This is a genomic window from Pseudarthrobacter sp. MOO14 (genome assembly GCF_058267675.1).
Genome location: NZ_CM177849.1, coordinates 1,421,626 through 1,477,750, shown reverse-complemented (window position 1 = coordinate 1,477,750; position 56,125 = coordinate 1,421,626). Strand labels below are relative to the sequence as shown.

At 67.2% G+C, this 56,125-nt stretch carries 57 protein-coding genes (2 of these 57 running past the window's edge); 43 read left to right on the top strand and 14 right to left on the bottom strand.

Features of this window, described 5'->3' with window-relative positions:
• From AC4EEV_RS06975 to AC4EEV_RS06960, 4 genes are all read right to left on the bottom strand, one after another.
• Positions 1–303, bottom strand: partial view of a copper resistance CopC family protein gene (locus AC4EEV_RS06975; RefSeq protein WP_109045269.1) — the 5' portion only. 243 nt of this gene lie to the left of the window's left edge; only the first 303 of its 546 coding nucleotides appear in the window; the start codon lies at positions 301–303; its stop codon lies off the left edge, out of view.
• 11 nt (positions 304–314) lie between these two features.
• On the bottom strand, positions 315–1,058 hold the full coding sequence (locus AC4EEV_RS06970) for a YcnI family copper-binding membrane protein (protein ID WP_491330507.1): 744 nt from the start codon (positions 1,056–1,058) through the stop codon (positions 315–317).
• 147 nt (positions 1,059–1,205) lie between these two features.
• Entirely contained in the window at positions 1,206–1,793 is a 588-nt protein-coding gene (locus AC4EEV_RS06965) for a hypothetical protein (RefSeq protein ID WP_491330506.1), read from the bottom strand.
• A 110-nt stretch (positions 1,794–1,903) separates the two neighbouring features.
• Positions 1,904–2,650: an ABC transporter permease gene (locus AC4EEV_RS06960; RefSeq protein WP_491330505.1), complete on the bottom strand. Its 747-nt coding sequence runs from the start codon at positions 2,648–2,650 to the stop codon at positions 1,904–1,906.
• A gap of 146 nt (positions 2,651–2,796) precedes the next feature.
• Between AC4EEV_RS06960 and AC4EEV_RS06955 the strand changes: the two genes are divergently transcribed.
• The 6 genes from AC4EEV_RS06955 to AC4EEV_RS06930 all read left to right on the top strand — a co-directional run bounded on the left by AC4EEV_RS06955 (position 2,797) and on the right by AC4EEV_RS06930 (position 11,813).
• Positions 2,797–4,707 (top strand): hypothetical protein, encoded by a 1,911-nt coding sequence (locus tag AC4EEV_RS06955; RefSeq protein ID WP_491330504.1) that lies wholly within the window; start codon positions 2,797–2,799, stop codon positions 4,705–4,707.
• Positions 4,704–5,861, top strand: coding sequence for an ROK family protein (locus AC4EEV_RS06950; protein ID WP_491330503.1), 1,158 nt, complete (start codon positions 4,704–4,706; stop codon positions 5,859–5,861). The genes AC4EEV_RS06955 and AC4EEV_RS06950 overlap by 4 nt, the downstream gene beginning before the upstream one ends.
• Before the next feature lie 78 nt (positions 5,862–5,939).
• Positions 5,940–6,377 carry a hypothetical protein gene (locus AC4EEV_RS06945; protein WP_491330502.1) on the top strand — a complete coding sequence of 146 codons (438 nt, stop codon included), beginning with the start codon at positions 5,940–5,942 and terminating at the stop codon, positions 6,375–6,377.
• 68 nt (positions 6,378–6,445) lie between these two features.
• Positions 6,446–9,013, top strand: a complete 2,568-nt coding sequence (locus tag AC4EEV_RS06940) for a DUF4118 domain-containing protein (protein ID WP_491330501.1) — start codon at positions 6,446–6,448, stop codon at positions 9,011–9,013.
• Positions 9,010–9,693, top strand: coding sequence for a response regulator (locus tag AC4EEV_RS06935; protein WP_018761665.1), 684 nt, complete (start codon positions 9,010–9,012; stop codon positions 9,691–9,693). The genes AC4EEV_RS06940 and AC4EEV_RS06935 overlap by 4 nt, the downstream gene beginning before the upstream one ends.
• A 143-nt stretch (positions 9,694–9,836) precedes the next feature.
• Complete coding sequence (locus AC4EEV_RS06930; protein WP_285319434.1) at positions 9,837–11,813, top strand: APC family permease; 1,977 nt, start codon at positions 9,837–9,839, stop codon at positions 11,811–11,813.
• On the opposite strand, the gene AC4EEV_RS06925 is transcribed toward AC4EEV_RS06930, so the two are convergent.
• The gene (locus AC4EEV_RS06925; protein ID WP_491330500.1) at positions 11,782–12,258 is read right to left on the bottom strand and encodes a hypothetical protein; all 477 of its coding nucleotides are present in this window, start codon (positions 12,256–12,258) and stop codon (positions 11,782–11,784) included. The genes AC4EEV_RS06930 and AC4EEV_RS06925 overlap by 32 nt on opposite strands.
• Before the next feature lie 157 nt (positions 12,259–12,415).
• Between AC4EEV_RS06925 and AC4EEV_RS06920 the strand changes: the two genes are divergently transcribed.
• Positions 12,416–12,934: a GNAT family N-acetyltransferase gene (locus AC4EEV_RS06920; RefSeq protein WP_133830517.1), complete on the top strand. Its 519-nt coding sequence runs from the start codon at positions 12,416–12,418 to the stop codon at positions 12,932–12,934.
• 3 nt (positions 12,935–12,937) lie between these two features.
• Here AC4EEV_RS06920 and map read toward each other — a convergent pair whose 3' ends face one another.
• Positions 12,938–13,711: a type I methionyl aminopeptidase gene (gene map, locus AC4EEV_RS06915; protein WP_491330499.1), complete on the bottom strand. Its 774-nt coding sequence runs from the start codon at positions 13,709–13,711 to the stop codon at positions 12,938–12,940.
• Positions 13,712–13,857: 146 nt separating this feature from the next.
• On the opposite strand from map, the gene AC4EEV_RS06910 reads away from it, so the two are divergent.
• Genes AC4EEV_RS06910 through AC4EEV_RS06895 form a run of 4 tightly spaced genes read left to right on the top strand, consistent with a single transcriptional unit; the run spans position 13,858 to position 16,681 of the window.
• Positions 13,858–14,208, top strand: a complete 351-nt coding sequence (locus AC4EEV_RS06910) for an ArsR/SmtB family transcription factor (RefSeq protein ID WP_133830664.1) — start codon at positions 13,858–13,860, stop codon at positions 14,206–14,208.
• Positions 14,205–14,909 (top strand): aquaporin, encoded by a 705-nt coding sequence (locus tag AC4EEV_RS06905; protein ID WP_491330498.1) that lies wholly within the window; start codon positions 14,205–14,207, stop codon positions 14,907–14,909. The genes AC4EEV_RS06910 and AC4EEV_RS06905 overlap by 4 nt, the downstream gene beginning before the upstream one ends.
• The gene (locus AC4EEV_RS06900) at positions 14,906–15,316 is read left to right on the top strand and encodes an arsenate reductase ArsC (RefSeq protein WP_018761657.1); all 411 of its coding nucleotides are present in this window, start codon (positions 14,906–14,908) and stop codon (positions 15,314–15,316) included. The genes AC4EEV_RS06905 and AC4EEV_RS06900 overlap by 4 nt, the downstream gene beginning before the upstream one ends.
• Before the next feature lie 12 nt (positions 15,317–15,328).
• Positions 15,329–16,681 carry an FAD-dependent oxidoreductase gene (locus AC4EEV_RS06895; protein ID WP_491330497.1) on the top strand — a complete coding sequence of 451 codons (1,353 nt, stop codon included), beginning with the start codon at positions 15,329–15,331 and terminating at the stop codon, positions 16,679–16,681.
• Between the two features lie 13 nt (positions 16,682–16,694).
• Here the strand turns inward: AC4EEV_RS06895 and AC4EEV_RS06890 are convergent, their stop codons facing one another.
• From AC4EEV_RS06890 to AC4EEV_RS06880, 3 genes are read right to left on the bottom strand one after another with little or no spacing between them, the layout of a single operon-like run.
• Complete coding sequence (locus tag AC4EEV_RS06890) at positions 16,695–17,525, bottom strand: oxidoreductase (protein WP_491330496.1); 831 nt, start codon at positions 17,523–17,525, stop codon at positions 16,695–16,697.
• Between the two features lie 45 nt (positions 17,526–17,570).
• Positions 17,571–18,599, bottom strand: coding sequence for an aldo/keto reductase (locus AC4EEV_RS06885; RefSeq protein ID WP_285319425.1), 1,029 nt, complete (start codon positions 18,597–18,599; stop codon positions 17,571–17,573).
• Between the two features lie 32 nt (positions 18,600–18,631).
• Complete coding sequence (locus AC4EEV_RS06880) at positions 18,632–19,513, bottom strand: aldo/keto reductase (RefSeq protein ID WP_491330495.1); 882 nt, start codon at positions 19,511–19,513, stop codon at positions 18,632–18,634.
• A 92-nt stretch (positions 19,514–19,605) separates the two neighbouring features.
• On the opposite strand from AC4EEV_RS06880, the gene AC4EEV_RS06875 reads away from it, so the two are divergent.
• Entirely contained in the window at positions 19,606–20,487 is an 882-nt protein-coding gene (locus tag AC4EEV_RS06875; protein WP_491330494.1) for a helix-turn-helix transcriptional regulator, read from the top strand.
• A gap of 20 nt (positions 20,488–20,507) precedes the next feature.
• Here the strand turns inward: AC4EEV_RS06875 and AC4EEV_RS06870 are convergent, their stop codons facing one another.
• The 4 genes from AC4EEV_RS06870 to AC4EEV_RS06855 are packed head-to-tail and all read right to left on the bottom strand — an operon-like array spanning position 20,508 to position 23,692.
• On the bottom strand, positions 20,508–20,876 hold the full coding sequence (locus tag AC4EEV_RS06870) for a flagellar assembly protein FliW (protein WP_491330493.1): 369 nt from the start codon (positions 20,874–20,876) through the stop codon (positions 20,508–20,510).
• Positions 20,873–21,757, bottom strand: coding sequence for a flagellar hook-associated protein FlgL (flgL, locus tag AC4EEV_RS06865; protein ID WP_491330492.1), 885 nt, complete (start codon positions 21,755–21,757; stop codon positions 20,873–20,875). Before flgL ends, AC4EEV_RS06870 begins: the two co-directional genes overlap by 4 nt.
• 3 nt (positions 21,758–21,760) lie before the next feature.
• On the bottom strand, positions 21,761–23,179 hold the full coding sequence (gene flgK, locus AC4EEV_RS06860) for a flagellar hook-associated protein FlgK (protein WP_491330491.1): 1,419 nt from the start codon (positions 23,177–23,179) through the stop codon (positions 21,761–21,763).
• A 30-nt stretch (positions 23,180–23,209) separates the two neighbouring features.
• Positions 23,210–23,692: a flagellar protein FlgN gene (locus AC4EEV_RS06855; RefSeq protein ID WP_133830508.1), complete on the bottom strand. Its 483-nt coding sequence runs from the start codon at positions 23,690–23,692 to the stop codon at positions 23,210–23,212.
• A gap of 224 nt (positions 23,693–23,916) precedes the next feature.
• Between AC4EEV_RS06855 and AC4EEV_RS06850 the strand changes: the two genes are divergently transcribed.
• The 29 genes from AC4EEV_RS06850 (at position 23,917) to AC4EEV_RS06710 (ending at position 53,464) form a co-directional block, all read left to right on the top strand.
• On the top strand, positions 23,917–24,789 hold the full coding sequence (locus tag AC4EEV_RS06850) for a flagellin N-terminal helical domain-containing protein (RefSeq protein ID WP_491330490.1): 873 nt from the start codon (positions 23,917–23,919) through the stop codon (positions 24,787–24,789).
• Positions 24,790–24,921: 132 nt separating this feature from the next.
• On the top strand, positions 24,922–26,238 hold the full coding sequence (gene fliD / locus AC4EEV_RS06845; protein ID WP_491330489.1) for a flagellar filament capping protein FliD: 1,317 nt from the start codon (positions 24,922–24,924) through the stop codon (positions 26,236–26,238).
• On the top strand, positions 26,235–26,747 hold the full coding sequence (locus AC4EEV_RS06840) for a flagellar export chaperone FliS (protein WP_109045289.1): 513 nt from the start codon (positions 26,235–26,237) through the stop codon (positions 26,745–26,747). The genes fliD and AC4EEV_RS06840 overlap by 4 nt, the downstream gene beginning before the upstream one ends.
• Positions 26,740–27,144 carry a hypothetical protein gene (locus AC4EEV_RS06835; RefSeq protein WP_165838009.1) on the top strand — a complete coding sequence of 135 codons (405 nt, stop codon included), beginning with the start codon at positions 26,740–26,742 and terminating at the stop codon, positions 27,142–27,144. The genes AC4EEV_RS06840 and AC4EEV_RS06835 overlap by 8 nt, the downstream gene beginning before the upstream one ends.
• A gap of 158 nt (positions 27,145–27,302) precedes the next feature.
• Positions 27,303–27,644: a flagellar basal body rod protein FlgB gene (locus AC4EEV_RS06830; protein ID WP_491330488.1), complete on the top strand. Its 342-nt coding sequence runs from the start codon at positions 27,303–27,305 to the stop codon at positions 27,642–27,644.
• A 1-nt stretch (position 27,645) separates the two neighbouring features.
• On the top strand, positions 27,646–28,038 hold the full coding sequence (locus AC4EEV_RS06825; RefSeq protein WP_109045291.1) for a flagellar basal body rod protein FlgC: 393 nt from the start codon (positions 27,646–27,648) through the stop codon (positions 28,036–28,038).
• The gene (gene fliE / locus AC4EEV_RS06820) at positions 28,038–28,394 is read left to right on the top strand and encodes a flagellar hook-basal body complex protein FliE (protein ID WP_491330487.1); all 357 of its coding nucleotides are present in this window, start codon (positions 28,038–28,040) and stop codon (positions 28,392–28,394) included. Before AC4EEV_RS06825 ends, fliE begins: the two co-directional genes overlap by 1 nt.
• Positions 28,394–30,004 (top strand): flagellar basal-body MS-ring/collar protein FliF, encoded by a 1,611-nt coding sequence (gene fliF, locus AC4EEV_RS06815; protein ID WP_491330486.1) that lies wholly within the window; start codon positions 28,394–28,396, stop codon positions 30,002–30,004. The genes fliE and fliF overlap by 1 nt, the downstream gene beginning before the upstream one ends.
• Positions 30,001–31,053, top strand: a complete 1,053-nt coding sequence (gene fliG, locus AC4EEV_RS06810) for a flagellar motor switch protein FliG (protein WP_109045294.1) — start codon at positions 30,001–30,003, stop codon at positions 31,051–31,053. The genes fliF and fliG overlap by 4 nt, the downstream gene beginning before the upstream one ends.
• Positions 31,043–31,672: a FliH/SctL family protein gene (locus AC4EEV_RS06805; RefSeq protein WP_133247078.1), complete on the top strand. Its 630-nt coding sequence runs from the start codon at positions 31,043–31,045 to the stop codon at positions 31,670–31,672. The genes fliG and AC4EEV_RS06805 overlap by 11 nt, the downstream gene beginning before the upstream one ends.
• Positions 31,669–33,009: a FliI/YscN family ATPase gene (locus AC4EEV_RS06800; RefSeq protein WP_491330485.1), complete on the top strand. Its 1,341-nt coding sequence runs from the start codon at positions 31,669–31,671 to the stop codon at positions 33,007–33,009. Before AC4EEV_RS06805 ends, AC4EEV_RS06800 begins: the two co-directional genes overlap by 4 nt.
• Complete coding sequence (locus AC4EEV_RS06795; protein ID WP_491330484.1) at positions 33,006–33,440, top strand: flagellar FliJ family protein; 435 nt, start codon at positions 33,006–33,008, stop codon at positions 33,438–33,440. Before AC4EEV_RS06800 ends, AC4EEV_RS06795 begins: the two co-directional genes overlap by 4 nt.
• Entirely contained in the window at positions 33,437–34,189 is a 753-nt protein-coding gene (locus AC4EEV_RS06790; RefSeq protein WP_491330483.1) for a C40 family peptidase, read from the top strand. The genes AC4EEV_RS06795 and AC4EEV_RS06790 overlap by 4 nt, the downstream gene beginning before the upstream one ends.
• Positions 34,189–35,475, top strand: a complete 1,287-nt coding sequence (locus AC4EEV_RS06785; RefSeq protein WP_491330482.1) for a flagellar hook-length control protein FliK — start codon at positions 34,189–34,191, stop codon at positions 35,473–35,475. The genes AC4EEV_RS06790 and AC4EEV_RS06785 overlap by 1 nt, the downstream gene beginning before the upstream one ends.
• Before the next feature lie 27 nt (positions 35,476–35,502).
• Positions 35,503–35,925, top strand: coding sequence for a flagellar hook assembly protein FlgD (locus AC4EEV_RS06780; RefSeq protein WP_491330481.1), 423 nt, complete (start codon positions 35,503–35,505; stop codon positions 35,923–35,925).
• Positions 35,926–35,975: 50 nt separating this feature from the next.
• A complete protein-coding gene (locus tag AC4EEV_RS06775) occupies positions 35,976–37,148 on the top strand; it encodes a flagellar hook protein FlgE (protein WP_491330480.1) in 1,173 nt (390 codons plus the stop codon).
• A 391-nt stretch (positions 37,149–37,539) separates the two neighbouring features.
• Complete coding sequence (locus tag AC4EEV_RS06770) at positions 37,540–38,124, top strand: ScbR family autoregulator-binding transcription factor (protein WP_491330479.1); 585 nt, start codon at positions 37,540–37,542, stop codon at positions 38,122–38,124.
• A gap of 895 nt (positions 38,125–39,019) precedes the next feature.
• On the top strand, positions 39,020–40,135 hold the full coding sequence (locus AC4EEV_RS06765) for an IS110 family RNA-guided transposase (RefSeq protein WP_491330478.1): 1,116 nt from the start codon (positions 39,020–39,022) through the stop codon (positions 40,133–40,135).
• Between the two features lie 270 nt (positions 40,136–40,405).
• Positions 40,406–41,485, top strand: coding sequence for a hypothetical protein (locus tag AC4EEV_RS06760; protein WP_491330477.1), 1,080 nt, complete (start codon positions 40,406–40,408; stop codon positions 41,483–41,485).
• Positions 41,482–44,850, top strand: a complete 3,369-nt coding sequence (locus AC4EEV_RS06755; RefSeq protein ID WP_491330476.1) for an RHS repeat domain-containing protein — start codon at positions 41,482–41,484, stop codon at positions 44,848–44,850. Before AC4EEV_RS06760 ends, AC4EEV_RS06755 begins: the two co-directional genes overlap by 4 nt.
• The gene (locus AC4EEV_RS06750) at positions 44,847–45,026 is read left to right on the top strand and encodes a hypothetical protein (RefSeq protein ID WP_491330475.1); all 180 of its coding nucleotides are present in this window, start codon (positions 44,847–44,849) and stop codon (positions 45,024–45,026) included. Before AC4EEV_RS06755 ends, AC4EEV_RS06750 begins: the two co-directional genes overlap by 4 nt.
• A gap of 337 nt (positions 45,027–45,363) precedes the next feature.
• A complete protein-coding gene (locus tag AC4EEV_RS06745) occupies positions 45,364–45,549 on the top strand; it encodes a hypothetical protein (protein ID WP_491330474.1) in 186 nt (61 codons plus the stop codon).
• 969 nt (positions 45,550–46,518) lie between these two features.
• Positions 46,519–47,100, top strand: coding sequence for a recombinase family protein (locus tag AC4EEV_RS06740; RefSeq protein WP_491330473.1), 582 nt, complete (start codon positions 46,519–46,521; stop codon positions 47,098–47,100).
• A 140-nt stretch (positions 47,101–47,240) separates the two neighbouring features.
• The gene (locus AC4EEV_RS06735) at positions 47,241–48,566 is read left to right on the top strand and encodes a transposase (RefSeq protein WP_491330472.1); all 1,326 of its coding nucleotides are present in this window, start codon (positions 47,241–47,243) and stop codon (positions 48,564–48,566) included.
• Between the two features lie 18 nt (positions 48,567–48,584).
• Positions 48,585–49,481, top strand: a complete 897-nt coding sequence (locus tag AC4EEV_RS06730; protein WP_345453317.1) for an AAA family ATPase — start codon at positions 48,585–48,587, stop codon at positions 49,479–49,481.
• A 168-nt stretch (positions 49,482–49,649) separates the two neighbouring features.
• Entirely contained in the window at positions 49,650–50,246 is a 597-nt protein-coding gene (locus AC4EEV_RS06725; RefSeq protein ID WP_491330471.1) for a recombinase family protein, read from the top strand.
• A gap of 380 nt (positions 50,247–50,626) precedes the next feature.
• Positions 50,627–51,535: a DNA-processing protein DprA gene (gene dprA / locus AC4EEV_RS06720; protein ID WP_491330470.1), complete on the top strand. Its 909-nt coding sequence runs from the start codon at positions 50,627–50,629 to the stop codon at positions 51,533–51,535.
• A gap of 569 nt (positions 51,536–52,104) precedes the next feature.
• Positions 52,105–53,130 carry a DUF4192 domain-containing protein gene (locus AC4EEV_RS06715; RefSeq protein WP_491330469.1) on the top strand — a complete coding sequence of 342 codons (1,026 nt, stop codon included), beginning with the start codon at positions 52,105–52,107 and terminating at the stop codon, positions 53,128–53,130.
• Between the two features lie 181 nt (positions 53,131–53,311).
• Positions 53,312–53,464 carry a hypothetical protein gene (locus AC4EEV_RS06710; RefSeq protein WP_491330468.1) on the top strand — a complete coding sequence of 51 codons (153 nt, stop codon included), beginning with the start codon at positions 53,312–53,314 and terminating at the stop codon, positions 53,462–53,464.
• Between the two features lie 114 nt (positions 53,465–53,578).
• Here the strand turns inward: AC4EEV_RS06710 and AC4EEV_RS06705 are convergent, their stop codons facing one another.
• Positions 53,579–53,902 (bottom strand): hypothetical protein, encoded by a 324-nt coding sequence (locus AC4EEV_RS06705; protein ID WP_491330467.1) that lies wholly within the window; start codon positions 53,900–53,902, stop codon positions 53,579–53,581.
• A gap of 1,278 nt (positions 53,903–55,180) precedes the next feature.
• Between AC4EEV_RS06705 and AC4EEV_RS06700 the strand changes: the two genes are divergently transcribed.
• Together AC4EEV_RS06700 and AC4EEV_RS06695 are read left to right on the top strand one after the other, a co-directional pair.
• Positions 55,181–56,095, top strand: a complete 915-nt coding sequence (locus AC4EEV_RS06700) for a hypothetical protein (protein WP_491330466.1) — start codon at positions 55,181–55,183, stop codon at positions 56,093–56,095.
• Positions 56,092–56,125: the beginning of an ABC transporter ATP-binding protein gene (locus tag AC4EEV_RS06695; RefSeq protein ID WP_133830491.1), read on the top strand. Its footprint extends 629 nt past the window's final position; only the first 34 of its 663 coding nucleotides appear in the window; it begins with the start codon at positions 56,092–56,094; the stop codon falls past the right edge of the window. Before AC4EEV_RS06700 ends, AC4EEV_RS06695 begins: the two co-directional genes overlap by 4 nt.

Genomic DNA, 56,125 nt, shown 5'->3' with positions numbered 1-56,125 from the left:
GCCCGCCGGTGCACCGGCCTTCACGGCCTGGGTGACATGGTTGTCGACAATCGTGACGGCGCCGTCGGCCTGGTCCGTGCCGGTCTCATCCTGCACCTGGATCACCGAGCCGATGCCCATCGGCGTGCGGTCGAAGGTCAGTCCGATCTGGCCGGGGACTGCCGGAACAGACGATCCATTCGCAGGATCGCTGGATTCGAGCACATCGTGCGCCTGCGCGGGCGCGGCCAGGACAACCGAACATGCCGCCACGGCCAGGACCAGCAGGCAGCGCCGGAACCAGCGGAGCAGATTCGCAAACATCCGGGCCCCTGCTACTTGGCTGCCGGGCGGGACCGGCGGCCGGCCAGCACCAGTGCCAGGGCGGCGGCGCCCAGGACAAACCCTGCAGCGCCGAGGACAACGCCCCAGATTGAGGTCGCATCGGAGGTGCGCTCGATGGCCTCCGGGGCTTCGGGAGCAGTCGAGGCGGCAGCCGAGGCCGGGGTGGTGTGCGCCGCGGCGCCGTCCACGGCTGTGGTGGTGAAGGAGGGGGCCGGGTGCTTGGGCTCGGGCTGCCCGTCAGCACTGCGCTCGTTCCAGTTCACCACCGTCCCGTCGCTGTAACCCTGGGCGGCCTCCAGCACCACCGTGGTCCCCTCGGCCGGGAGGCGGCCTACCGAGAGCGAAAACGCCTGGTACTGGTTCTGCCCCAACTGGTGGGCTTCGTCCGCGGTCCAGACCACGGAAGTAGGTGCCTTGGTGACCGTGGCGCCGGCCACCGTCACCGGCGTGGGCAGGTCACCGGTGATGACCTGCGCGGTCCAGCCCTCCACCGGTTTGACCGAGACGGAGGTGAAGGGTGTGTCGGTGGGCAGCTTGACCTCAAGCTTGTTCGTCTTGGCGGTGGGGGACTCGTTGGGGACGTTGAAGGTCAGGCGCGAGTAGCCGTTGGCGCCGGTGTCGCCCGGATCCACGGAGACATGGGCTGACGCGGCGGCGGCGCCGGCGGCGAGCATTCCGGCTGCTGCGGTGATGGCGGCGAAGGCTCTGGCGGTGCGGCGGATTGAGGTATTCATGATGTCGCTTTCACAAGGTATGGGTGCGCCGGGGGCGGCCTGCGGCTGCGGCCGGGCGCGAGGACATGGCTGACCGGGGCGCGCGCAATGGCAGCGGTCCAAGGGCATCGCCTTGGGCCCGGGCAGCATGGTGGGGGCAGGTGCCGCTCAGGAGGCGGCAGCGCGCGGCGGACCGCGCAGTGCGGGAAGCCGGAGGACCTCGGCGCGCAGCACCACAACAACGCGGCGCGGAGCCGGAAGCTGCGGCCAGTCGGGAAGGAACGCCGCTGTCAGGATACGGATCAGCGGCCGCAGCCAGGCCGCGAGGGCCCAGACGGCCGCTTCGCCGCGGGCCAGCACCAGGGCGGTGGACACGGTGGCCGCGGCGTGGAGGACCAGCATCAGCGGGTCCGTAGCGTGGAGGTGTTCCGGGGCCGCTGCCACTGCTGCCGCGGCGAGCGGTTCGCCCGGGTGGACGTGGCCTTCCGGAGCAGGAGTGAAGCCGGACGAAGCGGACAGGGTGCTGAAGGCCTCGTGGAGGAGCAGTTGGCCGCCGATGAGCAGGCCGGCCATCATTGGGGAGTTGACCCGGATCCTGGCGAGCACCATGACGGGCAGCAGCACCAGGGCAAAGAGCCCGGCGACGATGGCCGGGTGCGGCATCACGCCACGGGCCACCACGTGGGCTCCGGCAGCGAGGGCGAACATTGCCGCCGTGAACGCGAAGGCGCGGGGGAAGCGGAACGGCGCGCTCATGCCAATCGCCACCCCTTCTTCCACTGATTACCCGGTACCACTTTAGGGAAAGCAGCACCCCGGCGCGTAATCGGCGCCCCGTGCTGCCGGGGCCGTGACGGCGCGCAGCCCTACAACGGGTCGGGCCGGACCGTGACGTTGCCCAGCGAACGGATCAACGCGACGGCGGTAATGGACCCTGCCGCCATGATGGACGCCAGCACCACCACCTGGAACCGGCCGGCTTCCAGGGGCGAAGCGCCGCCAAAGATGGCGCCCACGAATGCGCCGGGAAGCGTGACCAGTCCGGTGGTCCTGGTTTGGTCCGTGGCGGGGATCAGCGCCGAATGCACCGCCTGCCGGGCCTGGCTGAGGGTGGCCTGCCGGGGCGTCGCGCCCAGCGCCAGCCAGCCCTCCACCTGGTCCCACTGCTCCAGGACGGCCTCGACGAAGCGGCGGCCGGCCAGCGTGGCAATGGTCATGGAGTTGCCGATCACAATCCCGCCCACGGCCAGGGCGTAGCGCGGCGAAAATTCGATGGCACCGGTGCCGAAGACGATTGCGACCGTCACCAGGATGCCGGCCGCCATGGTTGCGGCCACCACGGCGAACCGCCGCCAGGACCAGCTGAGCCGCCGCGTAGCCGTCACGGACGCCACGGAGAACATGACCAGCAGGGCCAGGCCGACCCACGCCGGGCTGGTGATCACCCCTCCCAGGACAAGGCTGATGATTGCAAGCTGCAGCACGCCGCGGAGGATGGCCAGGGCGGGGGAGAGGTACGACGGCGTGCGCGAGCCCCAGAGGATGCCCACCGTGAGTGCCGCCAGGATGGCGATGGCCGCGAGGGTGGGGGCCAGTGCGGCAACGTCGGGCATCTGCCCAGCTTACTGACCCCGTGGCTTACCGGTGCCATGCCCGCCCGAGGGCTGGCCCGGCGTCGGAATTAATTAAATGCTTGACGCACGAATATAGCCCGTGAATACTTTGGTGTGCCCCGACCTCCCACCCAAAGGACTGATCGATGATGAACCTGTCCCGCCGCACATTGCTCACCACCGGCAGCGCCGCCACCCTCGCCTACGCCTTGGGCGTGGCAGGCTCCGCCCAGGCCGCCACCGCCGTCACCGCCCGCCCGGGCGTCCCCGTCACGGCCGCGCCGCCCTTGCGCCTGGCCAGCCGGAACAGCGTGTTCACCCGCAGCGGTGCCGGCCCCCGGTACTGGAACATTTACGGCTACTCGTTCCCGCACAACGCCCCCATCCCGGAAAACGAGTGGAAGGCCAACATCGACTGGCTGGCCGGAAACTTCGCCGGGTTCGGTTACGACATCGCCTGCACCGACGGCTGGATTGAAGGCTCCAGCCGCACCACCGGCAACGGCTACATCACCAGCTACAACGATTCCTGGCAGCACGACTGGGCTTATTGGGCAAACTACCTGGCCGCGCGGAAGATGAAGCTGGGTGTCTACTACAACCCGCTCTGGGTGCACCGGGCCGCCGTCGAAGACGCTTCCAAGACCGTCCTGGGCCGGCCCGACATCAAGATCGCGGACCTGGTGGTGCCCGGGGACTTCTTCGCCCGGGACATCGGCGGAAACCAGCTGTACTGGCTGGACGTGACCAAGTCCGGCGCCAAGGAATACGTCCAGGGCTACGTGCGCCACTTCAAGGACCTCGGCGTTCCCTACCTGCGGATCGACTTCCTCTCCTGGTACGAGGACGGAAGGGACGCGAACATCGGGCAGGTCAACGCCCCGCACGGCCGGGCCAACTACGAACTCGCCCTCTCCTGGATCAACGAGGCCGCCGGCGAGGACATGGAAGTTTCGCTCGTAATGCCGCACATGTTCCAGGACGGTTCTGCGGAACTGGCCAACGGCGACCTGGTGCGGATCAATGCCGACGCCGACAAGGGCGGCTGGGACCGGCTGAGCGGGATGCGCCAGAACTGGCAGGACGCGTGGCCCAACTGGGCCAACCCGTTCTGCGGGTTCACCGGCTGGTCACACCGCAACGGCAGGGGCCAGCTGATCCTCGACGGAGACTTCATGCGCGCCAGCACCTTTGCCAGCGACGAGGAACGCAAGACCATGATGAACCTGATGGTCGCGGCCGGATCACCCCTGGCCATCGCTGACACCTACCAGCAAATCGGCAACAACGCCTGGGTGTACACCAACAAGGAAGTCCTCCAGCTCAATGCCGATGGCCTGGTGGGCAAGCCCCTCTACCGGTCCGCCACTCCGTTCTCCAAGGACCCGGGCTCCCGTGACACCGAACGCTGGGCCGGGCAGCTTCCGGACGGTTCGTGGGGCGTTGCGCTCTTCAACCGCAGCGACACTGAAACGGTCACCAAGACCATCGACTTCGCAAAGGACCTCGGCCTGGCAACCGGGGGCAACGTCCGGGACCTCTGGGAGCACAGGAACCTGGGCATGGAATCCCGGGCCACGGCCGCGCTGGCCCCGCACGCCTCGGCCATCTTCCGCGTCACTCCGCCGAAGATGCACGGCACCACCCGGTACCCCGCGGCCTTCGCAGCCTGGGGAGGCGGGGCCGGCTTCAACAACAACCACCCCGGGTATGACGGCAACGGCTTCGTGGACGGACTCCAGGCGGGCTCCGGCAGCGCGGACCCGCTGGTCACGTTCGCGGTCCAGGTGCCGCACCGCGGCAGCTACGCCATCCGCTACCGGTATGCCAATGCCACCGGCGATACCAGCACCATGACGGTCACCGCCGAAAAGGCGGACCGTTCCACCGTGGACGGTCCGGTCCACGTCAGCTTCCCGGGCCTGGCCACCTGGGACACCTGGGGCGTGGCGGACGGCGCCATCACGCTCGATGCCGGCCTGAACCTGGTCACCATCGGCCGGGGCGCCACGGACAAGGGAGCCATCAACCTGAACTGGATAGAGTTGGACATGTGAGCACACCGACGCAGGCCTTCGGGGTTCCCGCCCTCAGGGATCCGCACCGGGCAGGGCTGTTTTCCCTGGTGCTGCGGCACGCGCCGATCTCGCGGGTGGAGCTTGCCCGGCAGGCATCCCTGGACCCGTCCACCATCGCCCGGACACTCCGGCCGCTGGTTGACCAGGGATACGTGGTGGAGGCGCCCACCACTCCCAACGGCCGCGGCCGGCCCGAGCGCCTGATCGAAGTCGTAGCCACAAAGCACACCGCGGTGGGCATCAAGATCGGTCCGAAGGTCATTTCCGGCGTCGTCACGGACCTGGGCGCAAACGTGCTGGCCCGCGGCGAGGAAGTGGGTGTTCCGCTGGCGCCGGCGGACACCTTCCGGGCCGTCGCCGCCTTGGTGGACCGGCTGCTCGACTCGGTGCCCGGGGCGCGGGAAAAGGCCTTGGGCGTGGGGGTGGCGGTCAGCGGACACGTGGATCCCGACGCCGGGACATGCCGCTTTTCCCCGATCCTTGGCTGGCGGGGGGTGGATGTGGCAACACCCCTGGCGGAACAGATCGCGCTGCCCGTCACCGTCCACAACGACGTCAACGCCCTGGCCGTCGCCGAGCACCTGTTCGGCGACGGCAGGAACGCCCGCAACTTCGCGGTGGTGACCTTGGGGCCCGGCATCGGACTGGGCCTTGTGTTCGACGGAAAGGTGTACGGCGGGGCCCAAGGAGCCGCCGGGGAACTGGGCCACATCCCGCTGGTTCCGGACGGCCCGCTGTGCAGCTGCGGCCGGCGGGGCTGCCTGGAAGCGCTCGCCGGCGACGCAGCGATCGCCGCCGCCGCCGGCACCGCGGATGTGGGCACGGCGATGCAGCTTGCCCGGGACGGCCAGGGCGGGCGGGCAGCCGCCGCCCGGGCAGCCTTCGACGACGCAGGCGGCTGGATCGGGCGGGGCCTGGCAGTGGTGTGCAACCTTGCCGCCCCCGAACTGGTGGTTATCACCGGCGAAGGTTCCGCCGCCTACGACCTGCTGGCCGACCGGTTGGCCGCGTCCCTTCGGGAGTATGCGCTCGAGGGTGGCGACTTCCTGCCCCGGCTCAAGGTGGCGCCCGCCGACGCCGATCTCTGGGGCAAGGGCGCCGCCTGCCTGGCCATCCAGCGGTCCCTGCGCTGAACCACCCCGGTATTCCACGCTGGCGTGCGCCGGCACCATTGCGGCGCGCGCGGGTCTTCCTACAGAATCGAGCAAAGATTGCCTTCACTGAACGTGCGGGCCGCCCTCCGGCAGCCTCCGCGGGACCGCAGCCTGGCGGAACACTGGATCCGGGCCGTCCTGCTCCTCAACCTGGCGCTGCCCTGCCCTGAGGACGCGGGTCCCGTTGACCCGGACCATGCGGGTCCCGTGGACCCGGACGTCGGGCCCGGTCCCGACGGCGGCCGGCGGGACTTCCTGCGCGCGGCCTCTGCCTGGCGGACCGAACTGGAGTCCTTCAACTACGTCCACTGGGAGGACTCCCGGGACGACGCCCTGCTGCATTTCAGCCGGCCGTACGGGTGGCACTGCGTCGCCAACTTCGGCCGCTTGCCCGTGCCGGTGCCCGAGGGGATCGTGGTGATCAGCAGCGGCGCCCTCCAGGATGGGTACCTGCCGCCGGCCACGACCGTGTGGCTGCTCCGCTGGGTGGAATAGCCTGTACCTGCGGGCGGCCGGCAGCCCGGGAGTTGGTCCGGGTGGCCGGAGGGGATAAGACTGTGAACATGGCACGGGGAACGCTTCGCATCTTCCTGGGCGCGGCAACGGGAGCCGGCACAACATACTCCATGCTGCGCGAGGCGCACCGCCTTGCGGCGTGCGGCCGGGACGTGGCCGTCGGCATCGCCGCCGACCACGGCAGGACCGATACCGCGCTGCTCCTGGACGGGCTCGACGTCGTTGCCCCGCGCCCGGTGCCCGGCGCCGGCGGAGCAGCGGCCGCCGAGTTGGACGTGCCGGCAGTACTGGCCCGGCACCCGGAGGTGGCCGTCGTCGACGACTATGCGCACGTCAACGCCCCGGGAAGCCGGAACGGGCGCCGCTGGCAGGACATCGAGGAACTCCTGGCGGCCGGGACGGACGTGCTGACCACCCTTACCGTCCAGCACGTGGCGTCGCTGCGGGACGCCGTCGCGGCCATCACGGACCAGCCGAGCGGTGAAACCGTGCCGGACGCCGTGGTGCGGCGGGCAGAGCACATCGAGCTGGTGGATATCCCGCCCGAGCTGCTGCGCCAGCGCGTCGCCGACGGAAAGGTATTCCCCAAGGACGCCATAGATGCGGCCCTGGCCAACGAATTCCGCCTGGGCAACCTGATCGCCTTGCGCGAAATCGCCCTGATCTGGCTGGCCGACCGCGTGGACGAAGGATTGGCGACCTACCGGAAAAGCCAGGGCATCACCGCCACCTGGCCCGCACGCGAACGGGTGGTGGTTGGCCTGGACGGCGGCCCGGACGGGGAACTGCTCATCCGGCGGGCGTCCCGGATCCTGTCCAGGGTCCACGGCGGCGACCTGCTGGCCGTGCACGTGCGGCGGGGAGACGGCGGCACCGCCGAGTCCGGCCACGCACTGGACGCCCAGCAGCGCCTGGTCACGGACCTCGGCGGAACCTGGCACACGGTCTCGGGGGAGGACGCCGCCCAATCGCTCCTGGAGTTCGCCCGCAGCGTCAACGCCACGCAGATCGTCATCGGCGCCTCGACCGGAGGGCTGTGGAGCCGGCTGCTCGGTTCCGGAGCCGGCGCCAAAGTGGTGCGGGACTCCGGCGACATCGACGTCCACATCGTGTCCCGGCCGCAGGGCGGCGCCGGCCTGCCCAGGCCCGCCACCGCAGCACTGGGCCGGACGCGCACCACAGTCGGGTTTGTCCTCGCCGTCGTCCTTCCGGTCATCCTGACCGCTGCCCTGGCCGCCAGCCCGGACCTCAACCTCGCCACCCACGCGCTGGTGCACCTGACCGGCGTCATGGCCGTGGCCTTCATTGGCGGGTTGTGGCCGGCGGTGCTCGCGGCGGTCTTGGATTCGCTGCTGCTGAACTTCTTCGAGACAGAACCGGTGGGAACGTTCACCATCAAGGACCCGCAAAACGTGTTCGCGCTGGGGGTGTTCCTGGCGGCGGCGGTGGCGGTCTCCCTGGTGGTTGGCCTGTCCGCCCGGCGGGCCCGGGAAGCTGCCCGGGCACGCGCCGAGGCAGCCACCCTGGCGGACCTGGCCCGCGACGCGTTGCTTGCCGATGACACCGTAGCCGCGTTCATGGCCAAGGTCCGGGAAACCTTCCAGGTCCGCTCCGCAGGGTTGTTCACCGTAGCCGGTGACGGCAGCGGTGCGTGGGAACTCCAGGCCTTCTCGGGTGCCGCGCCGCCGCCCGCCCCGGACGCCGCGGCCTTGACGGACAGCGTGGAACTGGCCGACGACCGGACGGCGCTGGTCCTCTCCGGGCGGACCCTGACCGCCGGCGACCGGCTCCTCCTCGCAGCCCACGGCGCCCACCTCCTGCTGCTGCGCCAGCGCCAGGCCCTGCAGCGAAGGCTGCAAAGCACCACCAAACTGGCGGAGGGCAACAGCGTCCGCACGTCCATCCTGCGGGCCGTCAGCCATGACCTGCGCACCCCGCTGGCCGGGATCAAGCTCGCCGTCACCGCCCTGCGCCGCCAAAGCCGCAGGCTGCCGGAGGAGGTGCAGGCCGAGATGCTCGCCACGATCGAGTCCTACACCGAGCGCCTGGACGCCCTGATCTCGAACCTCCTGGACATGTCCCGCATCTCCAGCGGCTCGGCGGCCCCGCTGACAGCGCCGGTCTCCTGGCGGGACGCGATCGAGGACGCGCTGCGCGGGCTCCCGGCAGGCCGGATCCGGGTTGACCTTGCGCCTTCCATGCCTGCCGTGGACGCCGACCTGGGCATGCTGGAGCGGGTCATCGCCAACATCGTGGAGAACGCGCTCAAATACGCGCCGGAGTCGGACGCGGTGATCGTGGGTGTGTCGGCCGGGACGCTGAGGACCGACGACGACGGCGGCGGGTTCGGCGAGTTGCGCATCGTCGATCACGGGGAGGGTGTGCCCGCTGCCGCGGCTGCCGCGATGTTCCAGCCGTTCCAGCGGCTCGATGATGCCCCGGAAGGGCTCGGCATCGGGCTTGGCCTGGCCGTCGCCAAGGGCTTCACGGAGGCCATGGGCGGAAGGCTGGTAGCCGAACCGACCCCCGGCGGCGGACTGACCATGATCATCAGGCTGCCGCTCTCCGCGGGAGCTGCCACCCCGGACCGCCGCCCCGCCGGGAGCACGCCATGAGGACCATCCTGATCGTCGATGACGAACCCCAGCTCCTGCGCGCCCTCCAGGTGAACCTTGAAGCTGAAGGCTACCGGGTGCTGACGGCGCTGGACGGTACGTCCGCCCTGCACCACGCGGAGGGCGGCCATCCGGATGTGATGGTCCTGGATCTCGGGCTGCCGGACATCAACGGCGTGGACGTCATCACCAGGGTGCGCCGGACCAGCAGCATGCCCATCATCGTGCTGTCCGCCCGGCACGGCTCCGTGGACAAGGTCCGGGCCCTGGACGCCGGCGCCGACGACTATGTGACCAAGCCGTTCGGGCTGGACGAACTCCTGGCGCGGCTGCGCGTGGCGGGGCGGCGGAGCGGAACCCCGGAAACGGTGGACAGTGGCCCGGCCATCGACGTGGGCGATTTCGAAGTGGACCTGGCCAACCGGAAAGTCACCCGTGCGGGAGACCCGGTCCGGCTCACGCCCCGCGAATGGGCCATCCTGGAACTGCTGGCCCGGAACCCCGGCCGGCTGATCACGCAGCAGCAGATGCTCCGGAAAGTCTGGGGCCCCGGCTACGAGAACGAAACCCACTACCTGCGCGTTTACATGGGCCAGCTGCGCCGCAAGCTCGAGGCCGACCCCGCCCGGCCCCGGCACCTGCTCACCGAGGCCGGCATGGGCTACCGCTTCGAACCGTGACCCGCCCCGCCAAGGGCCCCGGACGGCGTCGTACATCACGCGTAAAGGAATCATTAAGAAAACCCCCTTTCCGACGCCAGCCAATTTTGCCGGTGCTAGCTTCGCAGTGATCGCGGTGCACAGGGCAGCGCGGAAAGGCAGTCATGACCACGTTAAGCAGGCCCCCGGCGGATCCTTCCGCGCTCCACCCGCATGGCAGGAAGGCGCTCAAGGACTGGCTGCTGTTTGGCCTGCAGGACAGCAAGGGCACCCACCAGGGCCCCGGCGGCGTTCCGACGCAGCACGAACGGAAGCACACGTGGTGGCAGGTCATGTGCCTGACCGGCGTGGACTACTTCTCCACCCTGGGGTACCAGCCGGCCATCGCCGCGCTGGCTGCCGGGGTCATCTCCCCGCTGGCCACCCTGGTGCTGGTGGCGGTGACCCTGCTGGGCGCGCTGCCGGTCTACCGCAGGGTTGCCGGTGAAAGCCCGCGCGGTGAAGGCTCCATCGCCATGCTTGAGCGGCTGCTGCCGCGCTGGGGCGGCAAGCTCCTGGTGCTGGTCCTGCTCGGGTTCGCCGCCACCGACTTCATGATCACCATGACCCTCTCGGCAGCCGACGCCACCGCGCACCTGGTCGGCAACCCGGTAGCTCCGGGGTGGCTGCAAAACCAGAACGTCCCCGTCACGCTCTTCCTGCTAGCGCTGCTGGCGGCGGTGTTCCTGCGCGGATTCAAGGAAGCAATCGGCGTCGCGGTGGTCCTGGTGGTCCTCTACCTGGGCCTGAACGCCGTGGTGGTGGTTGTCACCCTGGGACAGGTGATTTCCCATCCTGCGGCCATGGGGGATTGGTGGACCAACCTGTGGGTCTCCCACGGGAACCCCGTGATGGCGGTGGCCATCGCGCTGCTGGTGTTCCCTAAGCTGGCGCTGGGCCTGTCCGGCTTCGAGACGGGCGTTGCGGTGATGCCGCAGGTCCGGGGCGCGGCGGACGATACCGAAGAGAACCCGGCGGGCCGTATCCGCGGCGCCCGGCGCATGCTCACCACCGCCGCCGTGATCATGAGCGTGTTCCTGCTGACCACCAGCTTCATTACCGTGGTCCTGATCCCGGAGCAGGAATTCCAGCCCGGCGGCCAGGCTAACGGGCGCGCGCTGGCGTTCCTCGCACATGAATACCTTGGCGTCGGATTCGGCAGCGTCTACGACATCAGCACCATCGGCATCCTCTGGTTCGCCGGCGCCTCGGCCATGGCCGGCCTGTTGAACCTGGTTCCCCGGTACCTGCCGCGCTACGGCATGGCCCCCGGATGGGCCAAGGCGGTGCGCCCCCTGGTGCTCGTCTTTACCGTGATCGGCTTCGTGATCACCTTTATCTTCAACGCCGATGTCGACGCCCAGGGCGGCGCCTACGCCACCGGCGTCCTTGTGCTGATGACCTCCGCAGCCGTGGCCGTGACGTTGTCGGCGCGCCGCCGCGGGCAGCGGAACCTAACCGTCGGCTTCGGCGCGATTTCGGTGGTGTTTGCGTACACCACGGTGGCCAACATCTTCGAACGTCCCGAAGGCATCCGGATCGCGGCCATCTTCATCCTCGGCATCATCGTGATCTCCCTGCTGTCCAGGGTGCGGCGTTCCTTTGAGCTGCACGCCACCCGGGTGCACCTGGACCAGCAGGCCCTGGAGTTCATGTCCAGCACCCTGGACGGGCCCATCGCGATCATTGCCCATGAGCCGCTCCGGCTGTCAGCGGAGGCGTACCGGGACAAGCTGGAATCTGCGATCGAGGTCAGCCACCTGCCGCTGGCGGGGGACGCCCTGTTCCTCGAAGTCATTGTGGACGACTCCTCCGACTTCGAAACGGAGCTCCACGTCCGCGGCGTGAACCGCCACGGCTACCACGTCCTGGAAGTCCATGGGCCGGTGGTGCCCAACACCATCGCCTCCGTGCTCCTGCACATCAGGGACGTGACCGGGCTGATGCCGCACATCTACTTCCGCTGGACCGAGGGCAACCCGATCACCAACCTGGTGCGGTTCCTGTTCCTGGGCGAGGGCGAGATCGCGCCGGTGACCCGTGAGGTCCTGCGCGAGGCCGTCCCGGACGTCACCCAGCGCCCATGGGTCCACGTGGGCTGACCGGAGGGTCCGCCGGTGTCCCGTCCTTGCGCTTCGGCGCGGGACCGGGGCGCTCTGGTGCAGCGTGCCCCGGTGCCGCCACGTGCGCCACCGTGGCCGCCACCCGGGCGGCGTCCGCCAGCGTCAGCGGGACGTGCGCGCGGAAGGCGGCCTCGGCGTCGTCCTCCCAGACGCCCGCTGCCAGCACCACCACGTGCACCATGTCGCCGTAGGAGTCGTTGCAGGCCAGGATGTCGCCGGGAACTTTGCGGGCGTGCAGGCCCGACGGCGGCCACGGCTGGAAGATGACCCACCATTGCTCGCCGTCCTGGTCGGGGAAGAGGTAGCCGCTGGCCGGCTGCAGGGCACGCCCGTTCAGGGGCCGGCCACCGTAGCCCTCGACGGCCTCGGCTGCGGCGGCGAACTTGACCCTGCCACGGTCCTCCGGCGCCTCGTCCCACCGCATCTGCGCTCCCTGCCTCCCACCTGCTGCCTATGCCTCCATCAAAGGGCTGCACGGGCTCCGGCGGGGTGGACGGGGCCGTTTATTGACGGATTCTTTACACCCCGGCGCGGCCGACGCCCGGCCAGCGGGGCCGGGCCGGTCAACCATAATGGGACCCATGGACAGCCCCGTGACCATCCGCCCCATGCGCCCCGACGACTGGGATGCCGTGCACGCGATCTATGCCGCCGGCATCGCCACGGGGGAGGCGACCTTCGAGAGCGAACCGCCCACCTGGGAAGCGTTCGACGCCGGCCGGTTGCCTGGGCACCGGCTCATCGCCGAGGACGCGGGCCGGGTCCTGGGCTGGGCCGCCGTGTCCCGGGTTTCGTCACGGGAGGTGTACCGGGGCCTCGTGGAGCACTCCATCTACGTGGCGCCGCAGACGCAGGGCCGGGGCGTGGGCCGGCTCCTGCTCGGAGCGCTGATCGATTCCACCGAGGCCGCGGGCATCTGGACCATCCAGTCCAGCATCTTCCCGGAGAACGCGGCGAGCCTGGTCCTGCACCAGCGGCTCGGGTTCCGCGTGGTGGGGACCCGGGAGCGGATAGCCCGGATCAGCAACGGGCCCAAGGCCGGGCACTGGCAGGACACGCTGCTCCTGGAACGCCGCAGCACCGTGGCCGGGACCGGATAGCTCCTACCGCGAGGGCAGGGTCAGGATCTCGGCGCCGTCGTCCGTGATGGCGATGGTGTGCTCCGTGTGGGCCGTCCGGCAGCCGGTGGCGCTGCGGAGGGTCCAGCCGTCGTCGTCCGTGACCAGTTCCGCCGTGTCCGCCATGATCCATGGCTCCAGCGCCAGCAGCAGGCCCGGCCGCAGCTTGAAGCCGCGGCCGGGCCGGCCCATGTTGGGCACGTGCGGGTCCTGGTGCATGGTGGAGCCGATGCCGTGGCCGCCGAACTGGGTGTTGATGGGGTACCCGGCGTCGGTGAGGACGCGGCCGATCGCGTAGGAGATGTCGCCGATCTTGGCGTTCGGCCCGGCGGCGGCGATGCCGGCGGCAAGCGCCTTCTCTGTGGCCTCGATCATCGCCACGCTCTCCGCCGGCCGTGATTCGCCCACCACGAAGCTGATGGCGGCGTCCGCTGCCACCCCGTCCTTGACGACGGCGAGGTCAAGGGTCAGCAGGTCGCCGTCGGCCAGGGCGTAGTCGTGGGGCAGCCCGTGCAGCACGGCGTCGTTGACCCCGGTGCAGATGTAGTGGCCGAACGGGCCGCGCCCGAAGGACGGCGCATAGTCCACGTAGCAGGATTCGGCCCCGGCCGCGGCGATCATCTCCTTGGTCCACCGGTCGATGTCCAGCAGGTTGGTGCCCACCGTGGCGCGGCTTTTCATGGCCTGCAGGATGTCAGCCACCAGGGCACCGGTGACGCGTGCGCGGGCCACTTCGGCGGGGTTGAGGATCTCGATCATGGGGCGCCCTTCATCTGCGGCCGGCTAGCTCTAGGGGCCATCCTATTTGGCCAGCCGCCGCGGGCTGCAAGGGGACGGCCCGGACCTGCGGGATTATTGCGGCGATTGCCAAAGACATAGATGAGTGTAAATATTTACGTATGTCTATGTCTTTGGAGCTGACCGCGGTCCAGGCCGCAGCCTGCTGCGCCCCGCTGGCGCGCCAGCCGCTGTCCGAGTCCGAGGCCGACGGGATCGCGCCGCTGCTGAAGGCCCTGGCGGATCCGGTCCGGCTCCGGCTGATGTCCATGGTGGCCTCGCACCAAGGCGGCGAGGCCTGCGTCTGCGACCTCAACGATGCCTTCGACCTCTCCCAGCCCACCATCAGCCACCACCTGAAGATCCTGCACGAGGCAGGCCTGCTGGACCGTGAAAAGCGCGGCGTCTGGGTCTACTACCGGGCCCGCACCGAGGCCCTGCAGAACCTGGCCGCCCTGATCGGCGGGCAGGCCGCGTGACCGTCCTGGTCCGCCGGGCTGCGGCGGAATTCATCGGTACGGCATTCCTGGTCATGGCCGTGGTGGGCTCGGGCGTGATGGCCTCCAGGCTGTCCCCGGACGACGTCGGCCTGCAGCTTTTGCAGAACAGCCTCGCCACGGGTGCCGCGCTGGTGGCGCTGATCGTGGCACTGCAGCCCGTGTCGGCGTCGTTCAATCCCGTGGTGACCCTGGTGGAACGGGCGCTGGGAATGATCGACACCGCCACGGCGGCCGGCCTGGTTGCGGGGCAGGTCCTGGGCGGGCTGGCCGGCACGGTGGCCGCAAACCTCATGTTCGGGCTGGACGCCGTCACCTGGTCCACGCACCAGCGCACCGGCGCCCCGCTCTGGCTGGGGGAAGTGATCGCCACCGTGGGCCTCCTGCTGGTCATCTTCGGAACGGTCCGCTCAGGCCGGGCAGACCGGGTGGCGTTCGCCGTGGGCGGGTACATCACCGCCGCGTACTGGTTCACCAGCTCCACCAGTTTCGCCAACCCAGCGGTGACCATCGCCCGCACCGTCACGGACACCTTTGCCGGCATCGCACCGTCGTCGGCCCCTGCCTTCATCCTGGTGCAGCTCCTCGGCGGCGCCGCCGGATTCGTCCTAGTCCGCTTCCTCTACCCCTCCCTCCCTGCCGTTTCCACCGCTCCGGCGGCCGACCGAAAGGTGCTCTCATGAGCCACAAACCCTCCGTCCTGTTCGTCTGCGTCCACAACGCCGGCCGCTCCCAGATGGCCGCCGCGTACCTGACCACCCTCTCCCAGGGCGCCATCGAGGTCCGCTCCGCCGGGTCCCAGCCTGCGGAGAAGGTCAATCCGGCCGCCGTCCAGGCCATGGCCGAGGTGGGCATCGACATGTCAGCCGAGATCCCCAAGGTCCTCACCACGGAAGCGGTGCAGGACTCGGACGTGGTAATCACCATGGGCTGCGGCGACGAATGCCCCTACTTCCCGGGCAAGCGCTACGAGGACTGGGTCCTGGAGGATCCGGCGGGCAAGGGCGTGGACTCGGTACGGCCCATCCGCGACGAGATCAAGACCCGCGTGGAGGCGCTGATCGCTTCCTTGACCCCGGCGCAGGGCTGACCGGTGGGCAGCGTGGCATCCGTTGAATCGCTGCCCGTGGCCGTGATCGGCGCCGGGCCCGTGGGCCTCGCCGCGGCCGCCCACCTGCTCGAACGCGGGCTGGAGCCCCTTGTCCTGGAAGCCGGCCCCACCGTGGGTTCGGCCATCCGGAAATGGGGGCACATCCGGTTGTTCTCCACGTGGAAATACAACCTGGACCCGGCCTCGGTGCGGCTGCTCGAACGCAGCGGCTGGGAAGCGCCCCGGCCCACCGCGCTGCCCTATGGTTCCCAGATCGTCTCCGACTACCTCGAACCCCTGGCCGCCACACCGGAACTGAAGGGCCGGATCAGGACCGGCGCCCGCGTTCTTGCCGTGACCCGGCAGGGCATGGACAAGGGCCGCAGCCTGGGCCGGGATGAGGCGCCGTTCCTGCTGCGGATAGAGCACGACGGCGGAGAGGTCACCGAGCTCCTTGCACGCGCCGTAATCGACGCGTCCGGGACATGGACCACGCCCGCGCCGCTGGGATCCTCCGGGTTGCCGGCCCTGGGCGAGCCGGAGGCCCGTGCCGCCGGGCTGGTCACCGGGCCGCTGCCCGACGTCACCGCAGGCGGTTTCGCCGGGCGCCGCACCCTGGTGGTCGGCGCCGGACATTCCGCCGCGAACATGGTGCTTGACCTCGCCCGCGTGGCCCGCGCCAACCCCGGAACCGAGGTCCTGTGGGCCATCCGCGGCGCCTCTCCGGAGCGCGCCTACGGCGGCGGGAACGCCGACGAGCTGCCTGCCCGCGGCCAGCTGGGCACCCGGCTCCGCACCGCCGTCGACACCGGAGCCGTCCAGCTCCTTACGGGCTTCCACACGGCATCCCTCGAAACCCGCGGCAAGACGCTCACCGTGCACGCCGCGGACGGCCGCAGCGTGACGGTGGACCGGGTGATTCCCGCCACCGGGTTCCGCCCGGACCTGTCCATCCTGTCGGAACTCCGGCTGGACCTGGACCCGGCAGTGGAGGCACCCAAGGCCCTGGGCCCGCTGATCGATCCGGACTTCCACAGCTGCGGCACCGTCCCCGCCCACGGCGCCAGGATCCTCGCCCAGCCGGAAAAGGACTTCTACCTTGCCGGCATGAAATCGTACGGGCGGGCGCCCACGTTCCTCATGGCCACCGGCTATGAGCAGGTCCGGTCCGTTGCGGCAGCGCTGGCCGGGGACACCCAGGCGGCGGACGCCGTGGAACTTGAGCTCCCGGAAACCGGGGTTTGCTCCACCAGCCTCCCGGCCGACGCTGCCGGGGACGCGTGCTGTGGCAGCCCGGTGCCGGTGACGATCGGATTCGCCACCGGCGTCGAGCACGGCCGCAGCGGCGAATCCGCGCGCGTATAGCGGCCCTATGGGCTCAGTCGGTGATGTCTGTGCTGGTGCTCAGCTCCCGCCACTGGTCCAGTTCGGCCCGCTGGGCGTCCGCCACCATGCCGAACGCACCGAAAGCGTCCGTGCCCAGGACCAGCAGGCCCGGCGGAGTGGGGGATTCGACGACGGCGATGATCGCCCGGGCGGCCTTGTCCGGATCGCCGGGCTGGTTGCCGTGGCTCGTGTCGCTTTCCTTGCGGCGCTTGCCGGCGGTCTCGGCGTAGTCGCCGATGGGCGTCGCCGACTGGGTCAGCGAGCGGCCCGCGAAATCGGTGCGGAAGCCGCCGGGCTCTATGGCGGTGACGTTGATGCCCAGCGGTTTGAGCTCGTTGCGGAGCGAACCGGACATGCCTTCCAGCGCCGCCTTGGTGGCCGCGTAGTACCCGGAGCCGGCCGGCGTGATCCGGGCGCCGATGGAGGAGACGTTCAGGATGGACCCTCCCTTGGTGGCGCGCATGCCCGGCAGCACCGCCTTGATCATGTCCACCGCACCGAAGAAGTTGGTGTCGAACAGTTGGCGGATGTCGGCGTCGTCGGCTTCCTCCACGGCGGCGCGGTAGCCGTAGCCGGCGTTGTTGACCAGCACGTCGATGTTGCCGAATTTCTCCTCCGCCTGCCTGACCGCGGCATTGATCTGCGCCTTGTCCGTGACGTCCAGGGGAAGTGCCAGCGCGGTGTCCGGGAAGCCTGCGGTGATGTCCTGCACGGATTCGACGTTCCGGGCGGTGACGACGGCGTTGTGCCCGGATGCGAGCACGGCTCCCGCGAGTGCCCGGCCAAGTCCGGTGGAGCAGCCTGTGATGAGCCACGTTGCCATGGGTTGTCCTTCCATAGGGTGTGAAATTCGCTGGGGGAGCGGCAGCTAAGCCGCGTGCCGCCGTCGTGCCTGTGTTGTCAGTTCGTGGGCGCCGTAGCTGTTGTCGTCCGGGTTGACGGTCACGCCCGGGGCCACCAGCTGGTCGATGCGGTCCAGCACTTCCGGCGCCAGCTTCGCGTCGGCGGCCGGGAGGTAGGACTCCAGCTGTTCCATGGTGCGCGGGCCCACGATCGCGGAGGTGACGCCGGGGTGGTTGATGACGAACGCGATGGCCAGCTCAATGAGCGTGACGCCCGCCCATTCGGCCACCTGCGCCAGCTCTTCGACGATGTCCAACTTGCGCTGGTTGGCCGGCTGGGACATGTCGAACCGGGCGCTGGGGCGGGCAGCGGAGGTGGGTGAAGACGCGGAGTCCTTCCGCCACCGCCCGGAGAGCCAGCCGCCGGCGAGCGGGCTGTAGGTGAGGGTGCCCATCCCGTGCCGCTGCACGGTGGGCAGGACGTCCTCCTCGATCCCGCGGGTCAGGATGGAGTACGGCGGCTGCTCGGTGACGAACCGTTCAAGGTTCCGTTCCCGGGAAGCCCACTGCGCCTCCACGATCTGCGAACCGGAGTAGGAGGACGACCCGAGGTAGCGCACCTTGCCCTGGCGGACCAGGTCGGTGAGGGCGCCCAGGGTTTCCTCCACATCGGTGTCCGGGCTGGGCCGGTGCACCTGGTAGAGGTCGATGTAGTCGGTGTTCAACCGGCGCAGCGAGTCTTCCACGGCGCGCATGATCCAGCGGCGGGAGCCGCCGCGCCGGTTGGGGTCTTTTTCGTCCATCGGCATGAAGAACTTGGTGGCCAGGAAGACGTCGTCGCGGCGGCCTGCCAGGGCCTTGCCCACGATTTCCTCTGACACGCCGCCCGAATAGACGTCTGCGGTGTCGACAAAATTGATGCCGGCGTCGAGGGCGCGGTGGATGATGCGGGTGGCGTCGTCGGTGTCGTTGTTGCCCCAGGGGCCGAACATCATCGCGCCGAGGCACAGGGGGCTGACCTGCACGCCGGTGCGGCCAAGCGGGCGGTATTCCATCTGGTTCCTTCTCTCTCAGGCTTGGGGGTTGCTTAGGCCTCGGGGATCACCATGGCGAACCGCTCGGGGCGGGCCACGTCCGGGTCCGGGCCGCTGCGGACGCCGGTATCCAGGGCATCAATGGCAGCCAGGTCCGCCGCGGACAGCTCGAAGCCGAACACGTCGAAGTTCTCGGCGATGCGGGCCGGGTTGGTGGACTTGGGGATGGCGGAGCGGCCCTGCTGCAGGTGCCAGCGCAGCATCACCTGGGCGGGAGTCTTGCCGTGGGCCTTCGCGACGGCGGCGATCGCCGGGTCACGCATGACGTTCTTCCGGTTCTCGCCCCAGCCGGGGTAGAAGGTGATGCCGCCGATCGGCGACCACGCCTGGGTGAGGATGCCGTGCTCTGCGTCTGCGGCCTGGACGTTGCGCTGGGCAAAGTAGGGGTGCAGTTCGATCTGGTTGACGGCCGGGACCACGTCCGTTGCCTCAAGCAGTTGCTTCAGGTGGTGCGGCATGAAGTTGCTGACGCCGATGGCCCGCACGCGCCCGTCCGCCAGCAGGGTTTCCAGCGCCTTGTACGCGGCCACCGTCTTCTCGAACCGGTCCGGTGCGGGCTGGTGCAGGATGAGCAGGTCCAGTTGCTCCACGCCCAGCTTTCCCACCGCTTTGTCCCACGCGTGCAGTGACTCGTCGTAGCCGTAGTCGCTGACCCAGACCTTGGTTTCGATGAACACCTCGGCACGGTCCAGGCCGGAGCGGCGGATGCCTTCGCCCACTTCCCGCTCGTTGCCGTAGGCCGCGGCTGTATCGATGTGCCGGTAGCCCACCTCGAGCGCTGTCTGGACGGCCGCCGTCGTCTCTTCCGGGGGACTTTGGAAGACGCCGAGGCCGAGAGCGGGCATGGTGACGCCGTTGTTGAGTGTGAGTTCCATAACCATTCCTTCACGGTATGGGGATGCGGAGGTTTGTGGGAGGGCTTGACAGTCCCTCCCTCGCGGCGGCGGCCGGGCGTAGCGTGGGTGGCATGACCAACAGCGACGACGTGCGCAAGTTCCTGACTTCCCGCCGGGCCAGGCTCACTCCGGACGAAGCCGGGCTGCCTGCGTATGGCGGCAACCGGCGCGTGAAGGGCCTGCGCCGGGAAGAGGTGGCCATGCTCGCCGGGATGAGCATCGATTACTACATCCGGCTGGAGCGGGGAAACCTGTCCGGTGCCTCGGACAGCGTGCTGGAGGCGCTGGCCCGGGCGTTGCAGTTGGACGACGCCGAGACGGCCCACCTGTTCGACCTGGCCCGGGCGTCCACGGCTGCTCCGCGGGTGCGGCGCAAGCGGAGCCCGCTGACGGTGCGGCCCAGCGTGCAGAGGGTCATTGACGCGATTACCACCGCGCCTGCCTGGGTCCGCAACGACCGCGGCGACGTCCTGGCCGCCAACGAGCTGGGCAGGGCCCTGTACCTGGAAATGATGACCGACGGCGGTACCCCGCCCAACAGCGCACGGTTCACGTTCCTGAGCCCGAAGGCGCGGGAGTTCTTCGCCGACTGGGAACGCGCCGCGGACGACATCGTTGCCGTCCTGCGGTCCACGGCCGGGAAGAACCCGTACGACAAAGACCTGTCCGACCTGATCGGGGAGCTCGCCACCCGCAGCGAGGAGTTCCGCACCCGGTGGGCCCGGCACGACGTGAAGTACCACCGCACGGGCCGCAAACGGCTCCACCACTCGATCGTGGGGGACCTGGACCTGACCTACGAGGCACTGGAGCTCCCCGCCGACCCCGGGCTGCGGATCAACGTCTACACGGCCGAACCGGGCTCGCCGTCCGAGGACGCCCTCAAAGTCCTGGCCAGCTGGGCCGCCACGCAGGAGGAACCGGCCCAGGCATCGGTCACGGAAACCAGCTGACTCTCCGGTGGCGCTGCCCGCTATTTGCCGCCGAGCTCAGCCTGCAAGGGGTAAGTGTTGCTGTCCAGGATCACTTGGGTGCACACGCCCGTTTCCGGATTGAGGACCAGCGGAGCCGCCAGGTTGACGGTGGGCTTTCCTTGGCCCGGGTTCACCACCAGCAACGTGGTGCTCTGGCCCGCTGCCCGGGCAACGGCCGGAAGGGCGGGGGCATACTCCGGCACGTACACGGCGGCGTCGGCCAGGAACAACCGCACCGCGGCGGCCTCGGCCTCCAGGGCGAAGAGGCCATGGGCGCCGTCCACACTGCGCAGCGTGAAGCCATCCAGCCCCTCGAGTCCGGGCATGGGGGCCGTGAAGGTCACCGGCATGGAGGAAACGGCCGTCACCGCAGGAAGTCCATCAGCGTCGGCTGAAGCACTTTGGCCGTGACGGCCAAAGCCACCTGGTAGTTGGATTCCTGCAGTTTCAAATCAAGCACCACCTGTCCGATGTCCGCGTCTTCGATGGCGGACCGCTGTGTTTCCAGCGTAGCCTTCAGCCCCGAGAGCCTGTCCTGCGCGGTCACCAGCTGCGCCTGCCGGGTACCCACCTCGGCGCGGCCGTTGATCACACTGTTCAGGCGCGCGTCCACGGCGCCGAGCTGCGGGGACGGGTCTGCGCCGGATCGGATGGCTGCGGCGACGCCGCTGACCAAGGCGAAAACGGAGCCTGCGCCGTTCCCGAAGATCGCGCCGCCGTCGGCATCCACCCTGACCTTCTGCCCGGCGTCGACGCGCCGCTCCACTGAACTGGCGGGCACCCCGTTGAACACGGGCGGATTCCCGCTGAAGGCGGCCGCGGAATCGGAGCTGCCGGCGAAGACGTTCCGGCCCAGGTACTTGGTGTTGGCGGCGGCCAGCAGGTCCTTGCCCAGCCCGTCGAGCTCCGCGGCGATCGCATCCTTGGCCGGCTGGTTGAGGGATCCGTTGGCGGCCTGCAGGGTGAGGTCGCGGACCTTGTTCAGGATGTTGGTGGCCTGGCCCAGGGCTGCGTCCGCCGTGTCCAGCCAGCCGTTGCCGTCGTTGATGTTGCCGGCGTACTGGTCCGCGGCGCGGAGCTGGGCGCGCGTTGCCATGGCATTTGCCAGCGCAGCGGGATCGTCCGACGGCCTGGTGATGTTCTGCAGGGTGCCGGCCTTCTGCTGCAGCGTGGCGAGCCGGGACTGACCGGCCTGAAGGTTCCGCTGCGCGGCCGCAGCCATCGACTGGTTGGTGACACGGTTCAACATGGGCTACCTTCCCACCAGTCCGGTGTGGTTGATCAGGACATCAAGGGCTTCGTCGACGGCGGTCATCACCCTGGCGGCCGCCTGGTAGGCGTGCTGGTTGCTGAGCAGGCTGATGTTTTCCTCATCCAGGCTGACGGCCGCCCCGGAATCGCGCTGCCCCGCAGCGGAAACACTCGCCGCCGTGGCCAGTTGTTCGTGTTGCTGGGCTGAGCGGGACAGTGCGCCAATACCGGTGACGACGGCGGTCCAGGCCTTGTCCGGGGAGTCCGCCCCCGCACCGAGCTGGGCCAGGGCATCGGCGGTCCCGCCGTCCAGCGCGCCGGCACCGGCCGCCCCGGTGGCGATTCCAGAGGCGTCCGCGGGGACCACCCGCAGCGTGAGCGCCGCCGAGCCCGTGGGGGCCGCGGTGAAGAAGTCCAGCTGGCCGGCACCGGTGGTGGACTGGCCGGCGCGGTGGACAGTGTTGACGTCGGTCATCAGTTTGGTGGCGAAGGCGTCGTAGGAGGCGCCCGCCTCCGCGATGGGTCCGCCGGACCCGCCGGCCGCCGGGGCAAGGAGGGTGATGGCACCTGCGAGCTTCCCGCCGTCGGGCCCTACGGGGTGGCCCGGACGGTCAGCCCACTCAAGCTTTACCGCGGCGCCCGGGCCGGCCATGCTTGCCTGGCCGGACAGTGCCAGGAGGCGGGTGGACGTACCCGACACCAAGGCGTTGCCGCCCACCAGGACATCGGCGGTGCCGTCGGCGTTGTCCCGGACGGTGCCGCCAGCCAGGGCGGCGATGGTCTCGATGGCCTTGTTGCGGGCGTCGACAAGCTCGTTCGCGGAGCCGCCGCCGGCCAGGACCTGGCGGATGCGGGCGTTGTAGCCGGCTACCTGCGCCGCGGCGTCGTTGACGGTTTTCACGTTGCCGTCCGCCTCGGCCCGGACCCGCGTCCATTGCGCATCCAGCGACCGGTAGCCGGCGGAGACGGTGCCGGCGAGGGAGGAGGCCGCCTGCAGCAGCACGGCGGTGGGGGCGGCCCCGCCCGGGTGGTTGGAGGCTCCCTGCCAGGCCGCCCAAAAGCCCTGCAACGCCGCGGTAATTCCGTGTTCGCCGGGTTCCTGGAGGCTGTCCTCGATGCGCTGCAGCTCCCCGGAGCGGACACTGGCGTATCCGGCCTGGGCTGCGCTGGACCGGACGCCGGCGTCCAGGAAGCTGTTGCCCAGGCGGGCGATGGCGTCCACGGAGACGCCTTGTCCGGGCTGGAGCAAGCCCGTTGCCAGGCCGGTGGGTGCCGGGGCGCCGATGGCCGACTGTTCAAGCCGCTGCCGCGTGTAGCCTTCCGTGGTGGCGTTGGCGATGTTTTGGCCCGCCACGTTGATGCCCTGCCGGGCCGCGGTAAGGCCCAGATAGGCCGTGTTCAGTCCGCCGAATGTGCTCACTGCTGTCCTTTGCTGGTGCGGGTGTGCCGGTCAGATTTTTTGGTCGAACAAGTGCGACGCCTCGGTTTGCCCGGCACGGCCCTGGGAGTCGTACGTGCCGGCGGCCGGCTGGAGGTTGGCTGCTGTTTCCTGGGTGGAGCGCACCGCTGCGCGCAGGAACTGTTCGTTGGAGTCGCGAAGTTCCTGGATGGCGGCGGTCTGCCGCTGCATGGCCGTCAGGTGCGCGGTGAGGATTCCCGCCCACGCTTCGTCCGGGGCGGCGGACGCCAGTTCCGCCAACGAGGAATCCTCGGAAAGACCCCAGGCAGCGGCGACGGCAGATGCCTCCAGGGCGCGTGCCAGTCCTGCCTTGGACAGGCGCTCAAGGACCTGCTCCACCTCCCGCGTGCCGTGCGGGAGCCACCGTGACTTGCCGGCGGTAAGCAGCAGCTGCTCCTCCTCCAGCTTGAACGTCAGGAGGTCCAGGAGCTCGCGTTCGCGCCACAGCAGTGCCGAAAGTTCGTGGATGGCCATGGCTGGTCAGCTCCAGGTTCGTTGGGTTGGCGTCGTGTCATGGGAAAGCTATCGGCCGGCAGAGTGGGTGCGTTAGGAGCAGCCGGGGGAGGAACGCCTGGAAGGGATTGCCAAAAACTTCCCGGCCGTTTTTCCTAACCGGGGTTGCCGCTGCTCCGATAGCTGGTTGTGAGGGCCCACGGATGGGCCTTCGACACAACGTCCCACATCACGGAGGAAACACCATGGGAATGCAGATCAACACCAACCTGGCTGCGAACAACGCGTACCGCAACCTCAACAACACCCAGAACGACCTGTCCAAGTCGCTGGAGAAGCTGTCCAGCGGCCTGCGCATCAACCGCGCTTCGGACGATGCAGCTGGCCTGGCCATCTCGGAAGGCCTGAAGTCGCAGGTCAACGGCATGGGAGTTGCAGCCCGCAACGCCCAGGACGGCATCAGCGTCATCCAGACCGCTGAAGGCTCCCTGAATGAAGTCCAGTCGATCCTGCAGCGCGTCCGCGACCTCGCGGTCCAGGCCGGCAACGACTCGAACAGCACGGACTCCCGCAAGGCAATCTCGACCGAAGTGAAGGCACTGGGCGCCGAGCTTTCCCGCATTGGCGCATCGACGACCTTCAACGGAACGTCGCTGCTCGGAAGCGAAACCGTTGCCGGCACTCCCAACAGCCTCACCTTCCAGGTCGGCGCCGGGAGCACCGCCAACGACCAGATCACGGTTAACCTCAAGGACGTCTCTGCCATCGGCACAATCGTCACAGGTCTGGCCACTGAGGCAACCGCAGGTGCCGGCGATGACGGGTTCAGCTCAGCGGCCAAGGCATTGACCACCATTTCCTCGATCGATACCCAGATCAAGGGTGTTTCCACCGCCCGCGCGTCCCTCGGTGCCGACCAGAACCGGTTCGAGAGCGTCATCCGGAACCTGAACGTGTCCAAGGAAAACCTGTCGGCCGCCAACAGCCGCATCCGCGACACGGACATGGCTGAGGAAATGGTGAAGTTCACCAAGAACAACATCCTCTCCCAGGCAGGCACCGCCATGCTGGCCCAGGCGAACCAGTCCAGCCAGGGCGTCCTGCAGCTCCTGCGCTAGTCCGCTCCGGGCCACCGTCCGGTAGCAATGTTGTACCGGTGAGGGCCGGGCGGAGTGATCCTCCGCCCGGCCCTCACCTGCAGCGCCTCCCTTGTCCCAGCCACCCACCCACAGCACCCAGGAGCAGCAGCGATGGGCATATCCCTCGACGGACTGGCCAGCGGCCTGGATACCACCGCCCTGATCAGCTCCCTCATGCAGGTCGAAGCGATCCCGCAAACCCAGTTGAAGAACAAATCGGCTGACATCCAGTCGATGGTTTCCGCGCTCCAAGGGCTCAACTCCAAGGTGGCCGCCCTGGCCACGCAGGCCTCCGCCGCCGCCAAACCCGGCGCGTTGAACCTGAACACAGCCACCAGCAGCAGCGACAAAGTCACGGCCACCGGCACCGCTGCAGCGGCAGCCGGGTCCATCGACTTCACCGTGACCAGGCTGGCCCAGACCCAAGTCAGCGTCTCGGATGCCCTGACGGCCTGGCCGCAAACCACCCTGACCATCACCCAAGGCGGCAAGGCCGTGGATATCACCGCGGCTTCCACGTCCTTGGATGATGTGGTGACCGCCGTCAATGCTGCCGGCGCCGGAGTCAGCGCCGCCAAAGTCGCCGTAGGCGGCGGCCAGTACCGCCTGCAGTTCACTTCCACCACCCCCGGCCAGACCGGTGCGTTCACCGTGACCAACTCCGGTGCCGCTGTTTCCGATGCCAAAGCCGCCCAGGACGCCGAGATCCAGCTCTGGTCCGGGCTGGCAACCCCGCAGTCCATCACCTCCGCCACCAATACCTTCACCGACCTGCTGCCCGGAGTGTCGGTGACGGTCAAGGAAGCATCGGCAACCCCGGTTACCGTCACCGTGGCACGCGACGACGCCCAAATCGGCAAACTGGCCTCCGACCTGGTGTCAGGACTGAACGGCGTCCTGGCCTTCGTTTCGGCCCGGAGCGCCGTCAGCACCTCGGGCACCACCACCAGCGCAGGCATCTTCACCGGCGACAGCACGGTACGGGACGTGAACCAGAACCTTCTGTCCGCTGCCTCCATGCCGGTGGGCGTCCCGCCGCGCTCGCCCTCTGAAATCGGCATCAGCATCACCAAGGCCGGCACCATGGAGTTCGACCAGGACAAGTTCGCAGCAGCCCTGGCCGCAGACCCCGCCGGAGTGCAGGCCAAGGTCCAGGAACTGGCCGGACGCCTCGCGGCAGCGGCCACCACGGCGTCGGACAAATATGACGGCACCCTGACCACCAGGATTTCGGGACAGCAGTCCACGGTCCGGGACCTGGCGGACCAAATCAGCGACTGGGACACCCGGCTTGAGGACCGCAAGCAGACCCTCCAGCGCACCTACTCCGCCCTTGAAGTGGCCCTCAGCGGCATGAAGGCGCAGTCATCCTGGCTGTCCTCCCAACTTGCCGGCCTCTCCACCTCCTCAGGAAGCTCCTCATCATGACCTCCACCCCTTTCGGCGGCTACGGCAACGCGGCCCAGCGCAATCAGTACCTGGCCGAGTCGGTGCTTTCGGCGCCACCGGCCCGGCTGCTCACCATGCTGTATGACCGGCTGCTGGTGGACCTGGCCCGCGCCGAAGCGGACCAGGAAGCAGGCAATTGGGCCATGGCATCGGTCCACCTGCTGCACGCCCAGGCCATCCTGACCGAACTTTCCTCCTCGCTGAAAGTCGAGGCGTGGGACGGAGCCGGCAGCCTCCTGGGAATCTACAACTACGCCTCCACCGCCCTCATCAACGCCAACATCCAGCGCGACCCCGCACTGACCAAGGAAGCGATCAGCCTGCTGGAACCCCTCCGTCAGACCTGGCACGAAGCTGCCGCGATGGTGCCGGCGGCCACCCCCGTCCCGGCAGCCAATGCGGCCGCGACTGTGGCGGCCCCCGCCGCTATCCGGGGGACCAGGGAGTCTTTGTTCCCTACTGGCAACGGGATGCTCGGCGTTGGCTGAAAGCCCGACGACGGACCCCGCCGCGGAAGCGGACGCCGCCTTGGCACGCTGGACGGCAGTGCTGGACTCCCTGGAGCGGACCGCGGATGCGGCCGGTGCCCTGATCCACCAGCACACCCGGGGTATCCCCGGCACATCCCCAAGGCCGGTGAGGGCCCAGCAGCTCCAGCGGACCCAGCCGAACCAGCAGGCCAAGCTGCCGCCGCTCGCCGCGCTCCCGGACCCTGCGGCGGCTGCGGTCCGCGCGCGGGCGGTGGCGCTTGCCGCCCGGCAGGAAGCCCTGATCCGCCAGCTTGAGGAGGCTCGGGCGGATGTGGCGCGGCAGTTGCAGGCGGTGTCCTCCATCCCTGGTATCGGGGCGCCGGCGGCCGCCGTCTACCTGGACGTCACGGGCTGACGTACCCGCATGACCGGGCAGGCAGGACGGGCTGGAAAACTGGGCGGGTTTTCCTCCTAACGCCCCGCTGACCTGTGCCGATAACTCCTGACAGAGCACGGATCGCTCGATGCCACGGCCACGGATCGGCCTCTGAAACACCACCAGGCAGGTTTGTCGTGCTCGAATCCGTGACCTCCGCGGCGCTCTCCAGCGCCTTGGACGGCCTGGCGCTGCGCCAGCGCACCATCGCCAACAACATCGCGAACATCAACACGCCCAACTACCAGGCCAAGCGCGTCTCCTTCGAGGAGGCGCTCGCCGCCTCGGTGCGCAACGGCAACGGGCAGGCGGCGCCTTCTGTCGAGGCGTCACTGGAGCCAACGCAGCTCAACGGAAACAACGTCAACCTGGATACCGAAACCCTCTCCAACATCGACACCGTGCTGCGCTACCAGTTCGCCTCCCGGGCAGTTAACGGCGAGTTCACGGCCCTCCGCGCGGCGATGAGGAACAATTGAAATGACCTTCGACGCCATCGGCATTGCCGGAACCGCCCTGACCGTCCATCGCAAGTGGCTGGACGCCGTCTCGGACAACCTGGCCAACATGAACACGGCAACCAGCACCAACGGCCCGGCGTTCCGCGCGCGCTACATCGAGGCCGCCGAAGGCCAAAACGGCACCGGCGTCTACGTCAAGAGCACCCCTGCCGGGGACGCCACCGGCCGCCTGGTGTACCAGCCGGATCACCCCCTGGCCGACGCCCAGGGGTACGTCCGCTACCCGGACATCGACCTGTCCGAGCAAATGGGCGCCCTGATCATCGCCCAGCGCGGATACCAGGCCAACGCCCAGGTGGTGGACCGCGCCCGCGAAACCTATTTGGCTGCACTTGAGATTGGAAAGTCCTGATGGCATTCGATGCGCCGAGCGCAATCAGCAATATCGCCGGAGCCGGAGCCGGAGCCACCACCGGCCGGGGCGTGCAGGCAGTGCAGGGGACCGGCTACGTTGATGGCCCGGCCGCCGCCGGAAGCACCCCCTCCGGCGGTGCCTTCGCCTCGGCCCTGACCGGCGCCGTCGACAATCTTCAGCAGCTGCAGTCCACGTCCAAGTCCCTGGCCGTCTCAGCCGTCACCGGCAACCTCGACGACATCCACGCCGCCACCATCGCCGCCACCCGCGCGCAGGTGACGCTGGAATTGGTGGCCTCCGTGCGCAACAAGGGCGTTGACGCCTTCAACGAGATCATGAGGATGCAGGCCTGATGCCCCCGCAGATTGCCGCGTTCTTCCGCAGACTGGGCTCCGGGGTCAAAGGGTTCACGCCGGCGCAGCGGACCCTGGCGATCCTGGGCGTCGCTGTCCTGGTCCTGGGTACCGTGGCGCTGGGTGCATGGCTGGGCAAGCCAGCCTACTCGCCCCTTTTCTCCGGGCTGAAGGATACCGACGCGAACGGCATCGTGGAGCAGCTGCGCAAGGACAACGTGCCCTACGAGATCGCCAACGGCGGCTCCACCATCCTGGTGCCCGAGGAGAAGGTCTACGACGAGCGGCTCAAGGCTGCCGCCGCCGGGCTGCCGTCCGCCGCGGCCACCGGGTACTCGCTGCTGGACAAGCTGGGCGTCACGTCCTCCGAGTTCCAGCAGTCCGTCACGTACAAGCGCGCCCTGGAAGGCGAACTGGCCTCCACCATCCAGGCCATGGACGGGGTCAAGACGGCCGCCGTGCGGCTCGCGATCCCGGAAAAGTCGGTCTTCGTGGACAAAACCCCGGACCCCACCGCATCCGTGTTCGTGGAGACCCAGCCGGGCACCACGTTGTCCCCGGACAAGGTGCAGGCCGTGGTCCACCTGACCTCGGCGGCCATCGAGAATCTCAAACCAGCCAACGTGTCGGTGGTGGACTCGCAGGGCAACGTGCTCTCTGCCATCGGCGGAGCTGCCGCCGGGTCCTCCTCCAAGCAGGCCGCCGAATACCAGCAACGCACCACCGACTCCGTCAAGGCCGTGCTGGACAGCGTCGTGGGCCCGGGGAACGCCACCGTGGCCGTGGCAGCGGACGTGACCGGGGAATCGGCACAACAGCGCAGCGAGACGTTCACTGCCGCCGACGGCGTCCCCGCCCTCAGCGAGACCACCAAGACCGAGAAGTTCACCGGCACCGGCGGCGGGGGAGCGGCCGGCGTGTTGGGACCGGACAACATCGCCGTGCCGGGCGGCACCAACGGCAACGGCACGTTCGACTCCTCGGACACCACCAAGAACAACGCCGTCAACAAGGTCACCGAGGACCGGACCATCCCGCAGGGTGCCGTGAAGCGGCAAACCATTTCCGTGGCCATCAACCAGGCCGCGGCCGCCGGGGTCAACCTCACGTCCGTGCGGTCCCTGGTGACCGCCGCGGCCGGGGCTGATCCCGCCAGGGGCGACGTGGTCACCGTGGAGATGCTGCCGTTCAGCACGGCTGCCGCCGACAATGCCGCCGCTTCCCTCAACGCTGCCAAGGCCGACGCCGAGGCCGCCCGCCAGGCCGAGCTGATGAAGACGCTGGTCATTGCCGGCAGCATCCTGTTGGCCGCCCTCGCCCTGATCGTCGTGATGCTCATCGCCTGGCGCCGCCGCCAGCTGCGCGAGCCGGTGGACCTGGGCGTGGGCATCGAATACCCCGCCCTCCCCGGCGGCGCCGTCCAGGCCCTCGAAACCGCGCCGGCCACCTCCGCCATCCCGCTGCCCGCTCCGGTACCGCTGCCGCTCCCGGACGCCGAAGCCCTCGACGTCGAACGCCGGCGCGCGCAGATCGAGGCCATGGTGGCTGAGAGCCCGGCCCGCACCGCCGACTACCTGCGCGGCCTGATGGACGACAGGCAATCCGTATGACCGCCCAGCCCGGTACGGGCCTGGCCGCCCCGGTGAAGGCCGGCGCGCCGCTGTCCGGTCCACAGAAGGTGGCCGTGGTCCTGATGCAGATGAGCCCGGAAAACGCGGCAGCCGTCATGGCCCAGTTCTCCGAGGCGGAGGCCGAGGACATCGCCGCCGAGATCGTCCGGCTGCGCCGGGTCCCGCCGGCCGTCGCGGACCAGGTGATGGGCGAATTCCATGACATCGCGGTCAGCGGCCGCCGCACGGCCCGCGGCGGGCAGGAACTGGCCGTCGGGCTCCTGGAAGCGTCCTTCGGCGCGGACAAGGCTGCCGGCTTCATGGACCGGCTCGCGTCCACGATGGCTGGGAAATCCTTCGAGTTCCTGGAAATGATGGACGCCGGGCAGATCCTGGCGCTGATCGACGGCGAGCTGGCGCAAACCATCGCCCTGGTCCTGGCGCACCTGCGCCCGGCGAAGGCCTCGGCCGTGATGGCGGGCCTGGGCGAGGCGCAGCGCAGCGACGTCGCCCGGTGCATCGCGGTGATGGGGTCACCCACGCCGGAGGCGGTAGGCATCGTGGCGGAGACGCTCAAGCAGCGCTCGGGAGCGGTGGTGTCGCAGGGCAAATCCACCGAGACGGTGGGCGGAATCCAGCCGCTGGTGGACATCATCAACCGCTCGGACGTGGCCACCGAACGGTCCGTGCTGGACGGCCTGGAAACCCTGGACCCGGCCCTTGCCACCGAGGTCCGGGCCCGGATGCTCACGTTCGTGGACATCGTGAAACTCGAGCGCCGGGACATCCAGCAGATCCTGCGCGGGGTGGCGCCCGAGGTGCTGGCCCTGGCCATGAAGGGTGCCCCGGCCGTGGTCCTGGATGCCGTCCGCAGCAACGTTTCGGGCCGCAACCAGGAGATCCTCGAGGCCGAGATGGCCAATGCCGGGCCGGTGCGGGCCTCGCAGGTGGAGGAAGCCCGGGCGGACATTGTCCGGTCCATCCGCGAGCTGGAAGCCAGCGGAGCCATTGTGGTGCGCCGCGGCGAGGAGGACGACCTTGTCTACTGACGCCGCCCCGGCAGCGGTGGTCTTCCCGCGCGTGCAGCAGTCCGCCCCGACCGAGTCCCGCGACCGCGGCTACGTGCAGGGCCACGCGGCGGGGTACGCGGCCGGCCTGCGCGCAGCCGCCGCGGATCAGGAACGCCAGGCCGATGCCATGCGTGCCGAGCATGACGCCGTGCTGGCCCACGCCCGCGAGTCCGCCGCCAGGGCAACCGCCCTCCTCCAGGCCGCGGCTGCCGCCTTCCAGCAGCGGTTCGCGCTGGTGCTGCAGGACAGCGAACAGGTGCTGGCCGCCGGTGCCCTGGAACTGGCGGAGGCAGTGCTCGGCTATGAAATGCACGACGGCGACCGCACCGCCCGCGCGGCGCTTCACCGGGCGCTGGGCGGCAGCACGTCCGCCGCACCGGCCGCCGTCCGCCTCCACCCGGCCGACATCGCGCTCCTGGACGGCGCCGGCGCCACCGCGGACGCCGCCGTCGACCTTGTTCCCGACTCTTCCCTGGCCCGCGGCGACGCCATCGCGGTCTACCCGGACGGCTGGCTGGACGCCCGGCTCCACACCGCAGTGGCCCGAGCCCGTGCGGCGCTGCTCGGCCCGGACAACGTGCCCGGAGGTGCGGCATGAGCATCTCCTGGCGCCCGTACGGCGCACGCTTCGCCGCAGCGGTGGGCGCAGCCGCCCCGGAACGGGTGGGCACCGTGACCGCGGTCCTGGGCCTCGGCCTGGAAATCACCGGGCTCGAGTGCGCGGTGGGGGACCTGGTCACCGTGGGTGACGGCCCCGGGCTGGACGCCGAGGTGGTGGCTTCCGTCAGCGGCGCCATCCGGTGCATGCCGCTGGGACGGCTGGCAGGGGTGGCCGCCGGCGATCCCGCCCGGTCCAAGGGCAGCCCGCTGCTGGTTCCCGCCGGCCCGGGCCTGAAGGGGCGCGTGCTGGACGGGCTGGGACGGCCCATCGACGGCAAGGGGCCGCTGACCGCCGGCCGGTACGTGCCCGCGGACAACGAATCGCCCTCCGCCATGCACCGGGCCCGAGTGTCCGCGCCCCTGCACACCGGGGTCCGGGTCCTGGACACCATGGCCACCCTGGGCAGGGGGCAGCGCATGGGGCTCTTTGCCGGGTCCGGGGTGGGCAAATCCTCACTGCTGTCCATGGTTGCCCGCGGCACCGACGCCGAAGTGTCCGTCATTGCCCTGGTGGGGGAGCGCGGCCGCGAAGTCCGCGAGTTCCTCGAAGACGACCTGGGACCGGAGGGACTGGCACGGTCCGTGGTGGTGGTGGCTACCTCGGACGAGCCCGCCCTGATGCGCCTCCGCTGCGCCGTGACCGCAACCCGGATCGCCGAATCCTTCCGGGAAGCCGGGCAGGACGTGGTGCTGATGATGGACTCGCTGACGCGGGTGGCCATGGCCCAGCGCGAGATCGGCCTGTCCGCCGGTGAACCGCCCGCCACCCGCGGCTACCCGCCGTCGACGTTTTCCATCCTGGCCCGGCTGCTGGAACGCGCCGGTACGGCCCGGACTGGCTCGGTGACCGGTGTCTACACCGTGCTGGTGGACGGCGATGACCACAACGAACCCATCGCGGACGCCGCCCGTTCCATCCTGGATGGCCACGTGGTCCTGGACCGGAAGCTGGCCGTGACCGGGCATTTTCCGTCCGTGGATGTGCTGGGTTCGGTGTCGCGCGTGGCGTCAAAGGTCAACCCGCCGGAGCGGACGGCGGTTGCGGCCGCACTGCGGAAGGTGCTGGCCGCACGCCGGGGCGCCCAGGACCTGATCGACGTCGGCGCCTACCACCGCGGCACGAACCCGCTGGTGGATGCGGCGCTGGACAACGAGCCGGCCATCAACGCCTTCCTGCAGCAGCGCATGGACGATTCCACCCCGCCGGACATGGCCTGGCAGGCGCTCACCTCCCTGACCAACCGCCTGGGCACGCCCCTCGAAGGAGCCGCATGAACCGCCAGTTTCCCCTCGCCGGACTGCTGAGGCTGCGCCAGCTGCAGCAGGACCAGGCAGCCACCGGCATGGCGCGTGCCGCCTCCCGCTCCGAGGATGCCCGTGGCCGGCGCGCTGCGGCGCGGAAGGAACTCGGCGATTCCGTCGATTCCGCGGTCAGTTCGTCCTCCCTGCTGGCCCTCGCGGCCGCCCGGGCATCCTCCCAGAGCATGCTGGCGGACCTCGACGCGCTGTCCGCCGCGGCGGAGGCGGACCTGGCCGAGGCCCGCGCAGACTACACGCAGGCCCGGCGGATGGCGGTGGGGCTGGAGAAGCTCGAGCTCCGCCACGGTGCCGAGCTGGCCGCCGCAGAACTGCACGCAGAACAGGGCGTCCTTGACGAGATCGCCGCCACCTCGTGGCACCGCAAGGCCGGGGAGGCGACGTCATGAGCATGGCCGAAATCATTGGGCGGATCGGAACCATCGAGTCCATGATCAGCGAACTCTCGCGGCCCCTTTCTACGGCGGCTCCGGCGGCGGCCGCCTCCGGCACGTCAGCGGCGAATGCGGCTGCGTTCGAATCAGCGCTGGCCGCTGCCGGTACGGATGCGGGTGCCGGGGCGGGACTGCTTGCTTTATCCGGGCTGGCGGGGCTGGCGGGGCTGGCGGGGCTGGCGGGACCGGGCGGCGTCACGGGACCTGGCGGCAGCACGGGCCCGTCCGCCATTGCCGGAACCGCGGGGCTTGCCGGAACCTCTGGTCTCACCGGAACCTCCGGGCTCTCCGGGACGGCTGCGGCGTCCGCTCCGGCAGCGCCCGGAAAGGCCACCGGCACCGACGTGGTGGCCACCGCCAAGAAGTACATCGGCGTCCCGTACGTGTGGGGCGGCACCAACCCGGCCACCGGAATGGACTGCTCCGGGTTCGTGCAACGGGTCTTCAAGGACCTGGGCGTGGAACTCCCGCGCGTCGTCAGCGACCAGATGAAGGTAGGCACGCCCGTGGCGTCCCTCGCCGAGGCCAAGCCGGGAGACCTGCTGGTCAGCTTCGGCGGGAACCACATCTCCATCTACCTGGGCAACGGCAAGGCGATCGACGCGCCCGTCCCCGGCCAGACCATCCAGGTCCGGGACGCCTGGGAACAGCAATCGAACCTGACGGCCATCCGCCGCATCGTCCCCGCAGGGCAGGGCGCCTGATGCCGGCGGCGGTCCTTCTTCCCACCGCCCCGCCCGCAGCGGCGCGGGGCGGGGCCTCTGCAGGGGCGGCGCCTGACCGGGACGGCGGGGCCGGGTTCGGCGCGGTGCTCGGCGGCGTGCTGGCCGGCCCTTCCCTGCAACCGAACGTTCCTGGCCAAGGCAACGGCGGGGACGCCAAAGACACCACGGACGACGCCGGTACCGGGGTGGCCGGGCAGCCCGCCGCCGTGCAGGGTTCCGTTGCGGCCTTGCTGGCTGCTGCGGGGATGGTTCCGGCCCAGGCCCACGCAACCCCCGCACCAGGCACGACGGCAGCCACGGCAACAGTTACGACGGCGCCAGGGACGGTAGGAGTCCCGGCACCAGGTCCGGTCGCAGCTGCTGCGTCCGGGTCCACGGCAGCGGCCCCTGTTGCGCCAGCGGCCTGGGACGGCAGGCAGCAGCCCGCTCCGGCGGCGGCCCCCGGCGCTGTGGCAGCCGGTGCTGTGGCTGCCGGTGCGGTGGTGGCAGGCGAAGTCGTGGCTGGCGCGGCGCCTGACGCCGGCGTGCTTCCTCCCATGTCTGCAGGCCCGGCAGCCGCGCGCGCTACAAGCCTTCACACCCCTGCCCCCGGTCTTGCAGGATCCGTGCCGGAGGCGGCTGCGCCCGCGGCTCCTGTGCCCGCGCCCGGGGCAGTGGAGCCGCGCGCCGAGTCCGGAACCGTTCAGGCCAACCCTGCGCCGGGCAACGGCGGACCGCCCTCGGTGGCCGTGCCCGCGCAGGTTCCCGCAGCACCCCAGCCCGCACCCACCGCCCTTCCTGCCGCGGCAGCCGGTCCTGCACCTTTCACCCACCCGGCAAGGCTCACGCCGCAGCTGGCCGGCCCCTTGTTCTCCTTGGCCAGCGCCGCGCCCGGGGAACATGTGATGACCCTGAAAGTGTCCCCTGAGGCATTGGGTCCGCTGACCGTACGGGCCCACATCGACGCCACCGGGGTGCGCATTGAGCTGTTCGCCCCGGCGGACGCAGGACGCGACGCCTTGCGGACCATCCTGCCCGAGCTGCGCCGCGGCCTGGCCGAATCCGGCCTCGCAGCCAACCTCAACCTCTCGCAGCACGGCGCCCCGCCGGACCCGAACCCGGGGGGACCCGGCGGCCAGGCGCCCGGGCAGCACCGTGAACCGGCCGGCCAGCCCCGGCCAGGGCAGCCCGCCGCGGCACCGTCCGATGCTGCCCGCCCTTCCCGGCTCCGCGCCGGCGTCGTCCTTTCCGGAAACCGCCCCGGTGTCCTGGACATCATGGCCTAGCCCGCAACCCATGAAAGAGAGCCACCCATGACCATCGAAGCCGTCGGCGCCACCACCGGCATCCCGGCCGCCGCCAGCGCGCGCAAACCCGTCCAGACCATGGATTCGGACGTCTTCATGAAACTCCTGGTCACGCAGCTCAAGTACCAGGACCCGGGCGCACCCATGGACACCAACCAGATGATGGCCCAGTCCGTGCAGCTGTCCATGATGGAGAAAATGACCGAGCTCTCCGGCGGCGCCAAGGAAAGCTTCTCCCTGCAGATGCGCACCGCTGCGGCCCAGATCGTGGGATCGGAGGTGGGCTACACCCTGGCTGACGGGACCATCGGCAGCGGCGTGGCCAGCGCAGTGTCCTTCGCCACCAGCACGCCGCTGGTCACCGTGGGGTCCGCCAAAGTCCCGCTCGATTCCCTCACCGGGATCAGCTCCCCCGCCCCGAAGCAATAGCTCCACGACACCGCCCTACCCACCCGCCCCATCCGACGAAAGGCCCACCCATGCTGCGTTCCCTGTACTCCGGCATCTCCGGACTCCGCGCCCACCAGACCATGCTGGACGTCACCGGCAACAACATCGCCAACGTGAACACCACCGGCTTCAAGGCCTCCGCCACCCAGTTCCAGGACACGCTCTCGCAGATGACGCAGCCGGCCGCCGCGGGACAGGACGGCGGCGCCGGTACCAACCCGGCCCAGATCGGCCTGGGCGTGCGGGTGGCGGGCATCAGCACCGACTTCGGGCAGGGCTCGGCGCAGACCACCGGCAAGGCGTCGGACCTGATGATTTCGGGCGACGGCTTCTTCGTCACCGGCAAGGGTGCGCAGACGTTCTACACCCGCGCGGGCGCCTTCGAACCGGACAACGCGGGCCGGCTGGTCAGCCCGGACGGCGGCATCTTGCAGGGCTGGACCGCGGTCAACGGGGTGGTCAACACCGGCGGAGCGCTGGGCGCCATCGTGGTTTCGCCCAACACCACCTCGCCCGCCGTCGCCACCACCACGGCGGCCCTGGACGGGAACCTGCCGGCGGACGCCGCGGTGGGCACCGTGCTGGAACGCCAGGTCAAGGTGTTCAACGCCGACGGCGCCTCCCGCACCCTGGATCTGACCTTCAGCCGGACGGCGGGCGGCTGGGACGTGGCCGGCAAGGACGCCACCGGCGCCACCGGCGCCACCGCCCTGACGTTCCAGAACGGTGCGCTGGCCTCCGGCGGCACCCTGGCCGTTGGCGGCATCACCGTGAACCTGGGCACCGTCACCGGGTACGCGGGGATGAGCACGCTCACCGTCGCCGGGCAGAACGGGGCCGAGGCCGGAACCCTGCAGTCCTACACCCTGGCCCCGGACGGGTCCGTGGTGGGGTCCTTCAGCAACGGCAGCCGGGCCGTCCTGGCACGGGTGGCGCTGGCCAAGTTCGCCAACCCGGGCGGCCTGGAAAAGGCCGGAGGGTCCTCCTTCGTGGCGACGGGAAATTCAGGTGCTGTCCAGGTGGGAACGCCGGGCGCCGCCGGGATGGGCACCTTGGCCACCGGGTCCCTGGAAATGTCCAACGTGGACCTGTCCCAGGAGTTCACCAACCTGATCGTGGCGCAGCGCGGGTTCCAGGCCAACGCCCGCATCATCACCACCTCGGACGAGGTCCTCCAGGAACTGTCCAACCTGAAGCGCTGAATCTATGGAAGAACTGACTGTCTCCTAGGCGGCACCCACGGGCGGCTGCGGCCCGTGGTCACCTGCGGGGCAGGGGTGTCTCTTGTGCACTGCCCGGGTCAATGGGAGCGTCCCGTTGGTTGCCGGAAGCACAGCTCGGCGACGGATCAGCCGAACACCAAGCACTGAACGGTCGAAGCCCTCGCATCATGAAGAGAGCCGGAGGGCGGCAATTGGTGGCGAACCAGGGTCCTGACGAGCAGTCCTGTGTGGTCTCGGAGAGCTTGCAGGACATGATTTCCGATGAAACCAGTCGCGCCTATCAGCAGCACGACTCTATGGGCAGTTGTGAGAGGAGATACTTGAAGCGGGGTGGGCACGTATGCCTCCTCATTTGGAAGGTGGATAAGGATTGGCGTTACAGGACAGGGCGAAGGCCACCCGCGGTGCAATTATCGAAGGTGCAGCATCCATCTTCGAGACCCAGGGGTACGCCAGCGCTTCTTTGGCTGATGTTGCTGAACGTGCAGGGGTCACTAAGGGAGCACTGTACTTCCACTTCAAATCGAAGGAAGAGCTTGCCAAGGCTGTCATCCAAGCGCAGCATGACATGTCCCTGAAAGGTAGCGCTACGATTCTTGAGGCGCAGCACCCTGCGGTGACGTCCATGAAGCTCCTTTGTCGAAGCTTTGGTGAGCAACTCCAGGGCGAACCCATCATTCGAGCCGGGATAAGGCTCACCTTCGAGGCGTCCTCCTTCGGCTACGCCGTGAAGGAGCCCTATATCGACTGGCTCACGACGATGGAATCGCTTGTTCGCGCAGCACAAGCTGAGGGAAGCGTCCGGGAATCCATTGACGCTGCCGCCCTTGCCCGACATATCGTCGCGTCATTTACAGGGGTCCAGTTGTTGTCCGAGGTTCTCAACGGGCGCAAAACTCTTCTGGATGAGATCGACATCATGTGGGAGTTCCTCGAAGAGGGCATCCGAAGATGAACGAGGAGGGCCGTGTCGCTCCGAGACCCTCACAGGCTGCACGGGCCCGGGCCCATTGCGAGTTCAAATTCTGCTTTACGATCTCTGGCGGCATCGATTGTCAGTGACGCAGTGACGCAGTGACGCAGTGACGACGGCTCCGGCGCCTCGGGTAATTCGGCGCACCTGAACGTGCGGGTCGTCGCCGAACTCAACGATCTTGTCGAAGCGGCCAGAGAACTTCGTGATATCAAAGCCCGCCGACCACCGAATCAAGCGTCTTCCCCCAATCCCGCCAAACGGGGTAGAGCCTACGCGAACGCTCTCCTAGTGTTCAGAAAACAAAACCGGTCATCCAGCTTGTTTTGCCAGGACTGCTGTCGTAGTCTCTAAAAGCCCGAGCAGCAGGTTATCCGAGGCCTGCGACCTGGCAGCGCCGGTTCCTTCGCGATGAACCTGCGCGCAATGGGGGGAGTTACCTGAACTTTGGAAGCTTTCCTCTCCAGCCGTCATGAATGTGTCGCCGCACTGGATCAGGTTCTACTACGGCAACCTCCGCACCGCTTCCGCCCGCGTTTAGCACTAGAGATCGGCACTGCAGCAGTGAAAAACAGCATTGTGAGTCTTGACGTGGTTGGTCTGGGACTGGCTGGCAGTGTTGGTGCCGGTCGTTCTGCTTGGCGCGTGACTCGAAAAACAATTTGCCCCATTGAGGGTGCGTTTCCCCCGACTTGTCCGCGCTGGGTGGAGCGGCCGGCGTTGGCCTGTCCCACGTCGGTGGCTTGATTAGAAGCTTGCCCAGCCAGTGGTGGTTGTGGCTCATCACAGTTTTGCCTCGAAGTGACTCTTTCCCAGGTTTAATTCCGGCCGTCATGCGGCCGTTCTTGCCCGTTTACCAGGAAGGAGGGTGGCAGCGTTGGCTATTGTTGCGCAGACCCGCCCGTTCGTCATTGGCGTGGATTGTCACGCCCGCACCCACACCTACGCCGTCATCGAGGCCAGCACCCGGCGACAAGTCGCTAGCGAGCAGTTCCCCACCACCGCGGCCGGGATTTCCCGCGCTCTTGCCTGGGCAGGCCGTAGGACGGGCGGGGACATGGCCTGTTTATGGGCCATTGAGGGTGTCGGCACGTATGGTGCACGTCTGGCCAGGGCAGTAACCGACGCCGGCTACGACGTCGCCGAAGCTCCACGGATGAACGCCCGTGGCCGCCGGGGTCTCGGAAAATCCGACGCGTTGGACGCTGCCGCCATCGGAACCGCAGTTTTGGGCCTGGAGGAGTCCGAGCTCCGCGCCCCACGCAAGGATGAAGGAACCCGTGCCGGGCTGAGGATCCTGAGCGCAGCACGGGATCAGTTGACCCGGGACCGAACATTGAACGCTAACGCCCTGCTGGCCTTGCTCCGGGTGCATAATCTCGGAATCGACGCCCGTAAACCGCTGGTTCCGGCCCAGATCTCCAGCATCACCAGATGGCGCGAACGCCAGGAACCGATCGAGCTCTCGGTCGCACGAGAGGAAGCGGTCCGGTTGGCGCGCCGCGTTCTAGAAGTGACCACCCAGCTCGCTGCGAACCAGAAGCGCATGACTGAGCTGATCCAGCAAAGCCCCGCGGCGCCGCTCTTGGAAATGGTGGGAGCCGGGGCTGTCACGGTCGCTACGGTCCTGACAGCGTGGTCTCATCCAGGAAGGGTCCGCAGCGAAGCCGCCTTCGCCTCACTGGCAGGAGTGAATCCCTTGCCTGCCTCGAGCGGTAACACTGTCCGACACAGGCTTAACCGGGGCGGTGATAGACGTCTGAACCGTGCCTTGCACACGATCACGATGTCCCGGATGGTCCATGACCCCGGGACACGGGACTACGTTGCTAAACGCACCCGAGAAGGCCGCAGCTACCGCGAAATCCGAAGATCTCTCAAGCGCTATCTCGCCCGTACCCTCTATCGGCAGCTCAACGTCCTCTACGCCGCAGCGGAACCGCAACCTGGTACGCCACCAGGGCAGACAGGCCTGGCCCCCCAAGGACCGTAATGGTCCTCGTAACGATGACTTTGTATGGGCTGCTGCGAGTTAGGTCAGTTTTTCATCAAGTTTGTCCAAGGTTTGGATCAAGATCGTTGCTGACTCTTGTGCTGTGCTTTAGCGTCGGGGCATCACTCGTTGGGGGTTCGGGCGTTCGGTGAACTGGGGATTGCCGCGGATCATTTCGTAGAAAGTTCGTGGGGGATGTCTACTGTTCCGAGCTCGATCCGTTCTGCCCTTTTTCGGCCAGTCTCAGCTGGTTTTCTTGGTGTGAGGCTGGTGATCGCCGCCGTTGTTGCTGTGTGCGTCATGGCCGCGGGGCTCTCTACCCCGGCCTTCGCTGCCCCGATAGTTGCCGAATCTGCTGGCGTCGCTTCAGCACCTGTTCAGGCCCCGGCCATGGTGCCGACCCAGTCGACGCCGTCGGTCCAGGCCGGCGTGTTTGTCCCGGTCCAAGGGCGGGCGCTGGATACGAGGTCTGGTCTGGGCGGGATTACGGGGCCTGTTCCGGCGCAGACGTGGTTGCCGTTCCAGATTCTTGGCCGGGCCGGTGTGCCTACCACTGGCGTGGACACGGTGCTGGTGAGCCTGACCATTGTCGGCGGTACCAACGTGAACGTGGCCCAGCTGGTACCAAACACTGCACGGCATCACGACACCACTGACCTGTATTCGGGCAACGATGACACCATCTCCAACACGGTCGCGGTAGCGGTCGGCACGGACGGGATGCTGGCGCTGTATTCGAGCTCGTCCCAGCAGTTCATCGTCGATGTTCAGGGCTATTTCACCTCAGGGGACACGCCGGCGCCCGGTGCTTTCGTTTCTGTCCCAGCGTTCCGGGCCGTTGATACACGCAACGGGACCGGGTACCCCGCGGGCATGTGGTCCGGCGGCGGGATCAAGAGCCTCACACTCGAGGGCGGCGCCGTCCCGGATACCGCGACCGCGGTTTTCGCCAACATCACTGTCATCAATGACACTGACCCGTCTCAGGTCACCTTCACGACGCTGCCGGGCGGTGGTTTCGCTGGCGGCGCAGACCCTGGGACGACCATCAACTTCCGTGGCTCCTCCACCACCGCTGTCGCCGCTGTGCTGAACCTCAATGCCGCCGGCGTGGTCGATATTAAGTACACCCCCTCGTACACGACGGGTTTCCATGTCCTGGTCGATATCCAGGGCTATTTCGATGGGCAGGTTTCCAACAGCGCTTTCACCACCGTCGAGTCCCGGATTTACGATTCGCGCGTGACGAACACGCCCATCCCCGGCTTCAGCTCTACGGAGGTCCAGATCGCCGGGGTCGGCGGCCTGCCGGCCGCCTCAACGAACCTCGCCGGGGTGGCTATGAAATGAACATCACCCCGATCACCACCGGGAACGGCAACCTGACCGTGTGGCCCTCGGATGAACCGCAACCGAATACCAGCACGGTGAACTACACCGCTGACTCGGTGTCCAACACGGTCGTGGTCAGGCCCAGCACGACCACCGGGAAAGTGAAGATCTACAACGCTGGCCCCAGTAACGTGGACGTCATCCTCGATTCACAGGGCTGGTTCAGCAACGCGAACCTCCTGCCGCCGGTCACCGTTGATGGTTCGCAGTCCGGGGCGCGGGGCAAGGCTTCGATGGTCTCCCATAGCCTGACCGATGCGAGCAAACTCGCCCTGAACCCCACGAACGGCAACACCGTCTTCACCGGCCGGTTGTTGAATATCCGCGGTGTCGGGCAGGACATGAACGTGGCCTGGCGCTACAACACCAAGTATGACCACCGCCCGACCCTGTCGATGGGCCGGCTGGAAACCGCGCTGCGGGTCGACCCGACCACCGGGAACGTGATTTACACCGCCCCGGACGGTGGCTGGTACACCTTCACCAACACCGCCGGCGTGTACACGATGGCACCGGAGCTGAACGCTTCCCTGACCAAAACCTCCACCAGTGAGTACCAGCTGCGCTTCAACGACACCGGGGTCACAAACGTCTACCAGGACGATGGGACCAACTTTGCCCTCGTCCGGTCGGTGGATGCGAACACGACGACTCCGAACACCGTGACCTACACCTACGGCAACGGCCGGCTGACGCAGACCACGGACACCCAGGGCCGCACCATCTCCTACGTCTACAACGACACCCGGAACCTGAATCAGCCCTCCGCGATCACGGACAACTCCCTGAACCGCACAGTCAACATCGAATACGGCGGCGGCGAAGGCCGGCTGTCCAAGATCACCGACGCCACCGGAGCGGTCACCACCTTCGCCTACACGAACGGAAAGCTCAGCTCCTTCACCGACGGGCGCACCAACGTCACCGCTCTGGCATACGCCACAGACGGGTGGGTCAACACCCTCACCTACGGTCAGGGCTCGGCCTCGGCCGCGACCTGGACGCTCACGCACAACACCGACGGCAGTCTCTCCTACCTGACCGACCCGAACAGCAAACAAACCACCTACACCCTGGACGCCAGCGAAACCCGTGTCCTGACCATCACGGACCCGAACGGCAACAACGCCTCGGCCACGTTCGACGGCCACGACAACCGCCTCACCACCACCAACGGGCTGGGCCAGACCACCACCGCGGCGTACAACGCGAACAACTCCCTGACGAAGATCACCTCACCGCTGGCCGGATCCACCGGCACCGCCGGGGAGGTCTCCTTCACTTACCCGACCGCGAGCGGGGACCCGCTGCTGAACTACCGGCCCGACACCTCCACCAGCGGTGAGGGCAACACCGGCACCATCCAGTACGACCCGAACACCAAGAACCCGTCGGCGATCCTGACTCCTGACAACCTTGGTGGCACACCCCGCCGTTACTATCAGGGCGATGCCGCCGGGACGAGCTGTGGCGCAAAGCCCGGGTCGCTGTGCCGGTCCACGGACGGGAACAGTAACGACACCACCTTCACCTACGACGCTGCAGGCAACGTCACGACGGTGACCCCGCCGGCACCCCTGGGGCCCACGACCTACACTTATGACGCCGCCGGCAGGGTCAGCACCGCCAAAGACGGGAAGAACCAGACCGCGACCTACACCTACGACAACAACGACCGGATCACCCAGATCCGCTACGCCGCGACCTGCGTCCCTGCCTCCTGCGTCGCCTACACCTACGACAACGCTGGGAACCTCACCACTCGGGTCGACGCTGCCGGGACCACCACTTACACCTGGGACGCCCAAAACCGGCCCACCGGTAAAACCATCGGTGGGACCACCACCAGCGTCACCTATGACGGTGCCTCGAACGTCCTGACCTACGTCGATCCGCTCGGGACGGTGACCTACCGGTACGACGGGGCGAACCGGCTCACCGCCCTGGCCGAACCAGGCGGGTCCTGCCCGGCCACCTTGGTGTTCCCGAACAGCACCAAATGCACCGGCTTCGACTACGACAACGCCAACCGGCGCACCGCCACCAAATACCCCAACGGGGTCAAGAACACCACCAGCTACGACGGTGCCGGGAAGATCACGGCCATCACCGCGACCAACAGCAGCAGCACCGTCCTGGCCAAACGCGCCTACACATACACACTGAACGGGGCCAAAGACGGCGGCCAGCGCAAAACCATGACCACCGACACCGGCGCTGTCACCACCTACACCTACGACAAACTGAACCGGCTCACTTCATCGGTCACGGGCACAGTCACCGATTCGTGGACCTACGACGCCAACAGCAACCGGCTCACTGAAGCCAAAGCCGGGACCGCCACCGTCTACACCACGTTCAACGCCGCCGACCAGCTCTGCTGGCACGGCACCACACCCGGCACCTGCGCCGCACCACCCACCGGCTCGGTGATGTACGGGTACGACGCGAACGGCAACACCACTCTCGCGGGCTCCACCGGCACCACGCAGGCCTACAACGTCTTCAACCAATTCACCACCAACACCAGCGGCTCAACCGTCACGAACTACACCTACGCCGGCGTTCGCAACGACGAACGGATCACCGCTGGATCCACCAACTTCCTCAACGGATCCCTCGGCGTCACCCAACAAACCAAGAGCAGCGGAACAACCTCGTTTATCCGCGGTCCGGACGGGAACCTGATCAGCATGCGCGACAGTGCCGGAGCGAGCTACTACTACACCACTGACGCACTCGGCTCCGTCATCCTGCTCACCGACAGTAACCAGGCCAAAGCCGCGACTTACGGTTACGACTCCTGGGGCCAAGCAACCAGCACCACCGGCGCCCAAGCAGCCACCAACCCCTGGACGTACGCCAGCGGCTACAACGACACCACCAGCAACCGCATCAAACTCGGCGCCCGCTACTACAACCCCGCCCGCGGACGCTTCACCCAGGTTGACCCCTCGGCACAAGAAAACAACGCGTACCTTTACGCCGGCGCCAATCCCGTCAACAATAGCGACCCAAGTGGGCTCCTGAACCTGGGCTGCCCGGATGGAAGCGCTGGATTCTTAGTCTGCGACCCTGTTTCTTATCCGTCCTATTCGCCGGCTTCGACGTCTGTAACACCCCTGACCTTGGACCCGCGTTCTCAGTGCATTTACGGGAGTGGCGTGCAGTCTGCCGGGAACACCGCGGCGGCCACGTTTGTGGGGTCTAGCTTCCTTGCGGCGTTCGGATTCGCCCCGGCCGCTGGCGTCGGACTCGCAACTGTGGCTGGAGGACTTGTTGGATACACGTCCGGCATTCTAAATGGGGTGGAGCACTGTTGAGCAGAAAACGCGTTCTACTGATTATCGCTAGTTTGGTAATCGCCACCATCGCCAGTGCGGTCTTTCTCATCTTAACAATAGGAACCTCCAGCGGCATGTTCTGGCCGACGCTGACTACGACTGTTGGCGTTGTAGCCATCATCACGATACTCACCCAAAAGGGCGGCAAGAAGTAAGGGGTCCACTGACTAGTGCCGGTAGCGGAGGCCTAAGCACTCGGTTTTTCTTCCGGTTCTGCGAGCAGTGTTCCACTTCCTTAGAACCGGGACATCTCCAGTGGTGTCATTTTCCGAAGTCGTCTGCACACGCTGCCCTGACCGGCGCCGTCAGCGACCCTGGCAAGGTACGCACCGAGCGGGCGGTGCACGGCTCCGAGCGCCACGATCAGGACCGCTATCTGGGTGATAAACGAGAGGACGTTGAACTCCATGGCTCAGCGGCCTCCCGGGCGGAACAGCTGGTCCACCAGATACACGCACAAGGCCAGGGCGAACCGCCGAAACCAGGAACTGGTTGATCGCGTACAACGGGGAACCCATCACCCCGCCAATCAGCGCCGACATCCTTGCCCCCACACGCGGCGCCACAGAACCCGCATGGTGGGCCGGTGACTCGGCGGACGGACCCCAACTGGCCGACGCGGCGACGGACTGGATCGAAACCATCGCAAACGGCGAGGACCCCGAACCGATCGAATAGGCAATACGGGGTCCTGAGTGCGAACGCACGAATCGCTGTCTCATCTAAGTACAGCTTTTCAAGACACTGTCTCGGGCCCTCGGGAGGGACTGCGACGGTGTGTGACCTTCAGCGGTAAATGGCGGCATTCTCACAGCGTTATTTGGCGCATGGTGCAGCCCGTCAAGGATCCCTCACCGGGCACTCGAGGCTTCATTGAGCCCAGAAAGAGAACGAGTTCGCAGCGATTGCGACCGCGACGGCAAGGACCCCGCTAACGTGGTCAAACTGTCGGTAGTGAATTTCCGGATAGTCAGCTTCCTTAGCTGTTCCCGGTGAGGTTGTGAACGCGGGCTGAGGGGTTTGGCCGCCGAGTGCTCACTTCCTTCGGCGGACGACGTACAGAGCGACAAGGACCACGAAAAGGGTGACAAAGACTGCGACCAGGGCGCCTGGGGTGATTCCCACTGTTGTCACCTCTCCTCAAACAAGTCGCTGAGTCTCGCCGGGGTGCGACGAAGACTCTGGTACGTGATGTCCGGCGCCGTGGGGACTTGTTCCTGACGGTACATCGACCCTATCGATCGCGGCTGCTGCCGCATCCGTGCGCGGAGCACGTTTCGAGGTTACCGCGTTCACAACCTCACGGGTATGAATCTCAGCGCGAAACGGCGCATTTTATTGCAGTGGGTGAGGGAAGGCAGAATCAAGGCGATGACGACGGCCGCAACATGGAATGCCAGATTGATTCGTCCCAGGACCCTATGCATCAAGGAACACCGTTTGATGGGGAGCTTGAACCGCCCGGGGTAGCCGATGGCGTACCCGAAGCTACCGAAGGACGAACCGATCAAACCACGTGGAAGCGTCAAATGAACGACCGTTGACGAGACAGTCGGCCACTGTCACCGAAAAATCGGCGTTTCGTGTCTCATGACCCATGTCCGTGATCTATGTCAACGAAGCCACGTTCGCGATACACTCGCGAACGTGGCTTTGGTTGGTTATGCACGGGTGTCGACACGGGAACAGCATCCGGAGGGTCAGACGGACGCCTTGAGCGCGGCCGGATGCGGGAAGGTATTCGTCGAGCATGCTTCCGGGGTCCTCGCGCGCCGCCCGGTGTTCGATGAGACACTGCGATATTTGCGCGACGGCGACACGCTCGTGGTGACGAAGCTGGACCGGCTGGGCCGGTCGGTGCGGAATCTGAAGCAGATCGCAGACGATCTCCAGGAACGCGGCGTCGGACTGCGTGCACTCTCACAAGGGATCGACACGACGACTCCGGGTGGACGGCTGTTCTTCCACATGCTCGCCGCGACTGCCGAGTTCGAGCACGACCTCATCGTCGAGCGCACCCAGGACGGTCTGGCTGCTGCACGGGCGAGGGGCCGGAAGGGCGGTCCGAAGTTTAAGATGACGGCGACGAAGATCGCCCAAGCCCGGGCGATGTATGACGCCGGCGGGCACACGGTGCAGGAGATTGCCGACACGTTCGGCGTTTCCCGGCCGACCATTTACCGGCATCTCCAGACGGTGCCGGCTCCCACGGCGGCTACGGCCCGGTAGTCAAGGATCGTACGGTGGTCCGGGCGAGGTATTCAGCTGAAGACCGGGCAGTCCTGCTCCGCCGGCACCTGGACGAAGGCATTCCGCTTGCCGCACTGTCATCGGAGGCAGGCATTCCCGTCCGGACACTTCACCGATGGATGAGCCAGTACCGCGCGGATCAGACGATCGCGAGCCTGGAACGCAGGCAGCGATCTGATCAAGGCATCCGGTCCCTTCCGGCCGATCTGGCAGGCGCGATTGAGGGCCTGGCACTTCGCCGCCCACCCCCGACTCTCGCTTTCATCCATCGCCGGATTTCGGCAGTGGCCGAGGACCGCGGCCTGCGGCCGCCGAGCTATTCAACAGTACGGGCCATCGTCAGGGGCATAGACCCGGGAATGCGCACGATGGCACATGAAGGCGACTCAGCCTACCGCGACCGCTTTGAAGTTGTCTTCCGGCGCACGGCCTCCCGCCCGAATGAGCAATGGCAATGCGACCACACGGAACTCGACATCGCTGTGATCGATTCCTCAGGAAAACAGGTCCGCCCTTGGCTCACGGTTGTCCTGGATGACTATTCCAGGGCGGCCGCCGGATACACAGTCTTCCTCGGGGCTCCGACGTCATTCCAGACCGGACTCGCACTGCATCAGGCCATGCGGCGAAAGACAGTTCCCGGATGGCCCGTGATGGGATTGCCTGACGTGCTCTACAGCGACCACGGGTCTGACTTCACCAGCGTCCACCTTGAACGGGTCTGTCTCGACACCCATGTCCGGCTGATTCACTCGCGGCCGGGAGTCCCGCAGGGACGCGGAAAAATCGAACGCTTCTACCGGACGGTGACCGAGGGCCTTCTCCCGCACCTTCCCGGTTTCATCCCACACGGCCGGAACGGGGAACCAATCACCGCGCCGGCCCTATCCCTGGAACAGCTCGATCACGCACTCGAGCAATTCATCGTCAAGGAGTACAACAGGCAAAAGCACTCTGAAACCCAGCAGGCACCCATCGAGCGCTGGGCAGCAGGCGGCTGGGTACCCAGAATGCCGGCCAGCGACGAAGATCTCGACTTATTGCTACTCACTGTCGCCACCGAGCGCAAGGTCCACCGCGATGGCGTTCACTTCCAAGGCATCCGCTATTTGTCCCTCACGCTCTCAGCCTATGTCGGGGAAGCCGTCACGCTTCGGTATAACCCTCGGGACATGGCAGAGATCCGGGTCTACCTCCAGGACGCATTTCTGTGTTCAGCCATCGCTCCGGAACTCTCGTCCGGAGCCATTTCACTCAAACAGCTCCAGGCTGCCAGGTCCCTGCGACGCAAGGACCTCAAGAAGCAGCTCAAGGGCAAGCTCAGCCTCGCGGACGCCCTGCCTTTTGACGACCGGTACGCGCAGCCTGTCCCGCCGGAACCATCAGTGCCAGAGGCTCCCGCCACCGGGCCAGGGACACGGTTGCGCATTTACGCAGAAGACTGACCAAGGAGGAAAAGCAAAATGGTGTTAAACGTGCTTAAAGACGGCGAGGACGGCAGGCGATTCCTGACCGGAAGGCACGGCGAAGTATCAGTCAGCGCCCCTCCCGTTCGTGCCGATACCCCCACCTTTCTGGTCACCAAAGAACACAGACGATTCGAAGAGTTCGCCAACACGGTGCGCAAGAACCGGCACATCGGTGTTTGCTACGGGCCTCCCGGCGTGGGAAAAACCCTCTCCGCGCGAACCTACGCCGGTGCCAGCGAATGGGAACAATGGCAGCGCTTTGATGATGCGGACCTCGGGCCCATTCCACCGCGTGTGCTCGAAGCACGCACGGCGATGTGGACACCCACGGTAACCGTGAGCCCCCGACAGATCGACCAGATCCTGCCCTCCATCTGCCAAAGCATCTCCTGGGCCGTCGAATACGACCGGGAAGGCAACATCAACCCTTTCGCCCACCGCGACTCACGAATGTCCGGACTCACCGAACTGCTGATAATCGACGAAGCCGACCGCCTCAAACCGCCAGCCCTGGAACAGGTCAGGGACTACTACGACAAGCACACCATGGGCGTCATCCTCATCGGCATGCCCGGCATCGAGAAACGACTGGCCCGCTATCCCCAGCTCTACAGCAGGATCGGCTTCGCCCACGAATACCGGCGCCTCAGCCCTGAAGAACTCGCATTCGTCCTCAAACACCGCTGGGCAGACCTCGGCCTAACCATTGAACCGGGCGATTTCACCGATGCCGAAGCCATCGCGGCAATCTCACGCATCACCAATGGAAACTTCCGCCTGGTCCAGCGCCTGTTCTCCCAGATAAGCCGCATCCGCGAAATCAACCAAATCACAACCGTCACCAAAGAAGTCGTCGAAGCAGCCAGAGAAGCACTCCTGATCGGCACCTAATATCAAACTGCCAAATACCGCTGCGATTTCCCTGCCACATAGCCTGCAACTTCACAGACGGTGCACCGGGAGGCGGAATAACCAGCTGTTCAGCATCTCGTAAAGGTGTCTCGCGGGTAATCGTCTCGCCGCGGGTGCATCGGGGGCTTTTCGAGTCAGAATTGCGTTGTGAGGCTACTGGGTTACACCCGGGTGAGTACGTCCAGTCAGGACGCCCAGCTGCAGCTGGATGCACTGGTCGCCGCAGGTGTGCAGAAACGCGATGTCTTCACCGATGTGACTTCCGGCAGCAAGACGGCGATCGAACGGCCGGGGATGAAGAGACTCCTCGAGTACGCCGAGGACGGCGACACTGTTGTTGTGTGGCGGGTCGACCGGCTGGGCCGGTCGCTGATCGACGTTCTGAACACGGTGGCCCTGTTGCGCGGCCGCGGTGTCCAGGTCCGGTCCATCTCCGATGGCATCGACCCTGCAACCTCGACCGGCCGGTTGATGCTGAACATGCTCGCAACCCTTGCCGAGTATGAGCGCGAGCTCATTGTCGAGCGGGTCAATGCCGGCATTGCTGCGGCACGCCAGAACGGCACACGCTTTGGCCGGCCGCTGTCCGACCCGACAGTCATCGCGGACAAACTCGCGGTCGCCCGGGACGCCCGCGCCAGGGGCCGCACCGCCGAAGACGCTGCCCGTCTGGTGGGCTGGAGCCGTGCAACGCTTTACCGCCACCAGCAAGCCAGCGCTGCTCAAGAGAGCACCACGACGTAGTCCCGAAACTACGCGCTGCCTGAGGGGTTGGGTTTTCCAGCCTCGCCCAGCCAGCGCCCAGGTCCACTGCACGGACCTCGCTTCGCTCGGGCTGTAGAAGCGTTTGTCTGTTTTTTGCTGCTGTCCTGCGGATCGTACGTGCCCGCTCCACCGGCTCAACCGTCCTGCGGACGGCTGCGCAGCCGATGCCTTGTGTCGGCGCTTCGCTTATTTCCTCCCACAATCCATCCGCTGCTCGCCCTTCGGGTTGCCCCGGCTCCGTCGGGCACAGCTACGCGTTGCTCCGCCAGCAGGCAAAAAACGCCCGGGGGAGAGGGGACGCTGGCCGGTCACCAAGGCCGCCCCACCCACCGGATCCTCAGCAAAGGACGAGAGAAACCATGAACGATCGCATTGCACGCGCCGCCCTGACCCGCCTCTTCGAACCCGGCGATCGCATCGGCCAGGCCCTCGTGGGAAGGCTCGGCGCGTACGCCGCACTGCGGCTTGCCACCGGCGCCCAACCCGCCCACACCCTCCCGGACATCACGGCCGAAGAACTGTCAGACGCGTTGAAGCGCTGGGCGCCCCGCGTACCGGAGCTGGACCCGGAGAAGGACCTGGCCACCATCGAACGGCTGGGCGGAGGGTTCCTTATCCCGGGAGATGAACACTGGCCGGAAGGCCTGGACGACCTGCCAGACGCCCCATACGGGCTCTGGTACAGGGGCAACATCGACAACGGCATCCCAGCACCTTCGAAGTGTGTGGCGCTGACCGGGTCCCGGGACTGCACGAGTTACGGCGCTTCCGTGACAGGGGACATGGCGTACGGATTGGCGCAGCGTGGAGTCTGCATCGTCTCGGGCCTTGCCTACGGCATCGATGCGCACGCGCACCGGGCCGCGTTGGCCGGAAGCCAGGGAGACGGACCTGCGACCCTCGCGGTGCTGGCCGGAGGCCTTGACCGGGACTACCCGTCCGGCAACGCTGACCTCGCGGCCGCGATCCGAGGCAACGGCCTCACCCTCTCAGAACTCCCGCCCAGTTCCGCCCCCACCCGGTACAGGTTCCTGCAGCGGAACCGCATCCTTGCCGCCCTCGCAGGGGTGACCTGTGTCGTGGAAGCCCGCTGGCGGTCGGGGGCGCTGAACACGGCCCATCACGCTGAGACCATTGCCCGGCATGTCGCGGCCGTCCCCGGGAGCGTGCACAGCGCCAACTCGGCAGGATGCCACCGGCTCCTGAGAGAAGGCGGGGCGGTGCTGGTGGCCGATGCGGCCGAACTGGCCGAACTCCTCGCAGGCTAGTTCCTTTGAAGGTGGCCGTCCCCTTTAAGGGGGCGGTCACCGCGGCCGGTCCGCCGTCGTGGCCGGGTTGCGCCGTGGGTTGGCGCCGCCGGACCGCCCTTTCGCACACGCAGTGCCGGCGACCCGGGGGCGCGCGGCCACCGAAGCCAGAGATGCCATAAGCAGGGCCGGGGTGCTGAGGGAGGGTTCGCAGGGCTCACAGGAAAGGGCGTCCGCTGGCGCGGCCGGCTGTTGGGGCCCGTGCCGTCTCCGCAGGGCTCCGCCGCCCCTGGCCCTGTCTTGTCTTCGACATTTTGGCTGCTGTCCTGACGGATTGTACGTGTCCGCTCCGACCCGTCTAGCCCCTCCGTTCCTCCGGGGCCTGCGGTGCAGGAAATGTCCCTGCGGCGCTCCTTCGTCGCTGATTTCCTCCGGGAATTTCCCGCCCCTTGCCCAAGGTAGACAGGCCTCCGTCGGCCACAGCTCCGCAAGCTTCGCCAGCAGCCAAAACAACGGTGGGGGAGGGGAAGCTGGCCGGTCACCAAAGCCGCGCCACCCACCATCATCCTCAGCAAAGGACTCTCAAAACCATGACTGATGCAATCCGCATTTCCAGCCCCGCCGACATCCTCGGTTTCATCCCGCACTCCCTCGGGTTCATACCGCGTGAATCCTTCGTGTTCCTGACCATGCGGGGCAAGACGCTGGGCGCGACACTCCGTGTCGATGCCCCCGCGGCCGCGGAACCCGCCGGGTTCGCCGCCTCCATGACGGAGTACCTCGCACTGGACACACAGGCCACGGCGGTGCTGCTGGCCATCTACACGGCCACCACCCCCGCGCCCGGTAAGGAGCGCCCGTTTCACGACCACGTCGAGGCCGTCATCGAGGCGCTGGACTCTGCAGGTACCCCGCTGCAGGACGCCTGGCTGGTCACACCGTCGCACTGGCAAAACCTACTGTGTGACAGCGAAGCCGGGTGCTGCCCGCCCAAACCGCTCGAATCCATCACCGACGGACAACTGAACGCGGAACTGGTGTTCCGCGGCAGCAGCTACCAGAAGACGCCCGGCACCACCTACGCACCGTTCGCAGGCCCGGCAGACAGGGAGGAGCAGATCCGTTACGCGCTCACTGGAGTGCTCGGCGCAGAGCTGACTCCGGGCCGGGAACTGTGGGCCCAGGCCCTGACCCGGGGCGGCTGGTTGGACCCGCAGACCGCGGTGGAGCTGCTGGCGTGCTTCCAGCGCCCCGACCTGCGCGACACATTGTTCTGCAACGTGATCGACCCGGAGGCCCCGGACGCCGAGGGGAGCGGGAACCTGCTCGTGGGAGAGGGGATCACCCCGGACTGGGACCGCGTGGACCGGGGACAGGAAACCGCCCGCGACCTCATCGACGCAGCGCCCGAAGGGTACCGGGCGCCCCTGCTGACCCTGATCGGCTGGCTGGCGTACCTCAAAGGCCAATCATCAGTAGCCGGAGACCACTTCAAGCTCGCCCTGACTGACACGCCGGGGTACCGGCTCGCGGAACTGATGGACCAGCTGGTGAGCCGGGGAACCATCGCCCCCGTCGCAAAGAACCAGGACACCGCCTACAAGCGGCACCGCTAGGCGGGTGGGGCCGGGCCGGGACAACGGTCCGGCCCCTTTGGTGCGGTGGCGGCCTCCCCCGCGTGCGCTCCTCCGGCCGCCGATCACGCTGCCGCGGGCGCAGCTCCAGAAGCGGGAAACGGCCGAACGCCGGGCTACAGTGGAAAAGGAACACGATCCACTAGCCGCCTGGGGGCAGCACATGAGCCACGAATACATCCTCACGGACGACGACGCCGCCCCCGCAGACGCCACCCACGCCCAGGACATCCTCGAACTCTCGATGCTGACCATGCCGCAGCCAGGCGCCCCCATCGTCGATATCTCCTGGGAGAAAAACCCGCTGGACCCTTAAGTTTCTGCAGCGATGGCGCTGCAGCACTGAGTTTTCCTTTTGCTGAGGGAAAAACTGAGGCCGGCCCCAAGGGGCCGGCCTCACTTATTGCCAATATTGGCACTGCTTGAATGGTCAGCCTTTAAGGCTGGCCTCCGGGATGTCGGAGAACCCCGAGTGATAGCCGCTGTAACCGGCATAGCCAGGGTATCCGGGGTAGCCGGCGTATCCGGGATAGCCCGGATACCCGGGATACCCGCGGTAAGGCTGGGAATTCCGCTTGAGAAGGCGATTTCCTACGACCGTACCGAGATAGTTTCCATCCTTGTCGGCTGCGTCGTTATCACCCCATGGGAACCAACCAATCCAGTTGCCCGACTTGTCGAAGAGGAACTTGTCAGTGGGATTGCGCCGGAACGCGATGGGGTTGCCAGTGTTATCGAAGTAGAAGACCGCCACTTACTTACCTTTCCCCTTCTGGGAAAGGGCGCTAGCGGCAGCCCTCTTTGACGCTGCGCTGGTGCGACCGTCCCTTAGGACCTTGCTGGCAGCCGTTGCAGCTTTGCTGCTCGTCTGTTTGGTGTTCTTCGCCATTTTTGGTTGTCCTCTGCTCGGCTCTACTTGAGTGCGTCTGGGCCGGCAACGTCGAGTGACCGCTGTCGGCCCAGGATCTCCAACATCTAGCGTCGGACGGGGATGATTCGGATTGTCCGCTTGATGCGAATGCGGATCCTTTGAGTAGCCATAGCTACTCTCCTTTCCGGGATCGCCGGGCACAGAGGAACGTAAGCTGCCAACTGGATTGACAGGCTACAGACTCACTCGTAGTCTGTTGTGACGTTCCGGAGACATGGAAACGGCACAAAACAATTCCCTTGGGCTTTGACGCAGGCGCCTTGCCTGCGAGGCATTGATCCCTATTTGTTTGTAAAAAGAAGCGCATGATCGGTTGCACCCGATCGTGCGCTTCTGTCGTAGAGGACACCATTGGGATGACCTCTACCTAGAACACTACATCTAGTGCAGACGCCTCTTAGGAACCCCTAGATGATGTATTACAAGTATGTCATTCAATGCACCGTTAATCCACAGGCAGTTGGCCTTCAAAAGAGCCGGAATCCGGGTTCTTTCCCGAATCGATTCCACATCCTGTGGAATACTTGGCAACATTTAGACCCCAGCGTGTCGCCCGAGACGGCGTGTCTAAAACATTGACATAGCAAGCTTGAGCACCACTTAACCTCCATCCATAGACATTCTTCGACGCGTTCTGCTGCTAGGGAGTTTGCAGCATTGGCGGCCATCTTTTCGATGCCTTTACGACTCATCTCGAAATCCAACGGACAGTTCAGGAGAGGGCCAACGATCCTCGCTTCGCTCGGGCTGTAGAAGCGTTTTTCTGTTTTTTGCTGCTGTCCTGCGGATCGTACGTGCCCGCTCCACCGGCTCAACCGTCCTGCGGACGGCTGCGCAGCCGATGCCTTGTGTCGGCGCTTCGCTTATTTCCTCCCACAAGCCTTCCGCTACTTGCCCTTCGGGTTGCCCCGGCTCCGTCGGGCACAGCTACGCGATGCTCCGCCAGCAGGCAAAAAACGCCCGGGGGAGGGGAAGCTGGCCGGTCACCCAAGCCGCCTCACTCGCCGGTCCGCTCCTCCTTTCAGCCGCTTGACAGACATAGAAGCGTCGGGTGGGAGTCGTCGGCCCCATCACCGCACACGAATCGTTGGACGCCTGTCATTGCTGACTGCGGCCCTGCTTGCTTTCACTGGCTGCAGTGCCGGTCAAAACCAGCCCAACAACGAGATCTCCACAATCAAAGAAGACGTAGTGAAGCTCCGAGGGGCCAACGGCTTGTTCCGCATGCCGGAAGCCTCAGACTACGAATCCACGTTGGACGTCCAAGCAGCCCTGGAAATGAAGTCCACGCCAAAAAAGGACCCCGTCGTTCCGAACGACGGCTCCGTGCATGCAACCTACCTCGCTTCACGGCTTCTCGACACGAGTTTCCCGGACATCACAAATGAGCGGACGAAACAGGAGCTGGAACGCGTCCTCCAAATACCCGAGACTGACATTCTGACCAGGCTAAAGGCCCTCGTGGCACTCAAAAGGTCTGGCTCGGAAGCCTGGCATAACTACACCCCCGTTGTCGGCCAAGCGCAAGCCAACCTTCCGGCCTCTGTGACTGCTGAAAACCTCAACGAGTACGTCGAACTCATCGACGTGCTGATGCAAGCGGATCCAAGTACCACCCTCAGCAGCCTCAAATCCTTCGATGCCCAGCCCGGCAATGACTCTTCCCTTTCCAAGGCTCTGATTGCGCTTTCGAATTCGATGTACTTCAAAAACAGTGCTGAGGTCCGGTCCATGTTCCCTGCAGTCCAGGCGAAACTCCCGGAGATCATCGCTAACCAGGGAACAGGCGGACTGAACTACTTTAGAGCCCTGACGGCGATGACCAGCGCCAGCCTCTCAGGGCTGGACTCAAACGACTTTGACAGCGCAACGCAAAAGCTCCAGAACTTGAAAGGCTGCAAAGAGTTCTCGTCGCTCTACCGTCTGCAAACCGACGAGGCCTCACCGTGCAGCCTGTCCCTTTCAGCAGCGCTCATTGCCGTGCCGGGCGCCTATGACCTAGGAGCAAACAAGTGAGTACCGTTCTCATGCTGGAAAACATCAGCA

Bases quoted from the DNA above. Each gene is read 5' to 3' on its own strand.
- AC4EEV_RS06925 (WP_491330500.1), bottom strand. From the start codon at position 12,258: ATGCGGTGGGACGAGGCGCCGGAGGACCGTGGCAGGGTCAAGTTCGCC.
- map (WP_491330499.1), bottom strand. From the start codon at position 13,711: ATGATCGAGATCCTCAACCCCGCCGAAGTGGCCCGCGCACGCGTCACC.
- fliF (WP_491330486.1), top strand. From the start codon at position 28,394: ATGCCCCCGCAGATTGCCGCGTTCTTCCGCAGACTGGGCTCCGGGGTC.
- AC4EEV_RS06710 (WP_491330468.1), top strand. From the start codon at position 53,312: ATGAGCCACGAATACATCCTCACGGACGACGACGCCGCCCCCGCAGAC.
- AC4EEV_RS06850 (WP_491330490.1), top strand. From the start codon at position 23,917: ATGGGAATGCAGATCAACACCAACCTGGCTGCGAACAACGCGTACCGC.
- AC4EEV_RS06880 (WP_491330495.1), bottom strand. From the start codon at position 19,513: ATGGAACTCACACTCAACAACGGCGTCACCATGCCCGCTCTCGGCCTC.
- flgL (WP_491330492.1), bottom strand. From the start codon at position 21,757: ATGTTGAACCGTGTCACCAACCAGTCGATGGCTGCGGCCGCGCAGCGG.
- fliD (WP_491330489.1), top strand. From the start codon at position 24,922: ATGGGCATATCCCTCGACGGACTGGCCAGCGGCCTGGATACCACCGCC.
- AC4EEV_RS06960 (WP_491330505.1), bottom strand. From the start codon at position 2,650: ATGCCCGACGTTGCCGCACTGGCCCCCACCCTCGCGGCCATCGCCATC.
- fliE (WP_491330487.1), top strand. From the start codon at position 28,038: ATGGCATTCGATGCGCCGAGCGCAATCAGCAATATCGCCGGAGCCGGA.
- fliG (WP_109045294.1), top strand. From the start codon at position 30,001: ATGACCGCCCAGCCCGGTACGGGCCTGGCCGCCCCGGTGAAGGCCGGC.
- AC4EEV_RS06920 (WP_133830517.1), top strand. From the start codon at position 12,416: ATGGACAGCCCCGTGACCATCCGCCCCATGCGCCCCGACGACTGGGAT.
- AC4EEV_RS06855 (WP_133830508.1), bottom strand. From the start codon at position 23,692: ATGGCCATCCACGAACTTTCGGCACTGCTGTGGCGCGAACGCGAGCTC.
- AC4EEV_RS06735 (WP_491330472.1), top strand. From the start codon at position 47,241: ATGAGCCAGTACCGCGCGGATCAGACGATCGCGAGCCTGGAACGCAGG.
- AC4EEV_RS06755 (WP_491330476.1), top strand. From the start codon at position 41,482: ATGAACATCACCCCGATCACCACCGGGAACGGCAACCTGACCGTGTGG.
- AC4EEV_RS06840 (WP_109045289.1), top strand. From the start codon at position 26,235: ATGACCTCCACCCCTTTCGGCGGCTACGGCAACGCGGCCCAGCGCAAT.
- AC4EEV_RS06890 (WP_491330496.1), bottom strand. From the start codon at position 17,525: ATGGCAACGTGGCTCATCACAGGCTGCTCCACCGGACTTGGCCGGGCA.
- AC4EEV_RS06775 (WP_491330480.1), top strand. From the start codon at position 35,976: ATGCTGCGTTCCCTGTACTCCGGCATCTCCGGACTCCGCGCCCACCAG.
- AC4EEV_RS06910 (WP_133830664.1), top strand. From the start codon at position 13,858: ATGTCTTTGGAGCTGACCGCGGTCCAGGCCGCAGCCTGCTGCGCCCCG.
- AC4EEV_RS06965 (WP_491330506.1), bottom strand. From the start codon at position 1,793: ATGAGCGCGCCGTTCCGCTTCCCCCGCGCCTTCGCGTTCACGGCGGCA.
- dprA (WP_491330470.1), top strand. From the start codon at position 50,627: ATGAACGATCGCATTGCACGCGCCGCCCTGACCCGCCTCTTCGAACCC.
- AC4EEV_RS06955 (WP_491330504.1), top strand. From the start codon at position 2,797: ATGATGAACCTGTCCCGCCGCACATTGCTCACCACCGGCAGCGCCGCC.
- AC4EEV_RS06785 (WP_491330482.1), top strand. From the start codon at position 34,189: ATGCCGGCGGCGGTCCTTCTTCCCACCGCCCCGCCCGCAGCGGCGCGG.
- AC4EEV_RS06885 (WP_285319425.1), bottom strand. From the start codon at position 18,599: ATGGAATACCGCCCGCTTGGCCGCACCGGCGTGCAGGTCAGCCCCCTG.
- AC4EEV_RS06730 (WP_345453317.1), top strand. From the start codon at position 48,585: ATGGTGTTAAACGTGCTTAAAGACGGCGAGGACGGCAGGCGATTCCTG.
- AC4EEV_RS06800 (WP_491330485.1), top strand. From the start codon at position 31,669: ATGAGCATCTCCTGGCGCCCGTACGGCGCACGCTTCGCCGCAGCGGTG.
- AC4EEV_RS06930 (WP_285319434.1), top strand. From the start codon at position 9,837: ATGACCACGTTAAGCAGGCCCCCGGCGGATCCTTCCGCGCTCCACCCG.
- AC4EEV_RS06790 (WP_491330483.1), top strand. From the start codon at position 33,437: ATGAGCATGGCCGAAATCATTGGGCGGATCGGAACCATCGAGTCCATG.
- AC4EEV_RS06795 (WP_491330484.1), top strand. From the start codon at position 33,006: ATGAACCGCCAGTTTCCCCTCGCCGGACTGCTGAGGCTGCGCCAGCTG.
- AC4EEV_RS06875 (WP_491330494.1), top strand. From the start codon at position 19,606: ATGACCAACAGCGACGACGTGCGCAAGTTCCTGACTTCCCGCCGGGCC.
- AC4EEV_RS06900 (WP_018761657.1), top strand. From the start codon at position 14,906: ATGAGCCACAAACCCTCCGTCCTGTTCGTCTGCGTCCACAACGCCGGC.
- AC4EEV_RS06715 (WP_491330469.1), top strand. From the start codon at position 52,105: ATGACTGATGCAATCCGCATTTCCAGCCCCGCCGACATCCTCGGTTTC.
- AC4EEV_RS06825 (WP_109045291.1), top strand. From the start codon at position 27,646: ATGACCTTCGACGCCATCGGCATTGCCGGAACCGCCCTGACCGTCCAT.
- AC4EEV_RS06970 (WP_491330507.1), bottom strand. From the start codon at position 1,058: ATGAATACCTCAATCCGCCGCACCGCCAGAGCCTTCGCCGCCATCACC.
- AC4EEV_RS06780 (WP_491330481.1), top strand. From the start codon at position 35,503: ATGACCATCGAAGCCGTCGGCGCCACCACCGGCATCCCGGCCGCCGCC.
- AC4EEV_RS06935 (WP_018761665.1), top strand. From the start codon at position 9,010: ATGAGGACCATCCTGATCGTCGATGACGAACCCCAGCTCCTGCGCGCC.
- AC4EEV_RS06940 (WP_491330501.1), top strand. From the start codon at position 6,446: ATGGCACGGGGAACGCTTCGCATCTTCCTGGGCGCGGCAACGGGAGCC.